Genomic DNA, 56,440 nt, shown 5'->3' on the forward strand with positions numbered 1-56,440 from the left:
ATTCTGTAGCTCAGCTGGTAGAGCAATACACTTTTAATGTATGGGTCCTGGGTTCGAATCCCAGCGGGATCACAAATAAAAAGCTCCATCTTAACAGATGGGGCTTTTTTTATGCCCAGCGGAATTACAAGCGTTTTCTCAAACTTCATCAAAGCCGTCTAATCCCAGTGGCATTTTTTTCTACCTGAAGTAAGGTATGGCGGCAGGGCCGTTTCATTCTACCTCTTTTGTCATCCTGTAAGGATCTTGGTAGCGAGAAGCGTTGGCTTAATCTCTGGGGGGAGGGGCCCTCTATTTCAACCAAGTTTTTTAACCTGTTCTCTTAGAATGCAACGAACCTAGGTATAGCGGGGGAAAGACTTATTTCTCATCTATGCCCAGGCGTTTTACGAACCCGCTTCTCCTTTTCCTGCTTAATCCCCAAACGCGAAGACCAACAGCAGCACAAAGCCACCCACCGCCAGCAGTCCGTGGCCAACGGCCAAGGCTTTAGGTATAGGGCGACCTGTCAGGTCCCGGGATATCATGTACAGACCTCCCAGCGCGGCCAGCACAAATAGCACCAGACTCTCCCAGGGGTTAGGGCCTCCTCTGGCAATGTATATAATCAGCAGCACCAGGCCGACAACCGCCATGGGGCCATGGGAGAAAACAATGGCCTTGGGGGTCTCTTTGCCCCGGAGTACAAAGGTGAGGAGGTACATGCCCAGCAACGCGGCCAGCGCGAAGAAACCAATGGAAGTATAAATCAGATTCATGGCTGACAGGGTTTAAGTGATGGGATTATTGATTTCGCGCTCACCTGAGGTCTTGCCACCTGACTCAAGTAAGTGACCGGATGTGGGGTCAATTGCTTTCCGCTCCAGGTTGAGAATGGCAGGGCCTTCGATCACGCTCCCATCAATCATAAAGCGGCTTCCGTGGCAGGGACAGTCCCAGGTCTTCTCGGCGTTGTTCCAGTTCACGATGCACTTCATGTGGGTGCAGACCGCAGAGCAGACGTGCAATTGGCTGTGCTCATCACGGTACACGGCCAGCTTCTCTGAGTCCACCTCTATGGTTTTGCCCTCGCCCGGCCCTATATCAGAGAAATGACTGGCCTGTCCGGCGGGTATGTCCTTGAGGTATTGCGCCGCAACGTTGGCATTTTCCTTGATAAACTCTCCGGCAGTGGACAAGTTGGTGCCCCTGGTCGCGTCAAAAGCCTCCAGCCAGGGGCTTCCCTCTCCGGCTATCGTGTCAGCCAACTGAATGCCGGCCACAGTGCCGTAGGTGAGCCCATCGGCGTAGAAGCCAGTGGCTATGTAGGTCCGCTTCGCACTTTTGTGCGTGAGCCCGATATAAGGCACCCCGTCTCCTGAGCGGTAATGCTGGGCCGACCACCTGAACTCCACCGAGGCAATGTCAAAGTGCTGTCGGGCATAGGCCTCCAGTTCGTTGAAATAGTGCTGGTACTCCTGGTGCGAGGCCTGCCCGGTTTTGTGGTGGTTGCCGGCTATCATCAGCATGTCCAGCTCCATGGAGTCGGTACTGTGGGTGGTAATGGCGTGGTGGGTCTTGTCGTTGTGCCAGTAATAGGCATCCGGGTAAGCACCCGATTTCAAGCGCATGGCCACTACATAGCTTCGATAGGGAGCGGCCACTGTTTGCACAGAATGGATACCGATGGGAATGTGCGTGGCAATGATCATCTGGTTGCAGGTCACCGTGCCGTGTGTTGTTTTCAGCAGGCAATGGTCCTCTTCCTCCTTCAAGTCCAACACAGTGGTGTGTTCATAGATCTGGCCGCCCATTTGGGTGACAGCCTTGGCCAATCCCAACACGTACCGCAAGGGGTGGAAACGCGCCTGTCCATCCATCCTTACAGCCCGCTGCACACTGTCGAACCTGAGCCCGGGTACCTGCGTCACAAATTCTGTAGCCATGCCCGCCTGTTGCAGCGCCTCTGCCTCCTTTTCAATGTTAGAGACCATGTCCTCTTCTTGCGTGAAGAAATACCAGGGCCGCCGCGCGAAATGGCAGTCGATGCTATACTGTTGGGCGTGCTGCTCAATAAAATTCAGGGCCGTGAACCTTGCCTGTGCCACGGTGCTGGCCACTTCCTGGCTTCTGGTTTTGGCGATGTGGTGGAAATAGGGCCCCACGGGTACATACAGGTTACCAGTGGACCAGCCGGTGGTGCCGCCTCCCACTCTGCGGGCCTCCAATACCGCTACGCGCTTGCCTGCCTTAGCAAGTTGGTGCGCCGCGGTAATACCGGTTATACCGCCGCCAATAATGGCGACGTCTACCCGAAGGCCCCCGTCCAGGGTAGGGTAATCAGGACGTTGGGGAGTAGTAGCCTCCCAAAAAGATTGTGTCTCCATGCATGCGTGGTATAAGTATAAGGATCAATTTCAGTATCAAAACGACTGCTCATCTTGCAGTTTATTCCCCATCCGTCCGAGCCTGTTGGGCGGGCATTGCCTTCAGATCCGCTGGAAAACATTCTCCACTATCTGGTCGCAGTAGATGAGGTTGAACTCATACACGGCCGCCTTCGGATACCAACTCTCCAGCTTCTTGCGCAGCATGCTCTTCGCCCTGTTCAGCCGCACTTTTACATTTGCCTCTGTTATGTCCATCACTTCCGCCGTCTCATGTACATTCAGGCCCTCCAGTTCACGCAATACAAACACAGTGCGGTACTCCGGGGCAAGCTGTTCTATGCACCCCTCCAGCACCCGACCAAGCTCACGGTTCAGCACTTCTCTGTGCCCGTCAGAGGACAGGTTCTTCTCAGTGAAATCTACCTTTCCGGTATGGCTGACATCCGAGAAGGCGGATTTGGTTTTATGCGCTTTTTCCATGGTCCAGTGATAGCACTTGTTGAGCATTATTCTGATCAGCCAGGTTTTATAGGCGGCGCGGGACTCGAACTTTCCCAGATTCAGGTAGGCCGCAATGTGAGCCTCTTGCATCAAATCCTGCACATCGTCATGCACGAAACCGAAAGAACGACCCACTTTGTAAAGCGCTCCGTTGTGCCGCCTGATCAGGATCTCAAACATATCTTTCTCACCGGCTTTTATCTTCGAGACAATCTCGCTGTCCGGTGTATAGCTGCCCGCAACTTCGGTTTTATGCATGTTTTTAAGGTTGTCAGTGAGTGTAAATTATTAAATATCAGGATTATACCTGAATACCACCCCCACTTATAATTAGTTGTCTTTTAGAACCTTCGCTTTTTTTTATTTAGAGTAAGAAGGGTGTGGATTGGTTACAAAATCACAGCAAAGTACTGCAAGAGGCTAAAACAGGTGCCAGTAAGTGAGGGGAGCTTTTAAATGAGATGGCCGGATCGCGTCTCGAATTTCTTTCCTTTGGGCAGCACGTGCATGATCATATTTTCCAGGCAGAGGGGCTCGTTGGGTGCCAATTGCCCGTAATTGTTCTCCTTTAAGTGCCTGCCGTCAAACAGAACCACCAGGCCAGAGCCTATGGTCTCCATGCAGCTCCCATCCGTGATGAGCACAGCAGTGTCCTCACCGAGCCCCACCCCAATCAGGTTAGGGTAGGCGGCCAGACTTTCAATCATTCTGGGAATGCGTCGGCGGTTTACGAAGTGGGTATCGATCATCACATTCTTCAGGAACCCCAGTCCGTCTCCCAGCTCGACATCTCCTTTCACCAGCACGTTTTTTTCTGCCGCGCCCAGAATCATGATTTCGGCCATGGCCATAGCGCCTGCGCTGGTCCCCGAGATCAGAAATTTCTCCTCCTTCCAATACCTTTCCTGCAAGATCTCTAATGCCGGCGAACCCGCAAAAACCTCCGTGATCCTGCTTTGGTTACCTCCGGTGAACATGACGGCATCTGTTTTTCGCAACCGCTCCAGGTTTTCAGGTCTGGCGACGTCTTCTTTTGTTTGCAGGTGCAGGGCACCCACATTGTCGCAGCCTAACAGCAGGAAACCATCATAATAAGCCTGGGCCATCTCTTCAGGTATGTGAGAGGCCGTCGTGATCACTTCGATGCGGGTGCCGATTCCGTGCAGCTCGTCATGAATACGCTTCAGGATGCCGGTCTCGAAAAAACGGATTTGGTCGTGCAGGTGCTCGTCTGTAGGCTCGGGCATGGTGCCTTTGTCCTCGTTTCCGCCTATCGCCACAATTTTGCCTTTTGGTAGTCGCATGGGTTCATTTTTAAACTATTAGAGTGCCCACCGCAGGTATAGGTTACAACACGGGCCTTTTCCTGCACCGTCACAAAAAACGACGATCTCTTTTGTAACTTATTACGAGCCAGCTACTCCAATATCTATCTAATCACTTTAAAATCAGAAAATATGAAACGTTTTGAGAAGATCACCATGAAGGCAACGGCTCTATTGCTTAGCGTATTCGCCTTCGGGACCACGGTGCTTGCGCAGGGAAACCCGACTTTATCGGATGCGGAGGTCGCCTCGGCAGCTGTGACAGCCAATCAGATTGACATTGATTTTGCTGCCATTGCGAAGGAAAAATCCAAGAATACCCAAGTGCTGGAATTTGCCCGGACCATGGCCAATGACCATCAAGCCGTAATCGATCAGGCGGTCGCCCTGACAGAAAAGCTATCTGTGACTCCCAAGGACAACGCAGTCAGTCAGCAGTTGAAGGCCGATGCGGAGAAAACCAAAGAGCAACTGCGTGCTAAGTCAGGAAAGGCTTTTGACAGGGCTTATATAGACAATGAAGTGTCCTACCATACGGCCGTTATCGCTGCGGTGAAAGATATCCTGATTCCGGAGACCGAGAACGCAGAGCTGAAGGATTTACTGACGTCTGTGGTGCCCGCCCTGGAGGCACACCTGGAGCATGCGAAAATGATCCAGCACAAGATGTCCGGAAAATGATGCTCCCGATGTTGACGGCAACGCTCAAGGCCCTGCTTCCCTGTGCTCTGATTCTGCTGACGGGATTTCCTTTTCTAAAAGAGAGGCCGGCAGCCAAGTTGCACCGCGTGGAGATTGTGCAAATGAAGTTCAGCCCTTCCAGTCTGAGCGTGCAGCCCGGGGATACGGTGGTTTTTGTAAACCTGGACGTGGTTACCCATGACGTGACAGAAGCATCAGGCAAGTCCTGGAGGTCGCCGCCCCTGGCAGCCAAAGACTCCTGGAAAAAAGTTGTCAGGACCAGCGCCAACTACTATTGCAGTTTCCACCCTGTCATGAAAGGTACGATCACGGTCCAGTGAGGCCGGGGGAGGAGCGACGCTGTTTGTGGGTGCTTGATGGCTGAAGCGCTGCGCAGGTATATTATTTGGTTTTAAGGAATTAATCTTAACTTTAAGTCTCGCGTATGAGGTGCCCTATTCGAGATCGCGTTAGCATAATTAGATTTAAATCGTTGATTTATAAAGCGTAATGGGTTTTTAACGATCCCATTGGCATCACTTCTAAAGAGCCTCAAACCTGTGTTTGGGGCTCTTTTTATTTCTACGGTTTGCAACCACCTCAAACCCTTTGGGCATTTATGAGTTTAAATGCCTTTGTATACCTAAAGTCTATACATGGAAAACTTTGTCAGGATTCAGGTGCCGGTTACTATTTCTTACCCTGCTTTGGAGAGTGTGCTCAGAAAGCAGCTGGTTGGCGAATACATACCCAAGCCCTCAGAAGATACGAATGAAAGTCCATACGCGCAGATTCTGGATGTCGGGCTGGCCGGTAGCAGTTCCGGTACAGGCGACATTATCCTGCGGGTCAGGATCCGGATTTTAAGGACCATCCTCAAACGCGACAACGTGGAGCTGTATGTGCAGGCAGCGCCAGGCTATGACAACGCCACGCAGCAGGTATACATCCGTAGGTTCAACATGCAGGCCCAGACCTCCAGTCGCTTCTATAATTCCTCACTCGAGGTACTGGTCAACAAGGTGGCCTACAACCAGATCATCCAGAAGGCAAGGGTCAACCTGACCGAAATAATTGCGGGGGAACTGACTAAGGCAAACGGTATGCTGGAGACAGGTATAGAGCTAAAAGGCCTTAAGCTTAATGGAGTAGTGGAGGAGGTGCGGGTGCAGGACATCACGCCAAAGGCCAACCGGATGTTCCTGAACCTGGAGCTACTGGCAAAGATGGAAGTGGATGTGGTTGACCTGACTGAATTGCTGCCTGCCTAGTCGTGGCTTTAAACCTGGAAATATGGCTGGCTGAGTTTTTATGCTATTTTATTTTCGAGGAAAGATAAATTTTACCCGTTGGTTAACGCTTTGATGCTTAGGTAGATTAAACCAAAACCTCGCCGGAGCGTTGTATACTGATAACGAATAAAGGCGGTGGGGTTTGCGAATTAAAGAAAAAGGTCTACTTTTGCACTCCCAACACGGGAAACAAATAGTGCTGATTCTGTAGCTCAGCTGGTAGAGCAATACACTTTTAATGTATGGGTCCTGGGTTCGAATCCCAGCGGGATCACTAAAACAAGAAAGGCTTCTTACGAAATGTAGGAAGCCTTTCTTGTTTTATTTGTGCAGGGTTTTTAAATATCGGCACTGGTCATGTTCAGATTGGTCTGCTGGGTGGTTATTTCCTTACTTCCCAACTTGCCCTGCTCCACCTTTTCCAGATACTGCACCAATTCCAGTGTACGGTTGATAACTTCCATATCGGGGCGGTATACCTGTTCATCGGGTGCAAACTGCCCCTGTGGCGCAATCTTGTTGTGCAGCACTTTGAGGTAGGTGATGTAGCTGTCTACCTGGCTACCGATGTAAGTGAAGAAATCCGGGTTTTCGGTGGCTTGATCCAGAAAGCCGGCCTTCTGATTTTCAGCATCACGAATCTCTGTGTAAACTACTTGAGCAGCCTCTTCTTTGGAAAGCTCCTTCGCCTGCAGCCCGGCTAAAAATTTGTCATAATCGAATTCCATCTGATAAAGTTTGCCCGTGGGGTGTGTCAGGCTACTGCAATGACAATACTTCCATGTACTTAGTTCGCTGTGCGGATTTATTCGGTTTTGTAGAGCGTTTCAAACAGCTTGTACTTGTATTGCTTGTACTCCTGCAGCACCGCTACCATGGCAAACAGGGTCAGGGCGATCACGACAGGGTATACCATGTACAACATCGGGTGCAGCAGCGGCAAAAACAGCAAACCCAGCAGCAGGATAGAGATGAAACTGTACAGGTATGAGGTTTTGGCACTGAAGCTCAGGATACCGCCTTTCACCATTTTAGGGCTTGTGAACGAAGCAATAATGCCAATCGGGGTCAGCACCAGCACAGCGGCAGCGTACATCAGCAAAATAAAAGTTGCCTGCTCGTGGTTAAAGAAAGCCACATATAGCACCACAATGGCCGCGTCTATCAGAATAGGCATACGTAGCGGCAGCAGACTAGCCTTCAGAAATTCTTTGTAGCTTCCGGTGGCGCGTTCAGTTGTCAGCCACAGGTTTTTGTAAAAGCCCCACACATTGTTGAACACATAGGTATAGATCACGAGCGGACCCACAAACAGCCAGAGCGATATGTTCTTGTCGAGCATGTGGATGCCCTTGGCCGAGTATACCGTCGCGTCGATGCCGAGCATGAGTACCTTAAAGCCCAGCCCGAACAGGAGCAGTTGCTTCGCCATTTTGTGGTTTTTAAATAGGCGCCAGCCCAGACTGCGGCGGGCATCGTTGCTGTAGTTCACGGTGCGGCGCTTTGGCTCATAGGCCGCTTGCTCCAGCAGGTAGTTCGCGAGCAGGAAACAGGCCAGCGAAGCCAGATGCACCACCAGCATCATCACCGAACTGACAGGCTCAAACATGGGCGCGCGGGCCTCTAGGGCTATAAAGGCGCCTACCATAACCACGGCTCCCCAAAAAGCACTGCCACGCCAGTTGATGCGCCGCTCAATAAACACCTGCAGCGACCGCCTTGTAATGTGCGCCGTCAGAAATACCAGGAAACTCTGCGCCAGGTGCAACAAGGTATAGTCAGGCGACATCATGCAGAGCAATAGCAGGAAGTTGAGCAGCACAAAGTAAAAGGGCGACACCAACTCCACGATCAACTCAGTCCAGAAGCGCTTGAGCGGCTTAATGGGGTAAATGCGGTTAATGAAATCTGCCTTTGGGATATAGGCCGGGAAAAAACCGCGCAGTATGGTGAACGACAGCAGCAGCAGGTTGGTATAGCCCAGCATCTGGCTGACATCCATATTCAGCCCGCCTTCACTGGCCTGTTGCAGCAGGTACGTAATCAGCCAGGCATAAAAAGCAGACAGCACAATGCCCAGCGCAAGCAGGAGCACCCGTTGCATTTTTTTTTGCCGGAAATAGCTGTTCAGTCTCGCCTTGCAGGAATATAAAATCAGATCCATTACTTAAGTTGATAAGTTAAAAAGTCGGAAAGTTAAAAGGTCAAAGAGCCAGAAATATATCTTTCTAACTGTCTAACTTTTTGATTTTCTAACTTAGTTCAACATCCAGTCGATGTCGGCGTCGGCGGCGGTGTGGTGCGGGAGCAGGAGCTGGAACAGAGCCTGGTCTATGAGTGCCTCGCCGTTCATGGTGAACTCCTGCACCGACCCGTTGTACATCAGCTGTCCGTCGTTAAGCACGCCAATGTGCGTCGCCACGCGCTCCACGTAGTTGAGGTCATGGGATGAGATAAGCACCACGCGGCTCGGTGTGCTGTAGTTGCGGATCAGTTTCACCAGCAATTGGGCGGCGATCGGATCAAGACCCGTGAAGGGCTCGTCCAGGATCAGCACGCGCGGCTTGTGCAGGATGGCGGCCACAATACCTACTTTCTTTTTCATACCGGTGGAGTAGCCCGCAATATTTTTGTGCAGCGACTCACGTTCTGTGAAAAAGTAATTGGTCAGGCTGTTGATGCGCTGCTGCGCCTCGTCTTCAGGCAATTTGTAGAGCTTCGCCACAAAGTTGAGGTACTCCAAACCCGTAAATTCTTCAATCAGGGGATTGTCTTCGCAAAGGGCGCCCAGGTCCTGCTTCACCTCCAGCGGATTGGTCAGGTAGTCTTTGCCGTAGAGCGAAATAGTGCCATTATCAGGCTTTATGAGATCGAGAATGCTGTTAAGGAAAGTACTTTTGCCAACGCCGTTTTTGCCGAGCAGGCAGTAGCACTGGCCCTGTTCTATGGTGATGTCAAGCGATTGCAGTACATGTTTGTTGCCATACGCTTTGGATAATCCTTTTATCTCGATGCTCATACACTTCCCTGGCTAAATATTGTAATATAACTATTCTTAATGGAGGTATAAATTTAGGTATACCCATGAAATAGTCCAAACTTTAAATACGAAACTTAAGCTTTGGCCCACCGACGTCTTCAAAACTTTATGCGCTTTTGTGCTAAACCAACATTGTTACCTATGCATAAGGTTTCGGTACTTCTTAAATGTTTTCCGTTTTTTCAAACTCCCTCACACAAGCATTTCAGTACCAAAAGCTTGCAACGGTACTGCAAGGTGAACAGCGAAAATAAATTTATGTTTTTAGGCTTATCTAAAATTAAGTATAAGTAAATCTAAACTTTTATTTAAGTTTGTCTCGTATTAGCAAAGGTAAGCTTAGCATAGAAAATGAAGTACCTATACCTGATTTGTATTTTGTTCATCGTCCCCGCTCTGGCGAGTGCCCAAACCGGAAGAATTAAGGGACACGCAATGACAGGAGAAGCGCCTGCAGCCTTTGCCAGCATTGGTCTGGTGGGGAGCAATATTGGGGCTACCGCTGATGAGAACGGGCGGTTTGAGTTGGAACAGGTTCCGGCAGGAGTGCATAAGATCAGCGTTTCCGCGATCGGGTATAGGCCGCAGGAATTATCTGTGACCGTAAAACCGGGCGAGATAGCAACTGTGAAAGTATTTCTGCAGCCTCAGGACGCGCGTTTGCGGGAGGTCGTTGTCTCAGGCACCATGCGCGAAACCTACCTATTGGAATCGCCTGTGCCGGTGGAGGTCTATACCTCGAAGTACTTTCAGAAGAACCCTACCCCGGCCATTTTCGAAGCGCTCGAAATCGTGAACGGGGTGCAGCCCCAGATCAACTGCAGCGTGTGCGGCACAGGTGACATCCACATCAACGGGATGGAAGGCGCCTATACGATGGTGCTCATCGACGGTATGCCGATCGTAAGTGCCTTGTCTACCGTGTATGGTTTGAGTGGTATACCGAACAGTTTGATTGAGCGGGTGGAGATAGTAAAGGGGCCGGCCTCCACGCTCTACGGCTCTGAGGCAGTGGCGGGGCTGATCAACATCATCACCAAAAGCCCCTTGACGGCACCGCGCCTTTCTGCCGACCTGTTCTATACCTCGCACCAGGAACTGAATGCCGACATAGGGTATAGCAAGCGTTGGCAACGCGCGTCCACTATGCTCAGCACGAACTACTTCCGGTTTGCCGACAGGCGGGATGTGAACGGCGATAACTTTACGGATATCCCGCTGCAGCATCGCTTTTCGATCTTCAACAAATGGAGTCTGAACCGTCCGCAAAATCGTGTGGCCAACCTGGCAGCCCGCTACTACTATGAAGACCGCTTTGGCGGGGAGATGCAGTGGCAGCCCAGGCATAGAGGCGAGGAACAGGTATACGGCGAGTCGGTCTATACCAGTCGCTACGAGGTGCTGGGTGGTTACCAGTTGCCTGTACCTGAGAAACTGCTGTTCAGTTTTTCTTACAACGATCACCAGCAGAATGCCGCATACGGCGAGACAGTTTACAAAGGGCTTCAGCGGGTAGGCTTTGGGCAGCTGGTATGGGACCGGGATCTGGGAGCCAGGCAGAAGCTACTACTGGGCGCCACCTACCGCTATACCTGGTATGATGACAACACAACCGCCACCGAGCGGGAAGCGGGTGCCGGCAACCGTCCGGATCGCACTTCGCTGCCGGGGGCCTTTGCGCAACATGAGTACAAAGCCTCCGACAAATTCACGCTGCTTTCCGGCTTGCGCTACGACTACCACTCGGCGCACGGCGGTATTTTTTCTCCTCGCCTGAGCATGCGTTGGGCTCCAGACGGTGACAACATCTTTCGCCTAAGCATGGGCAATGGCTACCGCGTGGTCAACCTGTTCACCGAAGACCACGCCGCCCTGACAGGTGCCCGCGAAGTGGTCATCCGGAATGAGCTGAAGCCGGAGCAGTCGTACAACATCAATCTGAATTACCAGCGTTATATTCCGCTTGGCAGTGGTTTTCTCAACCTGGAGGCTTCGGCTTTCTATACCTACTTTACCAACAAGATCATTGCTGATTTTCTGACCAACAACACGCAGATCTTCTACGACAACCTGAGCGGGCACGCCATTTCCAAAGGGGTAGCCCTGAACACGGAACTGGCCTTTACTTTCCCACTGCGCATTCACACTGGTGTTACCTTGATGGATGTGTATCAGGTGCAGCATACCCCTGAGCAAGGCAAGGAGCGGATTCCGCAACTGCACGCACCGCGTTTTTCGGGCACCTTCACAGCCTCCTACCAGTTCAGGCAGCTCGGCCTCACGCTGGACTACACAGGAAGCGTAAAATGCCCTATGTACCTGCCAGTGCAGGAAAACGATTTCAGGCCTGAGCAGTCGCCCTGGTTTAGTCTGCAAAACCTGCAAGCCACCAAAGCTATGGGAGAGGGGCTGGAACTGTACGGCGGGGTGAAAAACCTGCTGAACTTCATGCCCAAACACCCGCTTATGCGCCCCTTCGATCCGTTTGACAAACAAGTGGAGGTGGACAACCCATACGGCTACAGCTTCGATACAGAGTACAACTATGCTCCCATGCAGGGGCGTCGTTTTTTCCTGGGTATCCGCTATACCTTGCCGCAGTAGCTATCGGCCTGACTGCTTGAGGTATAGAATAGCGACAACAGAGTGGGAACTTAGCCTGTGTTAAAAAAATGCCTTTGACGGTGTTTGGTTGTTGCAATTCTCAATTCTGCAGTATACTTTTGCAAACCCATTTACCTGCGCACGTGGTGAAACTGGTAGACACGCCATCTTGAGGGGGTGGTGCCTTCGGGTGTGGGAGTTCGAATCTCCCCGCGCGCACATCAAAAGCTCTGTTCTTAACTGAATGGGGCTTTTTTTATGTCTTTCGCAGGTATAGCACTTATGGCGCGAGCGTCTTCGCTCGTGTCTACTATGGCAGGGCCTCTGGCCCAGGTATAGGTATAGCCTGCTTTGCACTGTGGCTAATGCTTTTTGCAGGTATAGCAACTAGTATTGTTTTATAGCTTGCCCTGCCAGACGGGCCTTACTTTTTTCCTTGATGAAAAAAGTAAGCAAAAAAATCAAGACGATTTTGAACTCGCTGACCGCTCAAACAAAAAATCGTCGTTCGCGCACATGGCTAAGGTTATCTGTTCCATCGCTCCGGTGCAAGTTAGTCTTGCTATACCTGCCAGTGGTAGTTTGCAACAGTGCTTATACCTTGGAATTAGCAATCGCAGAGAGTCCCCCTTCGAAGGGGGCAGGGGGATGTCAATTGTCCACGAAAACTGAAGCTATGACGTCTATACCTGTGTGACGGCGATAATAGATTCCCCGCCTGGGGATAGGGGCCCTCTTCAGGATAAGGAGGGGCAGGGGTGGTTGGACCCGGTATAGCAAAACAGAATCAACAGCGCTTATTCCTTGAAGATGGTAGCAACGGGATTCCCCTCTTGGGAGGGGTGGAGGTGGGTTCAAAGCGGTAGCAATCTAAACTGCCAAAGCCATTCAGCTATACCTGTGAATTGGTAACGGCCAAAAATCCCCCCTTCGGAAGGGCAGGGGGATGATAATCATGCACGATAATCCTGCAAATCCTTGGGGGTAGGGGCCCTCTTAAATCTCGCAAATTCTGATTCAGACAATCCCGATCCCGATCTATACCTTTCGCTCAAACGGATTCTCGGGCTTCACCAGCATCACCTGTTCTCGCTCTACCACTACGGCACCAGCTGGGGCGCCTTTGGGTTTGCGGACCCATTTCTTGGGCGTATAGAGCACCGGGCAGAGGGAGTCGCTTTTGCGCTTGCTGTAGTAGGCGGCCAGTTGGGCGGCTTTCTCGAGCACGGTGCTGGGTATGGTTTTACCGGCCTGGTGCTTGATCACCACATGCGAACCCGATACATCTTTAGCGTGCAGCCAGATGTCTTCTTTGTAGGTATGGCGCTGTGTAAGCAGGTCGTTGTTCTGGGCGCTTTTGCCAACTAGTATCTTAAAACCTTCTGTTTCGAAAAGGCGGAAAGGCGCTTCCTGCTGGGCTTGCTGCTTGGTGGTGAGCAGGTGGGCGTACTCTTTCAGGTATAGCTTGAGCGTTTTGTACGTTTTGGCCTCTTCCAACCCCTGCAGCGCGTCTTCCAGTACAATGGCTTCTTCGAGCTTGCGCTCCTGCCGCTCCTCCAGCTGACTGATCTCTACGTGCTGCTTCTTGGCTTTGCGGTACAGGCGTTCGGCCTGCTTCTGGGGCGTTTCGGTGGCCTTGAGCTTAAACTTCCGCTGTCGGTCGGTATAGAAGTCGTAAAGTTCTACCTCGGTAGCACGGGGCGGGATATTGGTCAGGTTGGCCATGATGATGTCGGCGATCTGGGAGTAGGAGCGTCCGTGACGCAGTTCGTGCAGACGGGCTTCCGTTTGCTCCAGTATAGCCTGGGTGGCACGCTGCTTCTTGAGGAGTTGCTGCTGCGTCTGTTCAAATAATCGCTCAAAGCCTGTCTCGCTCAGGTAACTGCGCGTAAAGCCATTCAGCGCCTCCATCGGGTTGTCGTATACCTGCACCACTTCACCCAATTGGAGCAGCGAGAGCCGCAACTTGCCATTCAGTCTGATCAGGTAGTATGCCTGCGGGGCCTCGAGTTGCTCGAGCATGGCCTGCACCAGTTCCCATTTCTCTTCGAGTGAGGCCGCGCTATACCCTCGCTGCTCCAGGTAGAGGGCAGGCAGGTCGCCGAAGGTCGGGTATACCTGGCGGAGGTTGCCCTCGGCAGCGGCAAAGGCCTCGAAGTTCTGGCGGATGGGCCTGTCCATCTGCAATGGGTTGAGCTCCAGGTCGGTGCCGAATTTCTTGTGAAAAAGCTTGAGCGGTTCTTCGCCCTGAAACAGTACGATGTTAGAGCGGTTGCCAAAAAGCTTGAACAGCAAGGTATAGCCTTTGTTCAGCTTCAGGTAAAAGCTGCGTTCGTTCAGGTGTTGCACCACATCCCGCACGGTCCTCCCGAGCAGTTCCCCAAAAAGGTTGATCGTGTTGGCCTTGGCACGCGTAAACTCAGTCGGAAAAGAAAGCGAAGAGAAGTGCGCCGTGAGCGAGGCACGGATGTACAATTCCCGCTCGCCCGCAGCCAAGCCAATGACCAGTTCATCCTTGTTCTGACTGAAGCAGGAAATCACCTCCATACCTGCCAGCTCATGCTGCAGTTGCTCAGTTAGTTTCCTTAAGAAATAATAGTTCTGGTGCATGTTTTTGGTTGCGTATCAAGTAGCACGACTTCGGGGAGACGGACAAAAGGTATTTTGACAAAAGACGGAATAGGTATAGGGAAAATGTATCCCGAAAAATCCTTTGTTGATTAATCCGCTGTCAAGCACTTTTTGAAGGCGTATAACGCAGCATGAGATTATACCTCAATCTGCAGGCCGTCGTAGCCTAGTCGGATAAAGTCGGGGAGGGTGAGTTCTACTTCGCGGTGCAAGCCCAGCAGGTGACTGATGTGGGTGAGGTAGGCACGTTCCGGTTGAAGGTCTTCAAGCAGCTCAACAGCTTCCTGTAGCGAGAAGTGCGAAATGTGCGGCTCCAGTCGCAGAGCATTCAGCACGATCACTTTTGAGCCCCTCACTTTTTCCTTCTCCGCCTCCGAAATGTAGTTGGCGTCGGTAATATAAGTGAAATCACCCACCCGGTAGCCCAGCACCGGCAGCTTGTAGTGCTTTACCCGGATCGGTGTAAAATGGACGCCCTCTACCTCGAAAGGTTCCTCCGTAATCGGGCGGAGCTCCACACGCGGAATGCCGGGGTACTGTATACCTGAAAAGATGTAGGCGAACTCCCGCTTGAGCTGTTCCAGCACGCGCTCCTCGCCGTAGAGGGGCATATCTTTGTGCTGCGAGAAGTTGTAGGCGCGGATGTCGTCGAGGCCGGCGGTGTGGTCTTTGTGTTCGTGGGTAAACACCAGGGCATCGAGCGTGCGGATGCGCTCGCGCAGCACCTGCTGGCGGAAATCGGGACCGGAGTCGATGATGATGCTCTTGCCGTTTACCTGCAGGTGCACCGATACCCGAAGCCGTTTGTCCCTGTAATCAACAGAACGGCACACTTCGCAGGAGCAACCGATAACCGGAACGCCCTGCGAAGTGCCCGTGCCTAAAAGCGTTACTTTCAATTGGTTCTTTCCTGGTTGCGAATGTCCTTGTAAAGCTGTCGGTTCTTTTCGCTCAGCAGGTTTTCATCCACTGTAATGGTTCTCAGAATGTCGTACAGGCAGTTGATCTTCCCCTCCAGACTGAAGTACTTGTTCACGACAGCTACCTTCATGTCTTTGAGCACACAGTAGCCCGCTTTAAAATTCCCCTTCTCGTAGCGCAGCACAAAATCCGACTCCGCAAAAATATCCTCCAGCTTATTTAAAAATGGCCGCGTGTACTTCAGCTCCATCTACAACTCTCCGGTGTGCTTCTTTACAGTCTGTACCAGCATGTCGAAATCAAGCGGCTTTGGCAGGTACTCATTGATGCCCACTTCCTTGAAGTCTTCCATGGTGTAGTTGTTGGCGTTGCCTGTTACCGCAATGATCGGAATGTTAGAGATCTGCTCGTCTTTGTGCGCGCGGATTTCCTTGGAGCATTCCATGCCGTTCTTGATCGGAATGTTAAGGTCCATCAGAATAGCGTCTATCTTGTTGTTTTCTACCTGCTTGATCACCTCGCTGCCATTCTTGGCGGTCAGGATCTTGTAGTTTTGAAGCTCAAGGATTTTCTTCGTCAGGTTCAGGATCACGGAGCTGTCCTCTGCGATCAGGATGGTCTTGTTTTCTGCCATGGGATTAATAAACTATATAATGATCTCTTTATAAGTTTTGCAGTAGTTTTCGTATTGGGCCAGCAGCTTTGCGAAGTTATTCTCTACGTTATCGTACTGGTCATGTTTGATATCATGCTCCAGGACTTTGGCTAGCTCGGCCACCTGGTTGATGCCAAGTGTAAAGCCGGTCCCCTTTAGCTGATGCAATGTACTTAAAATACTTTTGTATTGTTGTACGTCCAGCTCTTTTTTGGCCTCTTCGAGCAATTCGCCGGCTTCCTGCTCAAATTCCACATACAGTTGGAGGGCAAACTCCGACCCACCGATCTCTTTGAGCTGCTCTGTTATGGCCAGGTCAATCACAGGTATAGTACCGGCTTCTGACGCATCGTCTACTGCCGCCGTCAGCTCGCTGGTCTTGTTGCGCTTGTAATTCTGCTCATGCCAGCGCATGATCACTTTATAAAGATCAGAGCTCTTAACCGGCTTGGAAATGTAGTCGTCCATGCCCTGGCTCATGAACTTCTCGGCGTCTTCGCGCATCGAGTAGGCGGTCATGGCCACCACGGGTGGACAGTCGCTTCCGAGCTTCTCCTTGAGGATGGTAGTGGCTGTCACGCCGTCCATCTCCGGCATCTGGATGTCCATGAACACCATGTCGTAGTCGTTGTTGAGGACTCTGTCGATGGCCTCGTAGCCGTTGGACGCCACATCGGAGCGACAACCCAGGCGCTCCAGCAGCTTGAAGGCCACTTTCTGGTTGATCTGGTTGTCGTCTACCAGCAGCACATAGGGCGAGAAGTCCAGCACCTCGGCTTCGGCATTTTGCAATTGCATACGCTGCAACTGTGCCTCCACTTCCTCGCTGTTGGCTTTCTTCACTTTTATCGTGAACCAGAAGGTACTGCCATCGTTCGGCTTGGACTCTACCCCAATGCTGCCACCGAGCAGGTGCGTGAGCTGCTTCGAAATAGCCAGGCCGAGGCCTGTACCGCCAAAGGTCTTGGTGGAAGAATTGTCGAGCTGCGTGAAATCGGTGAAAAGCAGTCGCTGGTCGTCCTCGGTTATACCTATACCGGAGTCTTTCACCCGCACGTGCAGCTTGTATTCCTGGCCGTTTTTCAATGGCTCGGCATCTACGTGTATGCTCACTTCGCCCTCGTTGGTGAACTTGATGGCGTTGGAGGTGAGGTTCGATAGTACCTGCAGGAAGCGCGTCTCGTCGGTGAGCACGTAGCGTGGTGTTCTTGCGGTAACGGTATAGGTAAAGTTCAGGTCTTTCTGCTGGGCACGGTTCGCAAAGAGCGAGTGTATCTTGTTGAGCGTATCGTGCACATCCACACCGCTTTCGTGCAGCACCAGCTTGCCTGCCTGCATTTTTGACAGGTCCAGGATGTCGTTCAGTATTGCAAGCAACGCGTCCGAGGACTTGCGCAGCGTGTCGATGTACTCTTTCTGCTCCTCATCGCTGACGATCTGGCTCAGCAGGTCGATCATACCGATGATGCCGTTCATAGGCGTGCGCAGCTCGTGGCTCATGTTGGCCAGGAACTGGGTTTTTACCTTGAGCAGGTTTTCCGCTTCTTCTTTGGCTTTTAGCAGGGCCACCTGCGTGCGCTTCAGTTCTGATACGTCGCGTAGCACACCCTCCATACCTGCCGGGTTCCCCTCATGGTCGTAGGTCAGGCGGGCATCGAGCAATACGGTTTTAGTGGAGCCATCCTTGCAGATCATTTCTATCTCATAGTCCCGGATGCTCTCCTGCTCCAGCACCCGCTCTTTCACCAGCGCCCGGTCGGCTGCATTGGCATACAGTTGTTCAGATGAAATACGCTGTACCTCCTGTTCATTATACCCCAGCAGGTTGTAGACAGAAGGGCTGACCAGTTCAAAGGCGCCGCCCATGGTGGTGCGGTAGTACACGTCCTGGAAGGACTCAAATATACTTCGGAACTTCACCTCACTCTGGGCCAGTGCCAGCTGCGAGCGCTTCTTATCCGTGATATCGAGGGCTATACCTGATATCTCCTCAAAGCTTCCGTCCTCCAGGTAGATCGGGTTGAGGTATACCTCGCGCCAGCTTTCCGGATTGTGCAGGTGTATCTCAAAGTGCTGCGGCTGCCCCTGAAAGGCCTGCACATACTTGTCTTTCCAGAACTCAAACGAGCTTTCGTGGAAGTTGAGCACCTCGTCGTCATTCAGCTTGCTGTAAAGCTCCAGTTCATGGCCGCTTCGGTTGAAGAAGGCGGTGGCAAAGTTCTTGTTGAAGGAAGTAAGCTCAAATTCGCGGTTGAGGGACCACATGTGATGTGTCCCGGATTCAAAAATGGCGTTGAGGCGTGCGTTCTGGTTGTTGATCTGCTCCTCATTGCGCTTGCGCTCAATGGCAAGAGCCACCTGGTTCGAAATAAAGTGCAGGATCTCAATGTCGGTGTGCACGTAGGCGTTCGGATCCTGATAGTCCTGTAGCGTGATCACCCCGATGATGCGGTCGCCGATCGCCAGCGGGGAGCAAAGGATCACCTCAGGTATAGCACCTTGTATGGTGATGTCCTGCTCTCTGGCCAGCTCCAGCAGCTCTGCCTTTTGCATGTAGAGCGGCTTGCCCGTCTCGATGATGTACTCTGACAAACCGTGCGAAAACTGCCGACGCATCTGCGTTTTAGATGATTTGTCCACAAACTGGTCGACCAGGTAGGCAAAGTGCAGGTGGCGGAGGTTATCGTCGCAAAGAGCAATGTAAATGTTGCGTGTCTCGATGATCTTGCTCAGCTCACGGTGTATGGCCGAGTAGAGCGAGTTCAGGTCCTTGCTGCTGATGGCCAGGTTGGCGATGCTGTAGTATACCTTCTGCAGGCGCTCTGCCTTGATGCGGTCGGTGATGTCGTGCAGGATGGCGCGCGTGGCCACCGGACGCCCGTCCTGCCAGCTGCAGGTGATGGAGCCGATCAGGTGTACGGGCTTGCCGGCCTTGGTCAGGAACACGGTCTCCATCTTGTTCACGTTCTCGCCCTTGTACAAATTGCGCAGCTGGTAAATCAGCTTGGCCTTGTAGTAGGGGTGCACAATGTCGTTGAGCGTGAGCGACTCAATATCGTAATCGGTATAGCCCAGGCGGTCTTTCCAGGCTTTGTTCACGAAGATGAACTTGTTGTCCACCGATATGTTCTGGATCAGGTCATGGGCATTGTCGAATAGGTCCTGCAGACGGATCTTGTTGTCTTTCAGGGCTTCCATGGCGATGCGCTTGTCCGTCATGTCCTTGCCTACACTGGTCAGGCCGATCAGCTCGCCTTCCGGTCCGTACTCGAACATGCAGTTCCATCGCACGGTCTTCACCTGCCCGGACTTAGTGATCAGGTCGCGCTCGTAGTATGAGTTCAGCTGCCTGGTCTCCATCGAGCGCCTGAAGTCGGCAAAGCGTGCCTCCCGGTCGGCATCGGGCACCAGCAGTTCATAGAAATTCTGCCCGATGAGCTCCTCGCGGCTATACTCCACATAGGTCAGGAAGTAGTCGTTGGCGTAGGCGATGTTACCGTTTTTGTCGAGGCTGTAGTAGATCAGGTTTACCTTTTCCAGGAAGCTGCGGAAGTGGGCCATGGACTCGCGGGCGATCTCTTCGCGGCGCTTCGAGTTCTGCACCTGCTTGCGCTGCGTGATGTCGCGCTTGAACACCAGTATGTGGTACACACCGTCGATCATGATCCGGTTCAGGTTGAGCTCGGTGTCCATGTTGGTGCCGTCCTTGCGAATGTTTTTCCACTCCACCGTTACTGGCTTCCCGGTTGCCATCAGCTGGTCGATCAGCATGGCGGTCTTCTCCGCCGAGCGCATGCCGTCCGGCTGATACTCGGGCGAGTAGTCTTTAGGCGACTTGCCTACCAGATCCTCGCGCTTGCAGCGGAAATACTCCAGCGCCTTCTCGTTGCAGTCTACCACAATGTCACCCCGGAAAAGCAGAATAGCGTCGTAAGTAGACTCAAACATGATCTTATACTTATCCTCGGTGTAGGTGAGCTTGAGCTGCAGGTCGTGTTTGGCAATGTAGTTACCGATGGCGCCCCCGATAAAGTCGAGCAGCGACATAAACGACTGCGTGATTTTAGCGTCGTGGCCCGGCCACACCAGCAGCAGTGCCGACAGTCCCGCCTCCGAGCCGACAGGGAGCACCGTCAGGTGCTGGCCCAGCAAATCCTCCATTTGCTGTATGATATCGTGCAGGGCTTCGCGGCGTTCTGGCTGGATAAGCTGCTTCGCCTGTGTTTGCGGCATTGGGATAGAAGTCGGAAGGCTGCCCGAAAGTGTCTCGCCTGTGCTGAAAGAAAGAAAGACTCTGCCAGCCTCGGCATCGTAGGTATAGACGGCGCCACCAATAATATCGGTCTTGTCCAGCAGCTCTTTCAGGGTAGAGCGCAGCACATCTTCGCGACTCTCAGCGCCCGACAGGTTGGTGATCAGCTGGTTGACGAACTCAAGCTGATGATTACGGAAGCGTACGTTGCGCTCTGCGCCCACCGCTTCGTACAGGTTTTTGGCAGAACCGAAGATGACCGTCTGGCCATTGAAGTTCCCTTTTTTCAGGCAAATCTCCACCGGCATCAGTTGCTGGTCTGTCTCACGGAGCCACCATTCGAAGCGTTGCGGCTCTCCCTTTAGGGTTGTCTGCAATTGATTGCGCAAGGCAACCCGCTCAAACAGGTTAAGCTCAAACTGCTTAAAGAGAGACTTGCCGATGATCTCCTCTTTTTTCAGCCCGGCCAGGTTGGAGGCGCTCTGGTTGATATCGATAAAAACCCCATCGCGGTCGAGAATGAAGAGGGGCTCCGCGCTGTCGTCGAACAGGTTGTGGTAGCTGGAGTCACTGGCTTCTGTGGCCATGCTCTCCGGAATATCGAAGTATAGGAACGGCTGCCCCTGAAACTGCAGCTGCTGGCAATGGAAAGTGCACGGGTTGCCCTGGCGGTCCTTTATTTGGCCTGTCACTTTATCCTGCCGGGCCAGCGATACCTTAAAGGCAGCGAAATCATCATCAGACAGGCCAATGAGCGGACGAATGGCTGTACCCTGCTCCACGGGGAGTATCGTTTCAGCTTTGGGGTTGGCGGCCAGCAGTTCCCCTGTGGCAGAGGCCACAAGCAAGGCATGGTCAGCAGGGTATAGCTGACTGAGCACCTGCAATAGGTTTTCGGCCATTGTCGTCAGGTTATCAGTAGTTTGTCGGCTAGGTATCAGTGGCATCTGGTGTAGATCAGTTCTCGTTTAAACCCATAAATTAGTAAAAAAACAAAAGCAAAGGCACTTTTGCTTCCTGAATAAAAAGAAAGGGAGTTAATTTGTGGCATATTCACGAAGTAAAATTCCCGTCCCGTCCATGTCTGCAGCGCAAGCCCCCCGTTTTCTTTTAGTGGTAGTTGGCCCTACCGCCGTGGGCAAAACCGACCTGTGCGTGCGCCTCGCGCAGCATTTTGGTACCGAAATCATTTCTGCCGACTCCCGCCAGTTTTACCAGGAGATGTCGATCGGTACGGCCAAGCCGACCCCAGCGGAGCAGCAAGGTATACGGCACCATTTTGTGGACTCGCACCCGATCACGGAGACCTACAATGCGGGCGCCTACGAGCAGGATGTGCTGGCATTGCTTGGGCAACTGTTTCAGCAGCACGAGTCGGTAGTAATGACAGGCGGCTCGGGGCTTTATGTGCGGGCGGTGACCGATGGCATGGACGAAATGCCCGAAACAGACCCCGCCGTGCGCGACAACCTGACCGCCCGCTACCAGCAGGAGGGACTACAGCCGCTGTTGGCGCAGCTGCAGCAACTCGACCCCGCCTATTACGGGCAGGTGGACAAGGCCAATCCGCAGCGTGTCATCCGTGCGCTGGAGGTATACCTTTCAAGCGGTCAGCCTTACTCTGAATTCCGGAAGGCGGGTGCCCGGGAGCGCCCTTTTCATATCATCAAGATCGGCCTCAGCCGTGACCGGCAGGAGCTGTACGAGCGCATTGACCGCCGCATGGACCTGATGCTGGAGCAGGGGTTGCTGGAGGAAGCCAAAGCGCTATACCCTTACCGCGATCACAACGCGCTGCAAACAGTTGGCTACAAAGAGATTTTCGATTACCTGGAAGGCCAATATGATTGGGAGGAAGCGGTGCGCTTATTGAAGCGTAACAGCCGGCGCTATGCCAAGCGGCAGCTTACCTGGTTCCACAAAAATGGCGACTATACCTGGTTCCATCCGGGGCAGTGGGATGAGATATTGACGTTTATCGGACAGCAGATGCAGCTTGCCAGATAGGTATAGGTATAGGTATAGGTATAGGTATAGGTATAGGTATAGGTATAGCCGTGTGAGGTTGCATAATAACAGCAAAGCCGGCACTGCGAAGTGCCGGCTTTGCTGTTATTCAGGTATAGCGGACTTAAACCGACAGGATATCCACCATTTTGGTGAAGTTCGGGTTGATCAGTTTCTGTTTCGTGATAGTTTCGATGAAAGGGGTATAAACCAGCTCCCTGTTGATGATGCCGGCCATTTCGTTGGTGCGGCCCTCTATAAGCCCCTCCACGCAGGCAATGCCTAGCTGGCTGGCCAGCATACGGTCGGCTGCGGAGGGGGCACCGCCACGCTGCACGTGGCCCAGTATGGTCACGCGCGCATCCATGTCCGGAATCTGCTTCGACACCTTAGCCGCGATCTCTGTCGCGCTGCCCTCTTCGTCGCCTTCGGCCACAATCACGATAAATGATGTTTTGGAACGGCTCCAGCCTGCTTTCAACTGGTCTATCACGTAGTCGATGGATGTGTCCGTTTCCGGGATCATCACGATCTCAGCGCCTCCGCCAATGGCGCAGGGTATGGCAATGTAGCCTGAGTCGCGTCCCATCACCTCCACAAAAAACACGCGCTCATGGCTGTCAGCCGTGTCGCGGATCTTGTCAATGGCATCGAGGGCCGTGTTCACGGCTGTGTCGTAGCCTATGGTATAGTCGGTGCCGTAAAGGTCGTTGTCAATTGTGCCTGGGGCGCCGATGGTCGGGATGCCGTACTCCTCGTAGAAGATGTTGGCTCCGGTAAAGGTACCGTCACCGCCAATGGCCACCAGTCCCTCAATGCCGTGCGCTTTCAGTTGCTCGTAAGCAGCCTGGCGTCCTTCCTTGGTTGCAAATTCCTTGCTGCGGGCCGATTTCAGGATCGTGCCGCCCTTCTGTATGATGTTGCTCACTGTCAATGACTCCATTTTAAAAATGTCGCCTTTGATCATGCCGTTGTAGCCTCTTCTGATACCGTAAACCTCCAACCCGTTGTACACGGCCGTCCGTACGATCGCCCGGATGCAGGCATTCATGCCCGGTGCGTCGCCTCCTGATGTAAATACTCCAATCCTCTTCATAAAGAGTTGCTGTTTAATTTGTTCCCTGTAGAGGCCGGAATCCGGCCTCATTCGTTTGATCACCGCGGTATTCGTTGCGGTTTTAATGAATCCGCAAGGTAGCCATTTGTTAATTTAAGTGGAAATAAAAAAAGAATACAAAATCATAACTAATAAGATAGCGAAAACCGTATGCAAAAGCACTACCATCTGCAGACTTAAAGCCGGAAAGATTCGTTTCTACTGTAGCTGCTGCAAAATTAGCTGCCTGGGTATAGCAATACTTAGGGCAGTTATTATTAATTTGTTATGAAATTGTACACTAGTCAAAAGGGAGCCATATGTTTAGTTTTTTTGAAAGCGAGGCAGAGAAAAAATTAAAGAGCCACATCACCAACCTGGGTGCCCTCGCCAAGGCGGACGGCCACGTGGATCCCACTGAAATGGAGTTTATCATTTCCATTGGCAAGCGCCACGGCATGAAATCGAGTGAGGTGCGCAACCTGCTCTCGAATGTGCAATCCATAAAACCGCAGATGCCGTCCAATGATACGGAGCGCTTTGACCAGATCTACGACCTGGTGGAGATGATGCTGGCCGATGGGATTGTAGACGAAAATGAAATGGAGTTCTGCGTCAACATGGCGGTGAGGCTCGGTTTCAGGAAGTCCATTGTAGGGGTGCTGGTGCGCAGAATATCCATTGGCGTGAAAGACGGGCTGACCCGCGAGCAGATACGGGAGGATGCACAGGCCTTCTTGAATTACTAATACCCATTGCATGAAAAACCTGCGTGTGTGGAACGGGGTCATACTGGGATCGTATGCCCTGGCGCTGTTACTGCTGGCTTATTTCTTCTTTGCCCACGAGCTGCACCTCATCTCCTACGAGGCTACCTTACTCTCCGAAGACTTCATCCTGCGCTTTTTTGCCTTCTGGTTCATCAGCTTTCTGCTGACGGTGATGGTATACCTGCTCAACCTGAGCCTGAATTACGTCTGGCTGCCCCGCTCCGAGAAAACGGTGGCCATGCAGGCGGGCAAGCTGATTCTGGCGGTGGGGCTTTCCGCCGCTTTCTTCGCCGTCGTGATTGTCACGCTCAGCCGCCTGCCCTAATCCTCTACAGAGGCCAGAAAACGGGCACCATTACCATAATCACAACGATAAGCAAAACAGTGAGTGGCGTGCCGATCCGAATAAAATCCAGGAAACGGTACTTGCCCGGGCTGTATACCAGGATACAGGCCGGCTCAAAAGGAGTCACCAGCGACACAGAGGCCCCCAGCATAATGGCGATGGCAAAGGCGCGTGGGTCAGCCCCAAGTTCCATGGCAGCGCGCAGCGCCACAGGTATAATCACCAGGGCAGCGGCAGCATTCGACATGGGTTGGGTCAGGAGCACGGTCAGGATCACAAAACCTGCCAGTATACCTATTGTGCCACCAATGGGCTCCATCACCTGCACGATGCCCTGCGCCAGAAACTCGGCTGCGCCGGAGTTTTCCATAGCCGCACCAAAAGCCGTCATACCTCCTATAAGTATAAGCAGGCGCCAGTCGATGGCGTTGTAGGCTTTCTCCGCACTGATGGCCCGCAGCAGGATGCTCGCAACGGCCGCCGACAGGAAAGCGATGGAGAGCGGTAGCAACTGCAGCGTACCAGCCAGTATGGCCAGCGCAAAACAGGCGATCACGATCAGGCCCTTTTTCTTTTTGAAGAACACCGGCTCAAACTCATCGAGCACCGCAATGTGATTCGAGTTCCGGACCTGCTCAAAGCGCTCAGGGGCACCCTGCACCAGCAGCACATCGCCCATGTGCAGTTCTATGCTACCTATTTTGCTTCGCAGCGTTTCGCCGTGCCGCGACACCGCCAGCACCACCAGGCCAAAGCGCCGCAGAAACTCCGACTCCTTGACCGTGCGGTTAATCAGGTTCGACTGCCTTGTGATCATGATCTCGGCCAGCCGAATATTTTCTGTTTCCAGGTCTTCGGAGATAAGCGCGTCCGCCATGATTTGTATACCCTTCGTCTCCTTTACCTTCATCAGCGTGTCCACGTCGCCCTCCACCAGCAGAATGTCATTGGGGCGGATGCGGGTACGGAAGTCGGGCAGGAAGTTTTCTTTGGCGCGGATCACGTTGAGCATGCGTAGGTTCAGCGTGGTCAGTTCGGAGGTGAAAACCAGCTGCCCTACGAGCGGCGAGTCAGGCAGCACCACCACTTCGGTTACATACTTCTGCAGCTTGTACTCTTCGGCCAGCTCCTGGTCGGCGTGGTTAGGTAACATGCGCTGCCCGATGGTCATCATGTAGATGATGCCTACCACGAAGATGATGAAGCCTATACCTGATATCTCGAACAGCCCGATCGGCTCCAGACCCGCCTTGGCAATGTAGCCGCTCACTGCCACGTTAGTAGACGTGCCGATCAGCGTGCAGGTGCCTCCCAGAATAGCGGCGTAAGCCAGTGGCATGAGCAGCTTGGACGCACTCATGTTAATGCGCTTGGAGAGACCCACCAGCGGCGTAATGAACATGGCCGTTACAGTGGTGTTGTTCATAAAAGCCGAGACCATGCCCGTGATCAGCATGATGGTGAGCAGCATGAGGTTATTGCTTTTCTCGGCCAGCCGTGCGAGCCGGACCACGGCAAAATCGAGTATGCCGGTTTCCTGGAGGGCAGCGCTGAGGATGAAGATGGAGGCGATGATGATGATGAAGTCGCTGCTGAAGCCGGCGAAGGCCTCTTCGGGACTGATGATGCGCAAACCTGCCAGTATGATCAGCATAACCAGGGTGACCAGTTCAACGGACACCTTCTCGGTTGCGAACAACACAACCGCTATCAACAGCAAGGTCAGTACAATGGCTATTTCCATAGGGGTAGATCAGGAAGTACACCACAGATTCGGAGGTGTGGCAACGGCTTTTACGTGACAAAGCCGCTCCCGATTGCTTCTCGCAGGAAAATATTTCCGGTGCGTAGCCTTTATACCTGATCAGGACAGCCTGCCAGCGTACCTGCCAGGTATGGGAAACTAAGCCATTGCCTCGTTAATAGAGGTCAGGATGATCTGGCAGGCTTCGCGGATCTGCTCTTCCGTAATAGTGAGCGGCGGGGCGATGCGCATGGAATTGTCGCAGAACAGGAACCAGTCAGTCAGCACACCGTTCAGGATGGCCTGGTCAATCACGGCCTTCAGCACCTCAAATGACTCAAACTCTGCCGCCATCATCAGCCCCTTGTTGCGGATGCCTTTGATGCGCGGGTGTACGAGCAACTGCTTAATCAGCTCGGCTTTTTCTTCCACGCCTTCCAGCAGGTTTTCTTCCTGGATGACCTGCAGCGTTGCAAGGGAGGCAGCGCAGCTTACCGGGTGCCCGCCAAAGGTAGAGCAGTGCCCCAAAATCGGGTCGGTTTTGAAAGCAGCCATGATTTCCTGCGGCGCGATGAAAGCACCTATCGGCATGCCGCCGCCCATCCCTTTGGCGCAGACCAGTATGTCCGGCTCTATACCGAACTGCTCAAAGGCCCAGAAGGTGCCTGTTCTGCCGAAGCCACACTGTATCTCGTCCAGAATCAGCAGCGTGCCGGTCTGGTTGCAGCGCTCCCGCAGTTGCTTCAGGTAATCCTTTTCCGGCACACGTACGCCAGCCTCTCCCTGCACCGTCTCTATCAAAACCGCGGCTGTCCGCTCTGTTATATGCTCCAGGTCCTCGACGCTGTTGTAATGGATGTGGCGCACATCGGGCAGCAGGGGGCGGAAGGCATTCTTAAAGCTTTCGCTGCCGTTCATCGAAAGAGCGCCCTGCGTAGAGCCGTGGTACGCGTTGTAGCAGGAGATCAGCTCGGTACGCCCTGTATAGCGTTTTGCCAATTTCAGCGCACCCTCCACCGCCTCCGCCCCGGAGTTGAGCAGGTAAGTGTTGTTGAGCCGATCAGGTAAGGTGCCGCTGAGGGCATGGGACAACTGTACCTGGGGCGCCTGCACAAATTCGCCATACACCATCAGGTGCATGTAGCGGTCAAGCTGGTCGTGGATGGCCCGCAGCACTTTGGGGTGCCGGTGGCCCACATTGCTCACGCCTATACCTGAAATGAGGTCGATGTAACGGTGGCCGTCGCTGCCGTACATGTAAATCCCCTCTGCCTTCTCCACTTCGATCATCAGCGGAAAGTCACTTGTCTGTGCCTGGTGCTGCAAAAACAGCTGTCTCATTGATACCATACTGCAAAGTTAGGTATTTTGACGCTTTGCCAGTGCCCTTTCTGCTTGCCGCTTATTCATAATTGGCTGACCTGCGTACAATATGAGGGGCTGGTGAAAGAGGCTGGCCTGAGATGTTGAACTTTAAAAAAGGAGGATCAAATGCCACAAGGAGATAAATCGTCTTACACAGATAAACAGAAGCGCAAGGCAGAGCACATCGAAGAAGGTTACGAAAAGAAAGGCGTGAGCCAGGAAGAAGCCGAGAAGCGCGCCTGGGCAACAGTGAATAAGCAGGACGGAGGCGGCAAGAAAAGCGGCTCCGGAAGAGGCAAGTAAGGTATAGAAAATCAAATCAAGGTGTAAAAGAAAGGCCGGAAGCGTTTGCTCCCGGCCTTTTTTTTTATGGGTAGTGGTTGGTGTGGGCGATCGGGTCGTCTTCGTCCAGCGTGGCAGGCACCGTGGGCGGTATACCCTGCATCGGCCTGTTGTGCGAGAAGGGGCGCTCCCGCATGGCTCGCTCGTGCTGTTTGCGGTTGTTGTCCCTGTTTCGTCGGGAGTAAGCCACCAGCGCCACGCCAGCCAGTGCTACCAGACCTGTCGCGGCCATGACCTTCGGTATGGTGTTGTCCGTCGCGGGAGGTACGGAAAGCACGCCCTGCTCATCGGTAATGGCGGGCTCGTGCACGTAGCGGCCATGGCTTGGCACCGCCACCGACCAGAAATCCTTTACCAGTTCTTCCAGCTGACGCATAAGCTGCACTCCTTCCATCGGCATGCCATGCCCGGTTGCTGCCACACTTGGGTTGAGCTCCATAAGCCTTTCCACGGAGTGATGTGCGGCTCCCCAGTCGGAGGTATAGTATTTAGGTGGGCCATGTACCTCCCGCTTCTGGCTCATCACAGCGAGTAAGGACTCCCCGTGGCGCGTTACAAATGCATCGCCAGCCAGCAGCACCCGGTCGCTGTCCCGGAAAAAGGAAACGTGCCCGGCCGTATGACCCGGTGTGTGAATCCAGTGCCAGTCTGGCAGACCGGGAACTGACCCGTCAGCTGGCAGGAACTCCAGGTACTCGTGGATGTCAATCGGCTTTTTGGGGTACAGAAAAGACATGTAGGCGACACCACCGCCCCCCACACTCGGGTCTGGCGGCGGGTATGAGGACTTACCGTTCAGGTATGGCATCTCCAGCTGGTGGGCGTACACGGGCACGTCCCATTCCCGTGCCAGCTCCTTCACAGCGCCGATGTGGTCAAAGTGGCCGTGCGTGAGCAGGATAGCTTTGGGGGGCTTCCCTCCATAAAGCTCATCCACCACCTTCCTGATTTTATCAGCAGCACCATACAAGCCGGTGTCCACCAGTACCCAGGAGCCGTCGGGGGCAGTTACAAAATAGAGGTTAACAAGAATGGTCTTGAGTCCCCATACTCCCGGCGCAACTGCAAAAGCTTCCTTGCTATCGTGGGTCGGGGTACGATAATTAGTTTCCATAGGCATTCACTATGTTTGGTTTTTAAATGATAACGGGCGGAATATATACTACGGCTGCGGGGGCAATTGGCTGCAGAAAGCCGGCACATTCAGCACTGACTTGGCTGATTGTCAATTATTAACTGTAAAGGGGCTGATTTTGCAGCCATAGGGCTGGTGTCAGATGACCCAGGGGCATGGTACTTAAACAGAGAAACAAAGGCATAGTTTTTGTGTTAATATCTGTAAGAGCATCCACTAAAATTAATGTGGTCAATGTTTCCTGATTGGCAGGAATTATTTATCTTTCTGAAAACGTTACATACACATGGTAAATTTATTTGTTCCCCCAAGCTATATGTCCGTCTACGCGAAGTGTGTGGATGCGTCGATGCCCGCTTTCGAACCGGAAGAGTGGATAGAGGAAGGGAGAGTGTATCCTGTGAAGCACTTTACTGAGCCCCTCAACCAGGGTGACGGCTTTGCCGTGACGATCATGGATGAGGACGGTGTTGAGATCCATCCTTCTTCTTCGCACTGGAGTTTTGCCTCCACCAGATTTGAATTGTATACCCTTCATTTGAATTAATATCTAAACCTCCGATATTTTCGTTAACCAAAAGGCTGCCCCGGCAGCCTTTTTCTTTGCACAAGGTATGGAGTAGATCTTTATGTTGACGATTACTGAGTTTAATTCGCTCTCGCCCCGGGAGCAGGCCGCCATGGTGTTGGAGCAGGGGCGCTATCTGCATCACATTATCCGTGGGTGGTGCAAAATTGATCTGTACTGGTTTCATAACTATTATGTAGAGGTCTGGTTCCTGTACGATCTGAAAACCATTGGGCTGGTTCGCGCCCTCACCAACAAGGCCTCTCTGGATCCCTACCTGGAAACGATCAAGCTCAGGGTCAAAACCTGAAGGTATAGCCACACTGTCATTTAAAAAGTGCTTCGCACAATTTGATCCGGCGCAGGTATAGCGGCTGTTTGCAGAATGCTATGGGCGGGGTTCGCCGGAATTTGATACTTTTGCAGGTATACGCGACCCGTATCATTCAAAATCGAAACAAATGAGAAAAGCCCTACCAAAGAAGCATATCCTTTTAGTGAGTACCTCCTCGACCCACGGAACGGGCTACCTGGAGCATTGCCAGAGCGAGATCAAAGAACTGCTCGGCGACCGCCAGAGCATCCTGTTTATACCTTATGCCCGTCCGGGCGGCATCTCGCACACCGACTATACGGCCAAAGCGCGTGAGGCCTTTGAAGCAATGGGCATACAACTGAGCGGTGTGCACGAGGCGGAGAGCGCAGTTGCGGCCGTGGAGCAGGCCGAGGCGGTTTTTATTGGCGGGGGCAACACGTTTCTGCTGCTGCGTCAGCTCTATGCCAACAAACTGATTGAGCCGCTGCAGAAGCGGGTGGAGCAGGGAATGCCGTACATGGGCACCAGCGCCGGCACCAACGTGGCCGGCAAGACCATCGGTACCACCAACGACATGCCCATCGTGTTCCCTAAATCCTTCGACGCGCTGCAATTGGTGCCTTTCAACATCAATCCACACTACCTTGATCCGCTGCCAGATTCCACGCACATGGGCGAAACGCGCGAAACCCGCATACAGGAGTTTCATGTGCATAACCGCCAGCCGGTAGTGGGTTTGCGAGAGGGCAGCATGCTGCGCATTACGGGAGAGAGGATCAACCTGTTGGGACCGCATCCGGTACGCATCTTTTTGCAGGGACAGCCCGCCATGGAGTTTAAGCCGGCAGACGATATAAACTTCCTGCTCGAGGCTTACTAAACAGAGGCCTAGTAAAAACAAAAGCCCCGCTAGGGTATAGCAGGGGCTTTTGTTTGTCCGAAAAAGCAAGGCAAAATGCCAGGTCCTTTCGCTGTTCTCACTATAATTATCTATTCAAAAAAACTACTGTACTTTGTTGTTGGCCTCCAGCTTTTTCAGGAGGAGCTTGGTGAATTCCCGCTCACTGCGGTAAAGTTTGATGATCTGGTTTGAGGAGATGACGCGCTGATAACGGGCCACGTATTCTTTCTCCAGTTCCAGTTCTCTTTCGCGGGTATTGAACATGCCGTCCAGGCGGGCTTTTGCCTCCTGGTCACTCAATTGGTCCACGTCTTCGCGGTAACCGCTGCGGTAGGAGCGCACCAGTTCGCGGCGCTTGGTCTCGTACTCGTTGTAGAGTGGCCAGAACTTCTGCGACTGCTCAGCAGTCAGTCCCATCTTGTCGGTCAGGAAGGCCACTTTGGCGGCTTCCACGTTTTCTCTTCTGTCCTGCGAACGACCATTTTGGGCCATGGCCACAGTGCCACCCAGGGCGAAGGCGCAGAAGAGAAATAAAATCAGTATTCGTTTCATCAGTGCTTTAATATTCAATCGTATCCAGTTGGTAGTACTCCAGCTCTTCCTCGGCGGCTTTAGGACTCACGTTCAGAAACTCAGAGGTCATCTCCTTCTCTGAAACAGTACTCAGATCTGCAAAGTCAGCGCTTTCGAGCACTGCGTAGGTGCTCAGGTAGTCTACTATTTCCTTGTCGTGAATGCTGGCCAGGTTTGCTATTTGCTGTTCCTCCTTGTTATTCAGGTTTACTAAGTAAAGCACACCCAGCACCAATACCAGCATCAAAGGGGCCAGCGCCAAACGCAGCGGCTTCCAGGCGGCGGCATACCAGGGGGCAGGGCTATACCCGGCTCCGGCGGTGCGCTCCATGATCTGCGCAGGCAGTCTGTCGAAGTACTTGTCCGGTACCTCGTAGATGTTGCGCTTGGGCAGGTCGCTTAGTTTAAAATCGTTTTTCATGGTTAATGTACTTATGGGTTAGATGGCCTTAGCGCGCTAAAGTTTAATCCCGCTTAATAAATTCTTCAATTTTTTTTACCGCGTGGTGGTAAGACGCCTTTAAAGCACCCACCGATGTGCCCAGAATCTCAGACATTTCCTCGTATTTGAGCTCGTCGTAGTACTTCATGTTAAAGACGAGTCTTTGCTTGTCAGGCAGCCTCAGCAAGGCTTTTTGCAACTTGAGCTGTATCTCGTCTCCGTCAATATTTGGTGAGGAATCGATCTTCTCGGTGAGCTCGGCAGCCACGTCGTTTATAGGCAGAAAAAATTTTTTGCGCTTACTCGAAAGAAAGGTAAGACACTCGTTGGTGGCGATACGGTAAAGCCAGGTATAAAGCTGCGCGTCCTGCCGGAAATTCTCCAGGTTCTTCCATACCTTGATGAAAACCTCCTGTGTGAGATCATCCGCGTCGTCGTGGTCGATCACCATTTTCCGGATGTGCCAGTAGATCTTCTGCTGGTACTTCCGGACAAGCTGATTGAAGGCCAGGTTACGGCTATCGGGGTTGGCGAATTTTTCTAGAATCTCTTTGTCTTCCACGCGTCAGGTAGCAGGGGCAGGGCGGTTATACCTGTCTGAATATGCAATATAGCCCATAAAAATAAAAGGGACTGCACTTTACCAGTGCAGCCCCTTCTGTTTTTGTAAAAAAGCTAAAGTATAGCCTTATGTATTATTTGCGGCTAATGGCACGCTCAGCGGCAGCCACAATGTTCTCGGTGCTCAGGCCATACTTTTCCATCAACTGGTCTGGCGTGCCAGACTCACCAAATGAATCATTCACGCCCACCATCTCCAGCGGAGCAGGCAGCTGACGACCCAAGAGTTGCGCTACCGAATCACCCAGGCCACCGTTCAACTGGTGCTCTTCGGCGGTTACCACGCACTTGGTTTTGCCAACCGATTTCAGGATGGCCTCGTCGTCAAGCGGCTTGATGGTGTGGATGTTGATGACCTCGGCGTTGATGCCTTTCTCAGCCAGTTTGTGACCCGCTTCGATGGCTTTCCATACCAGGTGACCTGTAGCCAGAATCGTTACGTCGGTGCCTTCGTTCAGCATCACGGCCTTACCAATCTCGAACTTCTGATCGGCAGGAGTGAAGTTAGGAACAGCCGGACGACCGAAACGCAGGTATACCGGACCTTCATACTCGGCAATCGCGATCGTAGCTGCTTTGGTCTGGTTGAAGTCGCATGGGTTGATCACAGTCATGTGCGGCAGCATTTTCATCATACCCACATCTTCCAGTATCTGGTGCGTGGCACCGTCTTCACCCAGCGTCAATCCGGCGTGCGAAGCGCATATCTTCACGTTCTTGCCTGAGTAGGCGATTGACTGACGGATCTGGTCGTACACGCGGCCCGTCGAGAAGTTCGCAAACGTACCTGTGAAAGGAATCTTGCCACCGATTGTCATACCGGCTGCCAGGCCCATCATGTTGGCCTCGGCTATACCTACCTGGTAGAAACGCTCCGGGAACTCCTTTTTGAAGGCATCCATTTTAAGCGAACCGATCAGGTCAGCGCAAAGGGCTACTACGTTCGGGTTGGTGCGGCCAAGCTCCAGCAAGCCTACGCCAAAACCAGAACGGGTGTCTTTTTTCTCTGTATATGTATACTCTTTCATTTCTGTTTTTTCCTTAGTAATCTGAAGCTTGCTGTACTGCCAATTGCTGAAGTGCGATCTCCAACTGCTCGTCGTTTGGCGCTACGCCATGCCACTTGTGCGATCCCATCATGAAGTCCACGCCAAAGCCCATCTCCGTGTTCATCAGGATCATGACTGGCTTTCCGTTGCCGGTAGCTTTCTTCGCGTCTTCCAGTGCAGGCAGCAGCGTTTCGAAGTTGTTACCGTCAGCCTCCAGTACATGCCAGCCGAATGCTTCGAACTTATGACGCAGGTCGCCCAGCGCCAGTACTTCTTCCGTTCCGCCGTCGATCTGCTGGTAGTTGCGGTCCACGGTCGCGATCAGGTTGTCCACTTTGTTGTGAGCAGCATACATGGCCGCTTCCCATACCTGACCTTCGCCCAGTTCGCCGTCGCCCATCAGCACGTACACCAGGTTATTGTCTTTGTTCAGCTTCTTGGTCTGCGCGGCACCAACTGCCACAGACAGTCCCTGACCCAGCGAGCCAGAGGCTACGCGTATACCTGGCAGGCCTTCTTCGGTAGCCGGGTGGCCTTGCAGCCTCGAGTTGATCTTGCGGAAAGTAGCCAGTTCTGCCACTTCAAAGAAGCCGGCGCGAGCCAACACACTGTACCATACCGGCGAGATGTGTCCATTGGACAGGAAGAAAAGGTCTTCGCCTTCGCCGTCCATGTTGAATGGTTGTGGCTTGTAGTTCATCACGCTGAAGTACAGCGACACGAAATAATCCGTACAGCCGAGCGAGCCGCCCGGGTGGCCGGAGTTTACCGCATGCACCATGCGCACGATGTCACGGCGAACCTGTGCCGCAATTTGCTTCAGCTCGTCGATGCTTTTGTTGTGTGGGTTCACGATATATAAATTGTTAAATTGTTGATTCTTATATTGTTAAATTGCTTATGGCTAAATTGTTACATTGTTGACTCGAAGCAACAACTGACAATTTCTATCGACAAGGCACTGAATACTTAAACCTGCATGTTCCTGAAAGGTATAGTGTGATGTCCGTCACACTCCAGGAATCTATATATTCAATGACTGCCGCTGGCATCTAATAAAAGGCCTTGCGACCTTTTAAAACTCAAATATACGAAAAACGCAGCTGCCCGTGAGGACAGCTGCGTTCTGCATTACTTTTTCAGGATCTGGGCGGCGTGGTCGGCCGTTTTCACTTTCGTGATGATGTCCTCGATGGTGCCCTCCTCGTCGATGACGAAGGTGAATCGCATGGTACCCATGTACTTGCGGCCATACATCGATTTCTCCTGCCACACGCCGTATTGCTCTACCAACTGTTTGTCGGTGTCGGCCAGCAGCGTGAAGGGCAGTTCGTACTTGCTGATGAACTTTTGATGCGACTGCTCGCCGTCGATGCTCACGCCGAGCACTTCATAGCCTTCCTTTTTCAAGTCACTATAGTTGTCGCGCAGGTTGCAGCTCTGGGCGGTGCAGCCGGAAGTGTCGTCTTTCGGGTAGAAATACAGAATCACTTTCTTGCCCCGGTAATCACTCAGTTTTACCGTGTTGCCGTTTTGGTCCTTTGCCTCAAACTCCGGCGCTTTATCTCCGATTTTCAGTTCCATGGGTTTCTGTTTAGTTGCTGGCTTCAGAGGTATAAGCTATACCTTCAATCACCAGCCATTTCAGTTTCATCCAACAGGTAATGTCCTTACAGGTTGTCTTTCCAGGAAAAACCGTTGCACGAGGCGAACCGATTTTAAATGGTGGTAGTAAACTCCGCTTCGTTCCCGGCGTTGTCTTTCACCTTCAAAACTACCTTTCCTGACAAAGGTAGGCTTTTATCTAATTTTTCGGAGTATATGGTGGCAGTTTTATGCTCGTATTTCATGAGCAGCCACTTGCCGTTCACCTCGCAGCGGAAAGAGTTGACGCCCGACAGGTTGTCGCCAATCCTGAACCTGATCTGCGTAGGACTTTTGCTGAGCAGCTTGATCGTGGGCGCTTTCACGTCTTCCAGTACCTGAAACTTGCCCATGCTGCGGGCGGAGAAGGTGATGCTATTGCCATCCCAAACGCCCCCCATCATGCCCCTACCTTTGCCTAAACCGAGATAGTACACAGCTGCTTTGCTTCTGTCAGTTACCGGCTTGCTAGGTGTAATGGTCACTTTGATGGCTTTGTGCAGTGGGGTGAAGTAGTCGCCGATCGTGTATACGTCGCCTTCTTTTTTGGCCTGCAGGTATAGCGTGTCGTATAGGCTCTCTTTGTCAAAGCGGATGGTCATGTCGCGGTTGCTGAAGCTGTGCTCCTGGCCTGCAGGTATAGCGGCCTGCAAGTCGAGTAGGGTAGAGGTGCCGCAGTACTCCAGTGACTCGGGCAGACCGCCGCGCAGGTCGTAGAGGCTCACCGAGGCAGCACCTTTGGTATAGCTCGGTACCAGCATCAGGCGTTGGTTGTTCACCACCATCTCCACGTTGCGCGGTGTGGCCGATGTGTCGGAAGCATTCACTTTCAGGATATTGCCGATGATCTCGTAGCTCAGTTGCGGTTTAGTCACTTTCCCGTTAGCCGCCTGGGTGAAAGTCGGTTTCTGCCCTTTCACCACAAAGGTCAGGGTAGAGGCGTTGTTGTAGGTGTCTTTCGCGACGAGCCGGATGTGGTAGATGGAGTCGGCGTGCACGTTCAGCCTGCCCCGGTTTTGCGGCGCGGTATAAAGTGGCAGGTCGTTACCATAGTCCACGTAAGCTTTCTGGAAAGTGCGGCCTGTACGGCGGTATACGTTGTAGTTCACGTGCTGCGATACCTGCTTCGAAAGCTCAAACGGCACGCGGTCGATGTGGTGGTTGTATACCTGTCGGTCGTTCACAAACACAGTCACGTCCTGCGTACCATTGCGGTTCTGCGTGTCGTCGTAGCGGTCGATGGTCTGCAGTTCAAAGCCGATCAGGCCATGGGCGTATACCGTGTCAGCCAGGGTATGCGTACCGTTGGCTTTCTTGGGCGTGAACTCCCGGCGGGCGAACTCGCCGTTGATGCGAGCATAGATGTTCAGCGGCTGTATACCCAAGCCCAGCAAGTCAGGCGGTGTGGTGTCGATGACCTCCTTAAAGCCCCAGCGCAGGGGGTTATACAGACGGTCTTCCGCATCACGGATCTCAAAGTGCAGGTGCGGGCCACCTGAGCCACCCGTGTTACCAGACAAAGCGATGATCTGCCCCTTCTTCACGGGAAACAGATTCTTTTCCGGGAAAAGCTCCAGCTCAAAAGTCTCCTTCTCATACTGCTTCTTCAGCACATAGTCCGCCAAGGGATCGTAGAAGGCCAACAGGTGCGAGTAGGTGGTGGTGAGGCCGTTCGGGTGCGTCACGTAAATGATGTTGCCATACCCGTAGGTCGACATCTTCACACGGGAGATATACCCGTCTGCGGCAGCATATACCGACAAGCCTTCGCGCTGGTCAGTCTTGATGTCCAGGCCGCCGTGAAAGTGGGTGGCGCGTATCTCGCCCATGGAGCCGGACAGGTAGTTGCGCACCCCCGGCTTGATGGGGAACATAAAGTAGCCCTTTTCCGGTGCCGGTTGGGCGGCCAGTCCGAGGGTAGTGAATACGTAAGCGAAAAGGAGCGACAGGCGCTTATTTAATTTCAAAGTCGAGTAATTTTTTATCTTCAACATAGCCTTCCAATCTGTCGCCGATCTGCACCGGGCCCACTCCCTCAGGCGTACCTGTAAAGATAATATCGCCTTTCTTCAGGGTAATGAAGCGGGAGATATACGCGATAATGTCGTCGAAGGTGTTCAGCATCATCTTTGAGTTGCCTTGCTGACGGGTGGCGCCGTTCACTTCCAGCTTGAAGTTGATGTCGTGCAGATTCTCAAACTGGTCGAGCGGTAGAAATTCCGATACCGGGGCAGAGCCGTTGAAGCCTTTGGCCAGCGTCCAGGGCAGTCCTTTGGCTTTGGCCTTGGCCTGCAGGTCGCGGGCCGTGAAATCTATACCTAAACCTATGGCGTCGTAATACTTGTGGGCAAACTTCTTATCGATGTTCTTGCCTTCGCGGCCGATGCGCAGAATCAACTCTACTTCGTGGTGAATGTCCTGGCTGTATTCCGGGTAGTAAAAGGGCTCGTTGTTGCGGAGAATGGCAGTGTCGGGCTTAAAAAATATCACCGGTTCGTCCGGCACTTCGTTTTTCAGTTCGGCTATATGATCGGCATAATTGCGGCCGATGGCTACTATTTTCATAAAATGCTAAGGGAGTTTTCTTTATCGATTCTCAAAAATAGGCTATATCCGGTTTTCATGCAGCATGTTTCCGCAAAAAGAATCTGTTTCAGGACAATTTTTTCTGCTTGTGCCCAGCCTGAATTGTTGTAAGCCTTTTTTATACTTTAACAAGAGAAGTTCCGCTTTATTGTGCACATGGAGCGTACAACATTTTATAATACAGCGTTCGTATACCTCCATAATGCCGGACAAGGTGGCAGACCGGGGTTTTGTGTCAGTTTGCACTTTGTTTTATCGGTCAAAGTATAGTAATTTTATCATATTAAACGATCCACTCTATCCTGACTCTTAAAAATTGGTTCAAAATTTGAAAAGCCTTTTTGAAAGAGTCATTTAAATTTTAAAACTATGTACAAGAAGTTAATTGCCTTTTCAATAGCGGTAGTGATGATGGTCGCCTGTACGACGGTGCCGATCACAGGCCGCAGACAGCTGAGTCTCGTGTCAGACGCGCAGATGATGCAAATGAGTTACGACGCCTACGACCAGTTCCTGAAAGAGAACAAACTGTCGCGCGATGCACAGGCCACGGCCATGGTGAAGCGCACCGGGCAGCGCATCCAGCGTGCGGTGGAGCAGTACATGGCTGCCAACAACATGTCAGACCAGCTGCAGGGCTTTGCGTGGGAGCATAACCTGATCGAGGATGACCAGGTGAACGCCTGGGCCATGGCCGGCGGTAAGACTGTGACTTACACAGGTATACTGCCGATTGCCCAAAACGAAACAGGCCTTGCCGTAGTAATGGGACACGAGATCGCTCATGCGATTGCCAAGCACAGCAATGAACGCATGAGCCAGCAGTTGGCGCAGCAGTTCGGCGGACAGACACTTTCTGCCCTGGCCGGTTCACAGCCGGGTGTAGCTCAGCAATTGATTATGACAGCTTATAGTGCCGGTTCCTCATTAGGTATGCTGAAGTATGGACGTAACCAGGAGAGCGAAGCCGACCGTTTGGGACTGATCTTTATGGCCATGGCCGGTTACAACCCGCAGGAGGCGATCCCTTTCTGGGAGCGTATGGAAGCCAAGTCTGGCGGACAGGCACCACCAGAGTTCCTGAGCACGCACCCGAGCGCTGGTACACGTCGCGCTAACCTGCAGAGCTATATGCCGGAAGCGATGAAATACTACAAGAAATAATCACTAACCCGATAGACCTACATGACTCCATCACACTTAGCCAATGGCCGGCAGCTACTGCAGGCCTGCCTGCGCTGGTCGCTGGCCTTGTCCCTGATCCTGCTGGTAGCGGCTAGCTGTACGCGCCGCGAAGCTTTCCCGGAGGAAAGTGAAGAGGAGCCACTCGACGAAGAGGCCGGACCTAAGTATGACGGGCAACTGTTGGCACAGGTGGTGTTGGACGAGATCGATTTTGTCGTACCGCAGCAGGAGTTGGTGCAGCCTTTTATAAAGGAGTTTGGCAACGGCACCGTGGTGAACAAAGTGACAATCCATAAGGTGCAGGACAACAAGAACCTTCCTGCAACTTATTACCTGGTAGGTTTGGGCATGTACAACGGCTCTTTCCGCTCAATGGCACTGGAACTGGATATTGCTTCAGACAACAGCTTATACCTGAGCAGCAAGTCGGTGAAGCACATTTGCGAAGCCACTGCCGGCTGCGATTTCTGTTACTTCAACTTCGAGGATAACAGGATCACCGGCTGCCAGTGCTCGATCCGCGCCGCTGGTTACGACTGCCGCCATAAGGTGCAGGAAGGTAACACCATGCTGCAAGGTGTGCGGCTTAAAAATTCGAGACAGGAGTAGTTGCAGGTATAGCCACAAAAAAAAGCGGGCTGCCAGATATCTGGCAGCCCGCTTTTTTTTATTTGTGGTGATTTAAATAATTGTATCCCACATTGCTTCAAATTCTTCTTTAGTAATCACCTCCATATCTTCCAAATTGAAACTTACTGGAGAGTCACCAAATAAACCTCTTGGACAGTTTTTATCAGGCAAGGCAAAAACAACCCTGTTGTTTTTATCTAAACCAATCTCTCTTTTTATTTCTTGAGAATCTACCTCGAAGAGCCAAACTTGTGTTTGCGCAAGGGGCGTGAAATCTGATTTGAAATATTTTATTTCCAATGGAGGAAAGTATTGAAGTAAGAGCTTCAATCATTAACAATAAAGCAGAATTATTAAGAAACACTACTCTGCATGTTTCTTAATCTGATGCGCGTGAGGATCTTTTTGGTATACAGCGGGAAATCGCCCTTCATCATCCAGTCGTAGTAGCTTGGCTCTTTGCTTAGTACTTCCTCCACTGGAACATTGCGGTGCTTTCCGAAATTAAAGACTTCCTGCCCTGCATTGTTGTACACAATGCGGCCAGCCAGGTCAGCTGACTTCTCGAACGTGAACTTATGAAGCTGTCCCATGTCATTTTGGATAGGAGTTTCTTCTATACCTTCTGCTACTTCCACTACCGTGTTCTCGTAACGTTCCAGCTGTGCTTTCAGGATGTGGTAAGTCGCTACGGTATCAGCCTCGGCGCTGTGGGCGTTCTCCAGTGTTTTATTGCAGTAGTATTTGTAAGCCGCCGATAACGTACGCTTCTCCATCATGTGGAAAATACGGCAGGCATCCACCACATGGCGGTTGTCGATGTCGAAGTCTATACCTACCCGCAGAAATTCCTCGGCCAGCAACGGTATGTCGAAGCGCACTAGGTTGTAGCCACCCAGATCGCAGCCCTCCATAAACTGGTACAGGTTGCGGGCCACCTGCTGGAACGTAGGAGCGTCCTTTACATCCTCGTCGTAAATCTTGTGGATTAAACTCGACTCGAGCGGGATCGGCACGGTCGGGTTGATGCGACGGGTTTTGAGGATCTCTTCGCCGTTGGGCATCACTTTCAACACGCTGATCTCGACGATGCGGTCTTTGCAGATGTCGGTGCCGGTGGTTTCAAGATCGAAGAATACGATGGGGCGCTTCAGGTTCAATTGCATGGTTGGGTGGTTTAAAGAACCGCTTTTTTGAGCGCCTCCAGGTCAAGGTTTTGATAAGTGCCAGAGCTCATGAGCAGCAGGTTGGCGTTTTGCCAGTCCATGCCTTTCAGGTGCTCGAGCAGGGCGGTTGAGTCGGTGAACACCTGCAGCTTTGGATTGCCGAAAGCATGGCGCAGGTCTTCTTCTGAGAGCATTTCCATGCGCTTGTGCTCCACGGTTTTCGGGCTGAAGAACACGATCGGCACATCTGCTCTATCGAGTGAGCGCACATACTGTGGCAGGAAGTTCTTATTGAGGCTGCTGAAGGTATGCAACTCCACACAGGCCACCAGCTTGCGCTGCGGGTACTGTGCTTTCACGGCTTCGGTGGTCGCTTTCACTTTGGAAGGCGCGTGTGCAAAATCACGTAAAAGTACTGAGCTGCTGCTTTCGCCTAGTCTCTCCAGTCGTTTGGCCGCACCCTTAAAGGTTTTGAGCGCCTCGTAAAAGTCAGGTGCCTTGATACCAATCTTCTTACAGACTTCCTTCGCTGCACTGATGTTGCGGAGGTTGTGCTCCCCGAAAAGCGGGATCTCTATATCGCCCTCCTTTTTGGTATGCAGAATGGTTTTGCCGTTGATGATGCTATGCGGATGTACGGTATAGCCAATGTAGTTGATGTCGGCAGGGTTGCGTGGTACAGCCACCAACTGTACCTGCTCGTCGTCCTGGTTGTAGATGAGGGTACCGGCCTTTGGCGTCATCTCCGCGAAAATGCGGAACTGGTCGCGGTATACCTCCGGCGTCGGGAACACGTTGATGTGGTCCCAGCTGATACCGCTGATGACCGCGATGTGGTGGTGGTACAGGTGAAACTTCGGTACGCGCTTGATCGGGTCGGACAGGTACTCGTCTCCTTCGATGATGATGATCGGAGCGTCATCCGTGAGTCGTACCATGCGGTCGAAGCCCTCGAGTTGCGCGCCCACGGCATAGTCGAATAGGCGGTTGCAATGCTGGAGCACGTGCATGATGATGGAGGTGATGGACGTTTTGCCATGGCTACCACCGATCACGATGCGCTGTTTGTGCTTGCTCAGTTCATAAATGAAATCCGGGAAGGAGTAGACCGGTATACCCAGTTCCTGGGCACGAAGCAACTCCGGGTTATCGGCGCGGGCGTGCATCCCCAGGATCACGGCATCCGGGCGGTTGTCTAATTTTGCTGGAAACCAGCCTTCCTCGGCTGGCAGTATACCTGCAGCAGCCAGCCGGCTTTTGGCAGGCTCGTAGATCTCGTCGTCCGAGCCAGTCACTTTTATACCTTGATCGTGCAACGCCAGCGCAAGGTTGTGCATGATGCTACCCCCTGTGGCAATCAGGTGAATGTATTTAAAATCCGTTCTCTCCATAATCCGTGCTATGCATTTAGCGAACCGACAAAATTATAATTACTCAGCTAAATAAAAATAGCTATACGCTAATATGTGGATATCTTCCGTAATTTGTGGATTACTTGGGCGGCTTACTTTTTAAATTTGTGGTATGGAGGAGATGAAAATGAACGTGCGGCCAACTGGCAACCGCGGCACCTGGAGCAAAAAAGCCCCTGCCGTGGCAGAGTTGGGAAAAAAACCGCCGCAGGCACTAGATTTGGAGGAGGCCGTGTTAGGCGCTCTGATGTTGGAGAAGGATGCGCTGACCACGGTGATTGACATTCTGCGCCCCAACTCTTTTTACAAAGAAGCGCACCAACGCATATTTAAAGCGATCCTGGCCCTGTTCGACAAGTCAGAGCCGATCGATATCCTGACCGTAACACACGAACTGCGCGAGAACGGTGAGCTGGAACTGGCCGGTGGCGCTTACTACGTTACGCAGCTGACAACCCGCGTGAACTCGGCGGCCAACATTGAGTACCACGCCCGTATCATCACGGAAAATTCCATTAAGCGCGACCTGATCTCGATTTCCTCCGAAGTGCTTTCGAGCGCTTTTGAAGATACTACCGACGTATTCGAACTGCTTGACCGAACAGAGGCCAAGCTTTACGAAGTGTCCGAATCCAACATCCGAAAAAACTTCGACGACATGCGCTCTTTGATGCATGCCGCCATCAAGGAACTGGAAGAGAAACGCAAGCAAACCGACGGTCTGACCGGCGTACCAAGCGGTATGACGGCCCTGGACCGCGTGACTTCCGGCTGGCAGAAATCGGATTTGATCATCCTGGCGGCTCGTCCCGCGATGGGTAAGACGGCCTTCGTGCTTTCCTGCCTGCGCAATGCCGCCGTGGATTTTAAGAAGGGTGTAGCGATCTTCTCGCTCGAGATGTCCTCGCTGCAGCTGGTGAATCGTTTGATTTCCTCAGAGGCCGAACTCGATTCGGAGAAGATCAAGAAAGGCAGCCTGGAGGATTACGAATGGGCACAGCTGAACCATAAGATTTCCAAACTGACCGAAGCGCCGATCTTCATTGACGATACGCCAGGTCTTTCTATTCGTGAGCTCCGTACCAAATGCCGTCGACTCAAAGCGCAGTACGACATCCAGATGGTGATCATTGACTACCTGCAACTGATGAGCGGCAACGCTGACGGCAAGAGTGGGGGTAACCGTGAACAGGAGATTGCCTCCATTTCGCGGGCTATGAAAATGCTGGCCAAGGAGCTCAACGTGCCGGTAATTGCCCTCTCTCAGCTGAGCCGTGCCGTGGAAACCCGCGGCGGCGACAAGCGACCGCAGCTGTCTGACTTACGTGAATCCGGTTCCATTGAGCAGGATGCGGACATGGTGCTCTTCCTATACCGTCCGGAATACTACGGCATCACCGAAGACGAAATGGGCAACCCCACGGCTGGCGTAGGAGAGGTGATTATTGCCAAGCACCGTAACGGCTCCCTGGAGAACGTGCAGCTGAAGTTTATCGGTAAGTACACCAAGTTCACGAACCTGGACTCTGATTTTGGTGGAGACGGCGGCTTTAATGCCTTGCCTAACAGCAGCTTCGATGCTGAGACGCCAGGTGCCATCCGGTTGGGAAGCCGCATGAACGACGGCACTAAAGGTGGGGGAGGATTCCCAGCCTCTGGGTTTGATGACGAGCCCCCGTTCTAGGTTTTAAACAAAGATAAGTCTGACATAAGACCAAGGACGCTAAAAACAATTAACTATCGCTGGATAGGGTGCCTGCTTTAGCGTAGTGCTCACAGAGGTCCCTTGTGTCAGTAGAGATCCTAAAAAAGCCGCTGCGCCCCAGAGCCAGCGGCTTTTACATTTTACATCCATTCTACCTTTTCCTCGAGCGGCACTGTACGTTTGCCTTCTCCGGCAGATTCATCCGCATAGCCCAGGTATAGAATACCCAGCACGACATCCTCATCGCGCAGGTGGAGCATATCTTTCATAGGTGGTTGATAAGCCATGCCGCCGGAGCCCCAATAGCTAGCTATACCTAAGGCAGTAGCGCCCAGCAACAAGTTTTGGATGGCGCATGAAGTTGCAGCAATCTCCTCTAAAGCAGGAATTTTAGGCAAGTTGCCGCGTTGCATGTACGCCACGATCACATGCGAGGCCTGGTCGCCCATGTGCAGCAGTTTGTCATACTTTTGCTGCAGGAATTTCTCTTCTTCAGTATGCTTCTTGTACAGCTCAGCATGTGCTAGGCAGAAGTCCTGCACCTTGTCGCCGGCGTATACCTTGAAGCGCCAGGGCTCCGTGTGGCCGTGCGTAGGTGCCCAGTCGGCCAGCTCAAGCAGTTGTTTTATCTGATCGTCAGGTATATGCTGTCCGTTCATTTTGCCGGGCTTGGTCGTCCTGCGGTTCTTAATATTATTGCTTATCTCTGAGAATGATACGTTCATCGTGATTGATCTTTTATTTCCACAAAGGTACGGACATTGATCGCCCCTTCCCAATTTGCCTGTTTGCGGGGGTGGCTGATGCCGCCAACTTATATAAGAGCTTTTCGGAATTTATCAATATAGTACACGGATTTGGAAGTCCGCAGCGGCTTTGGGGTATAAGCATTGTAAGAGGCCAACCCCATCCTAACCTTTCCCTTTATCGAGGGACCCTGCCCCAAAGCAGGGGAAGGAGTTGTGCACGATTGTCATCCCCCTGCCTCCTTCGAAGGGGGACTCTACATTACTGTCGGTTTTTAGGAATAGCTTCTCAGGGACTGTCTTTAATTACTCCCACAGATTATACCCACCCCGCCCCTGCCGAGAAGGGAATTTCTGCCGCTGCTTCTTCATCGATATAAGCTTCGTGGTTTTTTTTACAGTACCGGTTCCAACCACCCCTCACCCCTCCTTATCCAAGGCGGGGAATCAGTTGCTGCCATTTCGAGGTATAACCCTTGTAGCTAATCACCCCTGGCAGGTATAGCAAGGCTAACTTGCCCCGAAGACTATGAAACGAATAGCTGTGCACGGTGCACCAACGACGATTTTGTGTTTGAGCGGTCAGCGAGTTTAAAAGCGTCTTGACTTTTTTGCTTACTTTTTGTGTCAAGACAGAAAGTGAGTGCCCGCCGCACAGGCGAAGCTACAAAGCAATAAAGGTTGCTATACCTGCAACTTGCAGTTGCAATAATGCCATGTAGGTATAGGTATAGCGAACCCTTCTGGAAGAAAGAACCGGGAGCATAAAAAATGGCTAGACTGCCGGCAGGAATACCCACCAACAATTTAGCCATTCAACAATTTAACAATTAAGCTTACCTCAATTTCAAATCCACTAAAATCTGCTCAATCTTCTGATTCAGCTGCTGGTCAACAGCATCAAAATCCTCCATAGAAGCCAGAGGCTCGTTTACGCTGATGTAGAATTTGATCTTCGGTTCGGTACCAGATGGACGGGCGGAGATCTTACTGCCGTCCTCGGTGAGGTACTGCAGCACGTTGGAGCTCTCCAGGCCCAGCTTCGATTCTTCTCCTGTAATCAGGTTTTTGCGGGTGCTGTGCTTGTAGTCACTTACCTCAAGCACTCTGGAGCCTGCGATGATCTGCGGTGGATTGGCGCGCATGTCGGCCATCATCTGCTGAATTTCCTCGGCACCACGCTGGCCTTTTTTGGTGAAAGACACCAACTCTTCTTTATAGAAACCATGTTGGGTATACATCTCCACCATCATCTCAAACAGACTCTGGCCTCTGTCTTTGGCTACTGCCGCCATTTCAGCGATCAGGGCGCAGGCCGAAATCGCGTCTTTGTCGCGCACGAAGTCACCGATCATGTAGCCATAGCTTTCCTCGCCGCCACCAATGTACAGTTCCTTGCCTTCCAGTTCGCGGATCTTCTCGGCAATGTATTTGAAGCCGGTCAGCGTCTCGTACATTTTCACGTTGTAGCTGTCAGCAATGTCCTTGATCAGGTCGGTGGTCACGATGGTCTTCACGATGAACTCCTTGCCCGTCAGTTTGCCTGCATTTTGCCAGGCTAGCAGGAGGTAGTTCATCAACAGAGCACCAGTTTGGTTGCCATTCAGCAACTCAAACTCTCTCTTCAGGTTTCGCACGGCTATACCTACGCGGTCCGAGTCCGGGTCGGTGGCCATTACCAAGTCGGCGTCTATTTCCACAGCCTTTTTCAGCGCCAGGGTCATCGCCTCTTTCTCTTCCGGGTTGGGGTAAACCACCGTCGGGAAGTTGCCATCTGGCGTGGCCTGCTCTTCTACAATGTGCACATTGGTGAAGCCAAAGCGCTTGAGCACTTCGGGTACCAGCGTTATACCTGTGCCGTGTATGGAAGAGAACACGATTTTGAGGTCGTGCTGGTTGCGGATAGCCTCCTGCGAAATGGACAGGCTCTGCACTTTGGCCATATAGGCCTCGTCCATCTCCTGGCCAAGCATATGGATATTGCCAGATTTTGCTTCCCACTTTACTTCATCGATGGAAGTGATTTTGTTAACCTCGGCGATGATGTTCTTGTCATGCGGCGTAGTTACCTGCGCGCCGTCATTCCAGTATACCTTGTAGCCGTTGTACTCTTTTGGGTTGTGCGAAGCGGTAACCACCACACCGCTGTGGCAGCCAAGGTGACGAATGGCAAAGGAAAGTTGCGGGGTAGGGCGGAGGGCCTCAAACAGGTATACCTCGATGTCGTTGGCTGAGAAGATATCGGCGGCGATGCGGGCAAACACGTCGGAGTTGTTGCGACAGTCGTGGGCGATGGCCACTTTTACGCGCTCACCTGGAAAGTTCTGCTTCAGGTAGTTGCAAAGTCCTTGCGTGGCCATACCCAGGGTATAGCGGTTCATGCGGTTGCTGCCAGCCCCCATGATGCCGCGCAGACCACCTGTGCCAAACTCCAGGTCTTTGTAAAAAGCGTCGGCCAGCCCCTCGTGCTCGTTGCGCTCCAGTAAGCCGTTTATCTCTGATTTGGTTGCCTCGTCGTAGTTGCCGCTCAGCCAAGCGTCTATTTTGTGCTGTATAGCTGGTTCAATCATAGTTTTCGTAATGTATGTATTGATGATAATGTCGATTGTAATTGATGTATTATGGTAATTTGTACTATGGCGCGAGCGTCCTCGCTCGTGTCTGGTATAGTGAGGCCTTTGGCCTCGTTGTCAGGTAAAGCTGCCGATATGATTATGCCTAAACCTATACCTGACGTAGCTTCCGTATTGCTATACCTAACTTGCCTTGCTTTGTAGCTTGGCCTGTCCGGCCGGGACCTACTTTTTTTCTTGATAAAAAAAGTAGGCAAAAAAATCAAGATTCCCCAAACTCGCTGAACGCTCAAACAGTGGGTAATCATTTTTGTGCACCTGGCACCGCTGTCTGCTGCATAGTGCAAGGGGCAAGTGAGTCTTTCTATACCTGCCAGGGGTACGTTGAACTATAAGGCCTATACCTCTGGATTAGCAGCTGCTACCATTCCCCTCTTGAGAGGGATAGGGGTGTGTCAATTATTTGCGAAAATCCTGAAAATCCTGATTCTAACAACCACCAAATCACTCACTCGCTAATTCATTCACTAACTCTTCCACCTCCCTACGCCACAAAAAATCACACCAGTCCCTCGCTTACCGCATAGCGGTTTTAAGAACTGGTGTGCTATAGTTATATCAAAACAGAGGTATCTAACACGGGTTACACCGTGCTATACTTTGCTTGCCGACTAAAGGTTACCACGCAACGCCTGCTCACGCTCGATGGCTTCGAACAAGGCCTTGAAGTTGCCTTTACCGAACGATTTGGCGCCTTTGCGCTGGATGATTTCGTAAAAAACGGTCGGTCTGTCTTCTACTGGTTTAGTAAAGATCTGTAACAGATAGCCTTCATCGTCACGGTCAACCAGGATGTTGAGTTTGCGCAGGTCGGCCATGTCTTCGTCGATGTGGCCGATGCGCTCCATCAGGTCTTCGTAGTAGGTTTCCGGTACACGCAGGAACTCCACGCCACGGCGGCGCAGCTCGGCAACGGTATGCAGAATGTCGTTGGTGGCAACGGCGATATGCTGCACACCAGCACCACGGTAGAATTCCAGGTACTCGTCAATCTGTGACTTTTTCTTGCCCTCAGCCGGCTCGTTGATCGGGAATTTGATGTAGCCGTTGCCGTTTGATACTACTTTAGACATCAGGGCGGTATACTCCGTGCTGATATCGTTGTCGTCGAAAGTGAGCAGCAGCTTGAAGCCCATCACATCTTCGTAGAACTTCACCCACTCGTTCATACGGCCCAGCTCTACGTTACCTACGCAGTGGTCCACATACCTGAGGCCTACCGGCTCAATGTCGAGCTCGCTCTGGCGCGGCACATAACCCGGCATGAACACGCCGCTGTAATTTTTGCGCTCCACAAAGGTATGGATGGTATCGCCGTAGGTATGGATGGAGGCTACTTTCACTTCGCCATGCTCGTCGGTCAATGTTTTTGGCTCCAGGGCCGGTTTTGCGCCACGACCTACCGTCTCACGGAAAGAGGCTTCGGCATCGTCTACCCACAGGGCCAGCACTTTCACGCCGTCGCCGTGCAGGTGCACATGCTGGGCAATGTCTGAGTTGGGATCCAGCGAAGTAGTCAGCACCAGGCGGACTTTCTCTTGCTGCACCACATAAGAGGCGCGATCCCGCACACCGGTTTCTGGACCGGCGTAGGCTACCAGCTTAAAGCCGAAAGCCGTCTGATAGAAGTGAGCGGCCTGCTTGGCGTTACCCACATAAAACTCAATATGGTCGGTGCCGTTCAGGGGCAGAATATCTGTTGCCATAGGTATAGGTATGGTTTATTTCATGTATTCTGTAAAAATACAGCTTTTATACGTTTATCAAAACCCAGTAAGGGCCGCAGCAAATTATCATTGTTTATTCTTGCAATTACTACGGCATGTTTCCAACTTTGTAAAAAACAGAACGACGCTATGAACGCAAATGCACTGAACAGTTCGCTGGTGGCTATCATCAGCAAGAAAGAAGAACTGAATGCGCTGGACTACAACGACGAGCGCTACGACGATATGGAAGAGGAACTCCACGATATGGAAGACGATTTCAACGAGGAGTACGGCGACTACCTGGAAGATGCTTTGGAAGAAGTACACGGCAAGCTGCGCTCTGATGCTGACATCCTGCTGCCTACTGCCTACCTGGCCAATACGCTGGAAGGTGGCATCCTGAATGCCAATGGCGAGAAAGAAGGTGTTTGGGTAGAGTCAGATGAGTTTCCGGGTACAGAGATGCGCCTGGTCCTAACGGCCAACCCTGCCCGCTTCGTGGTGCTGATCGGCGACCAGGAGCGTGAGCTTTGGAAAGCTGAGTAAGGTATAGCTTGAGAAGAAAGTAGCAGGCTGCAGTCTGCTTTGTGATAGAACCACACGTGCTCTTAGCAATGAAGGGCGCGTGTGGTTTTTTCGTTTCCAGCTGTAGGTATAACGTTGCTCCTAATACGTGATATAAATTCAGGAACTATAGTCTATACCTGTGTTTGCATTAACAGAGGTGATAACATAGTTGCTTAGCTTGTAGAACCATAGAATAAAAACTATATTGGTATTGCGCTATGGAAGTAGTGGGAATTGAAGGCTGCCAAGGGAATAAAAGCTATAAAAATTAGTAACGATACTCCATTCATAGTGCAGATAGTAGGAGTAGGTATTCCTGCTATACAATAGTTGGCGGTAACATTAATTAAAGAAATGAAGCATTTTGTTTTACTACTGATTGTTTTGCTTTGTCTTTCATCCTGCAGTAAAACAGAAAAATATCAAATTAATGGGGTGGAGTATGCTATGACTCCTGTTGACAGTTCACCTAATTACCTTGTTGAAAGCCCAAGCTTCTCTGGTGTAGTATTCGATAAGCAGAAAAGACCATACACAGATGTTTTTACATTGAGAATGCTTGTGAGACCTACACAAGAAGAAAAAGTAACTGCTTTCACACCGTCACTCGAAGAAATTATCGAAGCTGAGAAAATCCTAAAGAGATGTGTGGAAATAGATAAAATAGGTGTTGACAGTATGGAGATATGGGATGGTGCTATTAGAGAGCTGCCACTTTACAGGAGGCAGTACTTTGGAGCCATCAATGGGAAAGGGCAGAAGCTGATATGGATAAACTGTTTCTCTAAAGAATCAGACTTCATAAAGTTTGATTGGAGAACTGAAGCGGTATCTGTAGACGATGGAGGTGACTGGTTCTTTAACATAGTCACTAACATTGATACACATGAATGCTATGGGTTCTTCAGAAACTCTATAGGCGGGTAGAAAAATAGCTTCCGCCAACAAAGTGCAGCTTTAACCCTCGCTATGCTTCGGGCTTCTGCTGCACGAGCACGTTAGATGGTCATTATTGAACGACATTCAACACAATAAATCAAAAACATAAAATCTATGCTGATTGACAACTTTAATAAAACCATTGATATATGGCTTGACGAATTACAACATTACAGCATAGACAAATTACTTGCAAAACCTGATACTACAAGTTGGTCAATGGGACAACTATATGTGCACTTAATTGAAGAAACAAACTGGTATTTTGAACAAGTTGAATTGTGCTTTGGTAATAAAGAGAACACTGCTCAAACAATGAAAGAAAGTGCAAAATCAATGTTTCAAAACAACTCGTTCCCTAATGAAAAAATCAAAGTCGACCACTCCATTTCAGACGATGAGAAACAACCTGCTGACTGGCAGACATTACACGTAGATTTTAAAAAATTAAAAAAAGATGGAAATGAAATTTGGTTGAAAATTGAAAAGGTGGCAACTCCCGGTAAATCAGAGCATCCTGGCCTTGGGTTTTTTGGCCCATTAGAGTGGTTTCAGTATGCAGAGATGCATATGCGACATCACTTAATACAGAGAGGACGAATTGACAACTTTCTAAAAACAATGATAGTCACCTAAGAATAGAGCCGTTACCGGTACCACGACAAATAACCTCCTCAAACCAAAATGAAAGTACATACCACCAATTACTTTGACACTTTTATCGAAGTGGCGGAGGACACTAAAGCGGCTTGTGGCATAAAACCACCGTCTAAAGGCGAAAAAAAGACGATTGCCGAAATGCAGTATGATAGGATCGCCAAGCATCCGTACAGGTACACTTCTGACGAGGTATTATTCCAGGTTTTTGCAGACAGAAACGATCTGGCCGAAGCCGAATACGATCAGGCCAGAGCACAGTTTTTCTCAAAGGGACAAGCCTGCTTCAGGGCATCGCCTTTGACCAAAACGTACGGTTTTGGTGTTCATTGCGATAGTGATGGGAAAATGGCGATCTACGGAGTAGAAACGGCAGAATACGGGGAATTTGTGGCCGACAAAAACCTAAAGAAAGTAAAGGCCATGAAATCGAGCAGAAAATGAAATCAATTTTTGACAAGCCGGCCCGGGACGGAATTATTGAAAGAATCGCTTCAATAAACGCGGACTGCAGCCCTCAATGGGGTAAAATGAATGTTTACCAAATGGTCGGGCACAACACCTAATGGAACGGGTGGATCTTGGGGAAAGACAGCTTGGGAAAGGACAGCCATATCTACAAGCAGGCTTTTGTGGGTAAAGTTTTTGGGAAAATAGCCTTGCGGAAAATGATAAAGGATGCAAAGCCTTTTGATCAGAACATACCAACTTCCTCCCAATTCAAAGCCAAGGAGGAGAGTGGAGACCTGGAAGCTGAAAAACTGAAATGGATTTCGTTAACGCAGGCTTATGAAAACTATCACAATCCAGCCTTCATACATGATTTCTTTGGAAAGATGACGAAGGAACAGATTGGTATTTTAGTTTACAAACATTCTGATCATCATTTGAGGCAATTTGGTGTATAAGCAAACAAGGCCCGTCTATCGTCAATAATGTAAATACAGGTATCATCTCTATTAATTTATCCACTATGTCCTCACTTATCACAGCACAAGAACTATCTGAGCTACTGTCTAAAAGCAATCTGGTATTGATCGATGCCCGCTCCGGCCCCAATGGCAGGGCAAAATACGAACAGGAACACCTGGCCGGGGCACTGCACGTCGACCTGGACAAAGACCTGGCGGACATTAAGCCAGACGCAGCCCAAGGTGGACGACACCCACTGCCGGACCCGGAAAAATTTGCGGAGTTGCTGGGGCGCCTGGGTATAGCGCATGGCAGCCATGTGGTGGTTTACGATGACATGAGCGGTGCCAACGCCGCTTCCCGATTCTGGTGGATGCTGCGGGCTGCCGGACACACACAAGTGCAGGTGCTCAATGGCGGCTTTCAGGCAGCTTTGGCGGCCAGTATACCTGTGAGCAGCGAAGAAGAACAAGTAACATCAGCAGAGCCTTATCCTTTCAAGGCATGGGAACTACCATCTATCCAGATGGAGGAGGTTGCCAAGGCCGTGAAGGACCCGAACTACCTGGTAGTGGATGTGCGGGATGCAGCCCGCTATCGTGGCGAGACCGAACCAATTGACCTGGTAGCCGGACATATTCCGGGGGCTGTCAACATTCCATTTCAGCAAAACCTTGCTGCTGATGGTACCTACTTATCGCCTGAAGTGCTGCGGGAGAAATACGAAGCCGTATTGGACGGTCGCGATATGGAACACGTGGTGGTACATTGCGGGTCTGGCGTCACAGCCTGCCACACGGCACTGGCCATGGATTATGCCGGTCTGGGTATACCGACGCTCTATGTGGGCTCATGGAGTGAATGGTCGCGCAACGACCGCCCGATCGGAACAAGGGCCTAAGGTATAGGCATAAATGAAGAGCGGCTGCTGAAACTAATTCAGCAGCCGCTCTTCATTTAGCAGGTATAGCGCTTAGTAGCCCAGCTTCTGGCGCACGCGCTCCAACACCGGCATAGCGATGGCTTTGGCCTTTTCAGCGCCTTCCAGTAGTTTCTTATCTATTTCGGGCAGGTTGTTCATGTAGTAGTTGAACAGCTCACGCTCTTTGGCAAATTTACGCACGATCAGCTCATAGAGCGCCTGCTTGGCATGACCGTAGCCGTAGCCACCGTTCTGGTAGTTGTGGCGCATCTGCAGGATCTCCTCCGGCGATGCCAGCAAACTGTAAAGCTTAAACGTGGTGTCCTCGTCCGGATCTTTCGGGTCCTCCAGCGGGGTGCTGTCTGTTACGATGCTCATGATCGTTTTGCGCAATGGCTTATCGGCCTCAAATATGTCGATGATGTTGCCGTACGACTTGCTCATCTTCTCCCCGTTTATGCCCGGCACGGTCATCACCGTTTCGTCCGTCTTCGCCTCCGGCAGCACAAAGGTATCGCCGTAGATGTGGTTGAACGAACTGGCAATGTCGCGGGTGATTTCGAGGTGCTGCACCTGGTCTTTACCCACGGGTACGATGTTGGCGTCATACATGAGGATGTCAGCCGCCATCAGCACCGGGTAGGTGAACAAACCAGCGTTTACATCAGCCAATCCTCTGCGGCTCGACTTGTCCTTGAACGAGTGCGCGTTGGCCAGCATCGGGAAAGGAGCGTAGCAGTTGAGGTACCAGGTTAGCTCGGTTACCATCGGCACGTCCGACTGGCGGTACAAGATGTGTTTATCAGTGTCGAAGCCACAGGCCAGCCAGGCGGCGGCTACCGAGTAGGTGTTGTGGCGTAGCACCTGTGGGTCGCGGATAGTAGTAAGGGAGTGCAGGTCGGCTATAAAGTAAAGCGCCTGCTCCTGCGATGCCTTCGAAAGTTCGATGGCGGGGAGGATAGCACCCAGCAGGTTGCCCAAATGCGGACGGCCTGTGCTCTGTATGCCCGTAAGGTATCGTGCCATAGTCGGGGAAATGGTTTACAATTGCAAAAATAACGCAAATTGCTGAAAACACGCCTAGCCCGACTACGACAATTCTATACCTGGTGCTTTAAAGTTTCTTGAGGGAGTGGTTTTTTGAGCTCTCCACCTCGTCCTGCGTTTTGGTAAGCAGCTTCACTTCCGTGTCGCTCACCTGCAGGAAATACATCGGGTCGATGTCTCCGGCGGTGGGGATAAGCTGCAGCACCACGGCGTCGGGGTTTTGCTTGTTGCCTTTGGCCAGGAACCACTTGCCGCTGCTGTTCACCACACTCTTGTCTGCCGGCTTGCCCATGAAGATTTGCTTCATCGTGAACGAGCCTTTGGAGTCGCCATTCAGGGTAAGTTCCGTCTTAATGCCTTGGCAGTCCTTGCAGGCCAGGGTGCCCCGAAAAGTACCGCTGGGTGATGCTAATACGGGAGCCTCCTCCGGAGCGGGTTCTGCGGCGGCTGTGGCCTCGGCTTTTGTAGGTTTGGCTTTGCTTTTAGCAGGGGCCTTTGCTGTCGTTTTCTTGCCACCGGCACGGTTTTCTTCGAGCCACTCCTGGTAGCTTTTACCAGACTGTGCCTGTACTTGCTGCAAACCCAGGGAGAGGGAGAATAGGACGAAAAGGGTGATTATTGCTTTCATGTCGTTTCGTGTTTGTCGTTCGGGGTGATCTTAACAGAAAATATACCAGTTTTTCAGAAGCACGTTTCTAACCAGCCTATTTCTGATTTAACTGTTGAAAATATAATTTATTGTGTGCTGTAGCAACGGCATTGCAGGAGCGGTTGCCACCTGCCTTGTGCCCGGATGTGAAATACGAAAGCAGTGCTGCGGGGTTGGGGACAAACCAGAGGAAGAGTACGAATTGCACCAATTTGTCGCCATGTGTTACCCATTCCCCTGAAAAAGGAAATGACCAGGCGCTTCACTTAAGAGCGGGTACCCAGCCATTCAAAAAAAATCAAATCAAATCTTATAGTTCAAAGTCAATTACATCATAGGCTTGCTCAGGGTTAAGTAAAAAAATCAATCAATCTTGTATCTTCTAGGCTGTTGCCAGCTTTTTATTTTTCTGCGACCGGTATAACCTGTTCAGGTTGCTCACCACAATGGCTACAAGGATCAGCGCCACGCCCAGCCACTGCACCGTCCATACCTCTTCCTGAAGCACCAGGTACGACATGGCTACCGCCACCGGCAGCTCCGCCGAACTCAGGATGGCACTTAACGCCAGGCCGGTTTTAGGTATACCGTAGGCAAAGAACAGCGGCGGAATAACGGTGCCAAACACACCCAGGAGCAGGCCCCACTTGAGCAGCCCGTCTCCTAACGCGCCATTAAACAGGAACATCGGCGGAAAAATGCTCAGCACCAGTATGGTTGAGCCTGTCAGCAGGAGCGCGCTTTTGGTGGTCGGGTGCAGGTGGTTACCAGCCGCACCATTGATCATCAGGAATACAGAATAACAAACGGCCGCCAGCAGTCCAAAGCCGATGCCTGCCAGGTCGAAGTCAGGTAGAGTGCCTGAGAAAAGTCTGCCTGCCATGGCCGTACCCACCAGCACCAGCAGCACCATGATGACTTGCGAGGGCTGTGGCATTTTGCGCTTGATCACCGCTTCCAGCAGCAGGCTGATCCAGGTAAACTGCATCAGCAGCAGAATAGCGATAGAAGCCGGCACTGCCTGCACACACTTGTAGTAGAAGATGCTCACCATGCCCGTGCTAGTGCCCATGGCCACCAGCTTCAGTTTGTCCATGGTTGAAACGCCGAGGGTGCGGTGACCCATTAAGTGACGTACCAATACGATGCCCCAAAGAATAACGAAGCCGAAGAAGACCTGCGTGCCGGTCACGTCACCCAAGGTAAAGCCTTCCTGATAAGCCAGTTTTACGAATGTAGATAGTATGCCGAAGCTACACGCTCCGAGAAATACCAAAAGGATTCCTCTGAACATAGATGTCCCTTTAGAAAATGAAATAAATAAACAAGGTATAGGAGCGGGCTACACAGGCCCAATTTCAGGAATGGCAGCTGTTAGAGGTCGTGCAGGACGTACCCCGTAATGAAAATCTGTGTATGTGCTAAGTGTGCAGCCATTTTGTATTGCAAGACCGCAAAGATAGGGCTGTATTCGATTTAAATCAAATTTATTGTAACACAGGCTATTCTTCGCTCTCTTCGGCAGCTGTCTCTATCAGTGCTTCGGCGGTGCGGTGGCCCAGGTAACCGTCTATCAGATAGTGCGCTAGGTATAGGAGCGGCGTGAGGGCGATGGCAATGAAAAATTTATAAATGTAATTGATCGCCGCCACCGACATCACCAGCGAAATCGGCCAGTTTCCGAAAACGTAGAAGGCCACAAAAAGCACCACGACACTGTCAATCAGCTGCGACACCAGCGTAGAGCCTGTCGCCCGCAGCCAGATCATGCGGCTGCCCGTGAAG

General features: G+C 51.8%; 54 protein-coding genes and 3 tRNA genes (1 of these 57 cut by a window edge). 23 read left to right on the forward strand and 34 right to left on the reverse strand.

What is annotated here, in order from left to right; all coding sequences use genetic code 11:
- A tRNA-Lys gene (locus Q4E40_RS15550) sits at positions 1–72 on the forward strand.
- Between the two features lie 341 nt (positions 73–413).
- On the opposite strand, the gene Q4E40_RS15555 is transcribed toward Q4E40_RS15550, so the two are convergent.
- From Q4E40_RS15555 to Q4E40_RS15570, 4 genes are all read right to left on the reverse strand, one after another.
- Positions 414–758, reverse strand: coding sequence for a hypothetical protein (locus Q4E40_RS15555; RefSeq protein ID WP_303413454.1), 345 nt, complete (start codon positions 756–758; stop codon positions 414–416).
- Positions 759–770: 12 nt separating this feature from the next.
- A complete protein-coding gene (locus Q4E40_RS15560; RefSeq protein WP_303413455.1) occupies positions 771–2,366 on the reverse strand; it encodes an FAD-dependent oxidoreductase in 1,596 nt (531 codons plus the stop codon).
- 102 nt (positions 2,367–2,468) lie between these two features.
- Complete coding sequence (locus tag Q4E40_RS15565; RefSeq protein WP_303413457.1) at positions 2,469–3,128, reverse strand: sigma-70 family RNA polymerase sigma factor; 660 nt, start codon at positions 3,126–3,128, stop codon at positions 2,469–2,471.
- Between the two features lie 194 nt (positions 3,129–3,322).
- Complete coding sequence (locus Q4E40_RS15570) at positions 3,323–4,174, reverse strand: cyanophycinase (protein ID WP_303413458.1); 852 nt, start codon at positions 4,172–4,174, stop codon at positions 3,323–3,325.
- Positions 4,175–4,327: 153 nt separating this feature from the next.
- Here Q4E40_RS15570 and Q4E40_RS15575 point away from each other — a divergent pair, with 153 nt between their 5' ends.
- From Q4E40_RS15575 to Q4E40_RS15590, 4 genes are all read left to right on the forward strand, one after another.
- Positions 4,328–4,876, forward strand: coding sequence for a DUF4142 domain-containing protein (locus Q4E40_RS15575; RefSeq protein WP_303413460.1), 549 nt, complete (start codon positions 4,328–4,330; stop codon positions 4,874–4,876).
- Positions 4,873–5,217: a plastocyanin/azurin family copper-binding protein gene (locus tag Q4E40_RS15580; protein WP_303413462.1), complete on the forward strand. Its 345-nt coding sequence runs from the start codon at positions 4,873–4,875 to the stop codon at positions 5,215–5,217. The genes Q4E40_RS15575 and Q4E40_RS15580 overlap by 4 nt, the downstream gene beginning before the upstream one ends.
- Positions 5,218–5,532: 315 nt before the next feature.
- Complete coding sequence (locus Q4E40_RS15585; RefSeq protein ID WP_303413463.1) at positions 5,533–6,147, forward strand: DUF4403 family protein; 615 nt, start codon at positions 5,533–5,535, stop codon at positions 6,145–6,147.
- Between the two features lie 222 nt (positions 6,148–6,369).
- Positions 6,370–6,442: transfer RNA gene (locus Q4E40_RS15590), tRNA-Lys, on the forward strand.
- Positions 6,443–6,506: 64 nt separating this feature from the next.
- On the opposite strand, the gene Q4E40_RS15595 is transcribed toward Q4E40_RS15590, so the two are convergent.
- From Q4E40_RS15595 to Q4E40_RS15605, 3 genes are all read right to left on the reverse strand, one after another.
- Positions 6,507–6,896, reverse strand: coding sequence for a hypothetical protein (locus Q4E40_RS15595; protein ID WP_303413465.1), 390 nt, complete (start codon positions 6,894–6,896; stop codon positions 6,507–6,509).
- 77 nt (positions 6,897–6,973) lie between these two features.
- Positions 6,974–8,332 carry a hypothetical protein gene (locus Q4E40_RS15600; RefSeq protein WP_303413466.1) on the reverse strand — a complete coding sequence of 453 codons (1,359 nt, stop codon included), beginning with the start codon at positions 8,330–8,332 and terminating at the stop codon, positions 6,974–6,976.
- 93 nt (positions 8,333–8,425) lie between these two features.
- Positions 8,426–9,187: an ABC transporter ATP-binding protein gene (locus Q4E40_RS15605; protein ID WP_303413468.1), complete on the reverse strand. Its 762-nt coding sequence runs from the start codon at positions 9,185–9,187 to the stop codon at positions 8,426–8,428.
- Positions 9,188–9,559: 372 nt separating this feature from the next.
- On the opposite strand from Q4E40_RS15605, the gene Q4E40_RS15610 reads away from it, so the two are divergent.
- Together Q4E40_RS15610 and Q4E40_RS15615 are read left to right on the forward strand one after the other, a co-directional pair.
- Complete coding sequence (locus Q4E40_RS15610) at positions 9,560–11,812, forward strand: TonB-dependent receptor (RefSeq protein WP_425475178.1); 2,253 nt, start codon at positions 9,560–9,562, stop codon at positions 11,810–11,812.
- A 137-nt stretch (positions 11,813–11,949) separates the two neighbouring features.
- Positions 11,950–12,031: transfer RNA gene (locus tag Q4E40_RS15615), tRNA-Leu, on the forward strand.
- 819 nt (positions 12,032–12,850) lie between these two features.
- Here the strand turns inward: Q4E40_RS15615 and Q4E40_RS15620 are convergent.
- From Q4E40_RS15620 to Q4E40_RS15640, 5 genes are all read right to left on the reverse strand, one after another.
- Positions 12,851–14,422: an NFACT RNA binding domain-containing protein gene (locus Q4E40_RS15620; RefSeq protein WP_303413470.1), complete on the reverse strand. Its 1,572-nt coding sequence runs from the start codon at positions 14,420–14,422 to the stop codon at positions 12,851–12,853.
- Positions 14,423–14,580: 158 nt separating this feature from the next.
- Complete coding sequence (locus Q4E40_RS15625; protein ID WP_303413472.1) at positions 14,581–15,342, reverse strand: MBL fold metallo-hydrolase; 762 nt, start codon at positions 15,340–15,342, stop codon at positions 14,581–14,583.
- A complete protein-coding gene (locus Q4E40_RS15630) occupies positions 15,339–15,614 on the reverse strand; it encodes a hypothetical protein (RefSeq protein WP_303413473.1) in 276 nt (91 codons plus the stop codon). Before Q4E40_RS15630 ends, Q4E40_RS15625 begins: the two co-directional genes overlap by 4 nt.
- Positions 15,615–15,998 carry a response regulator gene (locus Q4E40_RS15635; RefSeq protein WP_303413475.1) on the reverse strand — a complete coding sequence of 128 codons (384 nt, stop codon included), beginning with the start codon at positions 15,996–15,998 and terminating at the stop codon, positions 15,615–15,617.
- Between the two features lie 12 nt (positions 15,999–16,010).
- Positions 16,011–21,218 carry a PAS domain S-box protein gene (locus Q4E40_RS15640; protein WP_303413477.1) on the reverse strand — a complete coding sequence of 1,736 codons (5,208 nt, stop codon included), beginning with the start codon at positions 21,216–21,218 and terminating at the stop codon, positions 16,011–16,013.
- 133 nt (positions 21,219–21,351) lie between these two features.
- Between Q4E40_RS15640 and miaA the strand changes: the two genes are divergently transcribed.
- Positions 21,352–22,278, forward strand: a complete 927-nt coding sequence (miaA, locus tag Q4E40_RS15645; RefSeq protein WP_303413479.1) for a tRNA (adenosine(37)-N6)-dimethylallyltransferase MiaA — start codon at positions 21,352–21,354, stop codon at positions 22,276–22,278.
- Positions 22,279–22,402: 124 nt separating this feature from the next.
- Here the strand turns inward: miaA and pfkA are convergent, their stop codons facing one another.
- A complete protein-coding gene (gene pfkA, locus Q4E40_RS15650) occupies positions 22,403–23,374 on the reverse strand; it encodes a 6-phosphofructokinase (RefSeq protein ID WP_303413480.1) in 972 nt (323 codons plus the stop codon).
- Positions 23,375–23,694: 320 nt separating this feature from the next.
- Between pfkA and Q4E40_RS15655 the strand changes: the two genes are divergently transcribed.
- Together Q4E40_RS15655 and Q4E40_RS15660 are read left to right on the forward strand one after the other, a co-directional pair.
- On the forward strand, positions 23,695–24,123 hold the full coding sequence (locus Q4E40_RS15655) for a tellurite resistance TerB family protein (protein WP_303413482.1): 429 nt from the start codon (positions 23,695–23,697) through the stop codon (positions 24,121–24,123).
- 10 nt (positions 24,124–24,133) lie between these two features.
- A complete protein-coding gene (locus Q4E40_RS15660; protein ID WP_303413484.1) occupies positions 24,134–24,469 on the forward strand; it encodes a hypothetical protein in 336 nt (111 codons plus the stop codon).
- Between the two features lie 4 nt (positions 24,470–24,473).
- Here Q4E40_RS15660 and Q4E40_RS15665 read toward each other — a convergent pair whose 3' ends face one another.
- A complete protein-coding gene (locus tag Q4E40_RS15665; protein WP_303413486.1) occupies positions 24,474–26,234 on the reverse strand; it encodes an SLC13 family permease in 1,761 nt (586 codons plus the stop codon).
- Positions 26,235–26,393: 159 nt separating this feature from the next.
- Complete coding sequence (locus Q4E40_RS15670; RefSeq protein ID WP_303413487.1) at positions 26,394–27,584, reverse strand: aspartate aminotransferase family protein; 1,191 nt, start codon at positions 27,582–27,584, stop codon at positions 26,394–26,396.
- A gap of 141 nt (positions 27,585–27,725) precedes the next feature.
- Here Q4E40_RS15670 and Q4E40_RS15675 point away from each other — a divergent pair, with 141 nt between their 5' ends.
- The gene (locus Q4E40_RS15675; protein ID WP_303413488.1) at positions 27,726–27,902 is read left to right on the forward strand and encodes a hypothetical protein; all 177 of its coding nucleotides are present in this window, start codon (positions 27,726–27,728) and stop codon (positions 27,900–27,902) included.
- Between the two features lie 64 nt (positions 27,903–27,966).
- On the opposite strand, the gene Q4E40_RS15680 is transcribed toward Q4E40_RS15675, so the two are convergent.
- Positions 27,967–29,055, reverse strand: a complete 1,089-nt coding sequence (locus tag Q4E40_RS15680; protein ID WP_303413489.1) for an MBL fold metallo-hydrolase — start codon at positions 29,053–29,055, stop codon at positions 27,967–27,969.
- 337 nt (positions 29,056–29,392) lie between these two features.
- On the opposite strand from Q4E40_RS15680, the gene Q4E40_RS15685 reads away from it, so the two are divergent.
- The 3 genes from Q4E40_RS15685 to pepE all read left to right on the forward strand — a co-directional run bounded on the left by Q4E40_RS15685 (position 29,393) and on the right by pepE (position 30,840).
- Complete coding sequence (locus Q4E40_RS15685) at positions 29,393–29,623, forward strand: hypothetical protein (RefSeq protein WP_303413491.1); 231 nt, start codon at positions 29,393–29,395, stop codon at positions 29,621–29,623.
- 82 nt (positions 29,624–29,705) lie between these two features.
- The gene (locus Q4E40_RS15690) at positions 29,706–29,954 is read left to right on the forward strand and encodes a hypothetical protein (RefSeq protein ID WP_303413493.1); all 249 of its coding nucleotides are present in this window, start codon (positions 29,706–29,708) and stop codon (positions 29,952–29,954) included.
- 151 nt (positions 29,955–30,105) lie between these two features.
- A complete protein-coding gene (pepE, locus tag Q4E40_RS15695) occupies positions 30,106–30,840 on the forward strand; it encodes a dipeptidase PepE (protein WP_303413494.1) in 735 nt (244 codons plus the stop codon).
- A 123-nt stretch (positions 30,841–30,963) separates the two neighbouring features.
- On the opposite strand, the gene Q4E40_RS15700 is transcribed toward pepE, so the two are convergent.
- From Q4E40_RS15700 to Q4E40_RS15735, 8 genes are all read right to left on the reverse strand, one after another.
- Positions 30,964–31,413: a hypothetical protein gene (locus Q4E40_RS15700; RefSeq protein WP_303413496.1), complete on the reverse strand. Its 450-nt coding sequence runs from the start codon at positions 31,411–31,413 to the stop codon at positions 30,964–30,966.
- Positions 31,414–31,420: 7 nt separating this feature from the next.
- Complete coding sequence (locus tag Q4E40_RS15705; RefSeq protein ID WP_303413498.1) at positions 31,421–31,855, reverse strand: hypothetical protein; 435 nt, start codon at positions 31,853–31,855, stop codon at positions 31,421–31,423.
- Positions 31,856–31,898: 43 nt separating this feature from the next.
- Positions 31,899–32,438 carry an RNA polymerase sigma factor gene (locus tag Q4E40_RS15710; RefSeq protein ID WP_303413500.1) on the reverse strand — a complete coding sequence of 180 codons (540 nt, stop codon included), beginning with the start codon at positions 32,436–32,438 and terminating at the stop codon, positions 31,899–31,901.
- Positions 32,439–32,571: 133 nt separating this feature from the next.
- Positions 32,572–33,525 carry a transketolase family protein gene (locus Q4E40_RS15715; RefSeq protein WP_303413502.1) on the reverse strand — a complete coding sequence of 318 codons (954 nt, stop codon included), beginning with the start codon at positions 33,523–33,525 and terminating at the stop codon, positions 32,572–32,574.
- A 13-nt stretch (positions 33,526–33,538) separates the two neighbouring features.
- Positions 33,539–34,399 carry a transketolase gene (locus tag Q4E40_RS15720; protein ID WP_303413504.1) on the reverse strand — a complete coding sequence of 287 codons (861 nt, stop codon included), beginning with the start codon at positions 34,397–34,399 and terminating at the stop codon, positions 33,539–33,541.
- Positions 34,400–34,677: 278 nt separating this feature from the next.
- On the reverse strand, positions 34,678–35,130 hold the full coding sequence (bcp, locus tag Q4E40_RS15725; protein WP_303413505.1) for a thioredoxin-dependent thiol peroxidase: 453 nt from the start codon (positions 35,128–35,130) through the stop codon (positions 34,678–34,680).
- A gap of 134 nt (positions 35,131–35,264) precedes the next feature.
- Positions 35,265–37,157, reverse strand: coding sequence for a M23 family metallopeptidase (locus tag Q4E40_RS15730; RefSeq protein WP_303413507.1), 1,893 nt, complete (start codon positions 37,155–37,157; stop codon positions 35,265–35,267).
- The gene (locus Q4E40_RS15735) at positions 37,144–37,755 is read right to left on the reverse strand and encodes a fumarylacetoacetate hydrolase family protein (protein WP_303413508.1); all 612 of its coding nucleotides are present in this window, start codon (positions 37,753–37,755) and stop codon (positions 37,144–37,146) included. The genes Q4E40_RS15730 and Q4E40_RS15735 overlap by 14 nt, the downstream gene beginning before the upstream one ends.
- A 390-nt stretch (positions 37,756–38,145) precedes the next feature.
- On the opposite strand from Q4E40_RS15735, the gene Q4E40_RS15740 reads away from it, so the two are divergent.
- Entirely contained in the window at positions 38,146–38,940 is a 795-nt protein-coding gene (locus tag Q4E40_RS15740) for a M48 family metallopeptidase (RefSeq protein ID WP_303413509.1), read from the forward strand.
- A 21-nt stretch (positions 38,941–38,961) separates the two neighbouring features.
- Positions 38,962–39,570 (forward strand): hypothetical protein, encoded by a 609-nt coding sequence (locus Q4E40_RS15745; protein WP_303413510.1) that lies wholly within the window; start codon positions 38,962–38,964, stop codon positions 39,568–39,570.
- A 72-nt stretch (positions 39,571–39,642) separates the two neighbouring features.
- Here Q4E40_RS15745 and Q4E40_RS15750 read toward each other — a convergent pair whose 3' ends face one another.
- The 3 genes from Q4E40_RS15750 to Q4E40_RS15760 are packed head-to-tail and all read right to left on the reverse strand — an operon-like array spanning position 39,643 to position 42,148.
- Positions 39,643–39,891, reverse strand: a complete 249-nt coding sequence (locus tag Q4E40_RS15750; protein ID WP_303413511.1) for a hypothetical protein — start codon at positions 39,889–39,891, stop codon at positions 39,643–39,645.
- Between the two features lie 53 nt (positions 39,892–39,944).
- Entirely contained in the window at positions 39,945–40,757 is an 813-nt protein-coding gene (locus Q4E40_RS15755; protein ID WP_303413512.1) for a 3'-5' exonuclease, read from the reverse strand.
- A gap of 11 nt (positions 40,758–40,768) precedes the next feature.
- A complete protein-coding gene (locus Q4E40_RS15760) occupies positions 40,769–42,148 on the reverse strand; it encodes a UDP-N-acetylmuramate--L-alanine ligase (protein ID WP_303413513.1) in 1,380 nt (459 codons plus the stop codon).
- A 133-nt stretch (positions 42,149–42,281) separates the two neighbouring features.
- Here Q4E40_RS15760 and dnaB point away from each other — a divergent pair, with 133 nt between their 5' ends.
- Positions 42,282–43,853, forward strand: a complete 1,572-nt coding sequence (gene dnaB, locus Q4E40_RS15765; protein WP_425475179.1) for a replicative DNA helicase — start codon at positions 42,282–42,284, stop codon at positions 43,851–43,853.
- Positions 43,854–44,014: 161 nt separating this feature from the next.
- On the opposite strand, the gene Q4E40_RS15770 is transcribed toward dnaB, so the two are convergent.
- The 3 genes from Q4E40_RS15770 to hppD all read right to left on the reverse strand — a co-directional run bounded on the left by Q4E40_RS15770 (position 44,015) and on the right by hppD (position 48,959).
- A complete protein-coding gene (locus tag Q4E40_RS15770) occupies positions 44,015–44,599 on the reverse strand; it encodes a nitroreductase family protein (protein ID WP_303413514.1) in 585 nt (194 codons plus the stop codon).
- A gap of 857 nt (positions 44,600–45,456) precedes the next feature.
- Complete coding sequence (locus tag Q4E40_RS15775) at positions 45,457–47,190, reverse strand: phospho-sugar mutase (protein WP_303413516.1); 1,734 nt, start codon at positions 47,188–47,190, stop codon at positions 45,457–45,459.
- A 674-nt stretch (positions 47,191–47,864) separates the two neighbouring features.
- Positions 47,865–48,959 (reverse strand): 4-hydroxyphenylpyruvate dioxygenase, encoded by a 1,095-nt coding sequence (hppD, locus tag Q4E40_RS15780; RefSeq protein ID WP_303413517.1) that lies wholly within the window; start codon positions 48,957–48,959, stop codon positions 47,865–47,867.
- A 150-nt stretch (positions 48,960–49,109) separates the two neighbouring features.
- Between hppD and Q4E40_RS15785 the strand changes: the two genes are divergently transcribed.
- From Q4E40_RS15785 to Q4E40_RS15810, 6 genes are all read left to right on the forward strand, one after another.
- Positions 49,110–49,508, forward strand: a complete 399-nt coding sequence (locus Q4E40_RS15785) for a hypothetical protein (RefSeq protein WP_253403204.1) — start codon at positions 49,110–49,112, stop codon at positions 49,506–49,508.
- A 375-nt stretch (positions 49,509–49,883) separates the two neighbouring features.
- Entirely contained in the window at positions 49,884–50,456 is a 573-nt protein-coding gene (locus Q4E40_RS15790; protein ID WP_303413518.1) for a hypothetical protein, read from the forward strand.
- 126 nt (positions 50,457–50,582) lie between these two features.
- Positions 50,583–51,104 (forward strand): hypothetical protein, encoded by a 522-nt coding sequence (locus tag Q4E40_RS15795; RefSeq protein ID WP_303413519.1) that lies wholly within the window; start codon positions 50,583–50,585, stop codon positions 51,102–51,104.
- A 48-nt stretch (positions 51,105–51,152) separates the two neighbouring features.
- Complete coding sequence (locus tag Q4E40_RS15800; RefSeq protein ID WP_303413520.1) at positions 51,153–51,569, forward strand: DUF6157 family protein; 417 nt, start codon at positions 51,153–51,155, stop codon at positions 51,567–51,569.
- 152 nt (positions 51,570–51,721) lie between these two features.
- A complete protein-coding gene (locus Q4E40_RS15805; protein ID WP_303413521.1) occupies positions 51,722–52,033 on the forward strand; it encodes a DUF1569 domain-containing protein in 312 nt (103 codons plus the stop codon).
- Positions 52,034–52,098: 65 nt separating this feature from the next.
- Complete coding sequence (locus Q4E40_RS15810; protein WP_303413522.1) at positions 52,099–52,938, forward strand: sulfurtransferase; 840 nt, start codon at positions 52,099–52,101, stop codon at positions 52,936–52,938.
- A gap of 72 nt (positions 52,939–53,010) precedes the next feature.
- Here the strand turns inward: Q4E40_RS15810 and trpS are convergent, their stop codons facing one another.
- From trpS to Q4E40_RS15830, 4 genes are all read right to left on the reverse strand, one after another.
- The gene (trpS, locus tag Q4E40_RS15815) at positions 53,011–53,985 is read right to left on the reverse strand and encodes a tryptophan--tRNA ligase (protein WP_303413523.1); all 975 of its coding nucleotides are present in this window, start codon (positions 53,983–53,985) and stop codon (positions 53,011–53,013) included.
- A gap of 88 nt (positions 53,986–54,073) precedes the next feature.
- Positions 54,074–54,634 carry a copper resistance protein NlpE N-terminal domain-containing protein gene (locus Q4E40_RS15820; RefSeq protein ID WP_303413525.1) on the reverse strand — a complete coding sequence of 187 codons (561 nt, stop codon included), beginning with the start codon at positions 54,632–54,634 and terminating at the stop codon, positions 54,074–54,076.
- Between the two features lie 403 nt (positions 54,635–55,037).
- Positions 55,038–55,949: an EamA family transporter gene (locus Q4E40_RS15825; RefSeq protein ID WP_303413527.1), complete on the reverse strand. Its 912-nt coding sequence runs from the start codon at positions 55,947–55,949 to the stop codon at positions 55,038–55,040.
- 208 nt (positions 55,950–56,157) lie between these two features.
- Positions 56,158–56,440, reverse strand: the 3' end of a protein-coding gene (locus Q4E40_RS15830; RefSeq protein ID WP_303413528.1) for a queuosine precursor transporter. It continues 509 nt past the right edge of the window; 283 of the gene's 792 nt are visible here — the last part of the coding sequence; its start codon lies off the right edge, out of view — the gene reads right to left on this strand; it ends in the stop codon at positions 56,158–56,160.

This window comes from Pontibacter coccineus (genome assembly GCF_030546575.1).
Lineage (GTDB): Bacteria > Bacteroidota > Bacteroidia > Cytophagales > Hymenobacteraceae > Pontibacter > Pontibacter coccineus.

Bases quoted from the DNA above. Each gene is read 5' to 3' on its own strand.
- Q4E40_RS15810 (WP_303413522.1), top strand. From the start codon at position 52,099: ATGTCCTCACTTATCACAGCACAAGAACTATCTGAGCTACTGTCTAAA.
- Q4E40_RS15595 (WP_303413465.1), bottom strand. From the start codon at position 6,896: ATGGAATTCGATTATGACAAATTTTTAGCCGGGCTGCAGGCGAAGGAG.
- Q4E40_RS15675 (WP_303413488.1), top strand. From the start codon at position 27,726: ATGCCACAAGGAGATAAATCGTCTTACACAGATAAACAGAAGCGCAAG.
- bcp (WP_303413505.1), bottom strand. From the start codon at position 35,130: ATGGAACTGAAAATCGGAGATAAAGCGCCGGAGTTTGAGGCAAAGGAC.
- Q4E40_RS15785 (WP_253403204.1), top strand. From the start codon at position 49,110: ATGAACGCAAATGCACTGAACAGTTCGCTGGTGGCTATCATCAGCAAG.
- Q4E40_RS15635 (WP_303413475.1), bottom strand. From the start codon at position 15,998: ATGGCAGAAAACAAGACCATCCTGATCGCAGAGGACAGCTCCGTGATC.
- Q4E40_RS15665 (WP_303413486.1), bottom strand. From the start codon at position 26,234: ATGGAAATAGCCATTGTACTGACCTTGCTGTTGATAGCGGTTGTGTTG.
- Q4E40_RS15770 (WP_303413514.1), bottom strand. From the start codon at position 44,599: ATGAACGTATCATTCTCAGAGATAAGCAATAATATTAAGAACCGCAGG.
- Q4E40_RS15575 (WP_303413460.1), top strand. From the start codon at position 4,328: ATGAAACGTTTTGAGAAGATCACCATGAAGGCAACGGCTCTATTGCTT.
- hppD (WP_303413517.1), bottom strand. From the start codon at position 48,959: ATGGCAACAGATATTCTGCCCCTGAACGGCACCGACCATATTGAGTTT.
- Q4E40_RS15580 (WP_303413462.1), top strand. From the start codon at position 4,873: ATGATGCTCCCGATGTTGACGGCAACGCTCAAGGCCCTGCTTCCCTGT.
- dnaB (WP_425475179.1), top strand. From the start codon at position 42,282: ATGGAGGAGATGAAAATGAACGTGCGGCCAACTGGCAACCGCGGCACC.
- Q4E40_RS15745 (WP_303413510.1), top strand. From the start codon at position 38,962: ATGACTCCATCACACTTAGCCAATGGCCGGCAGCTACTGCAGGCCTGC.
- Q4E40_RS15640 (WP_303413477.1), bottom strand. From the start codon at position 21,218: ATGCCACTGATACCTAGCCGACAAACTACTGATAACCTGACGACAATG.
- Q4E40_RS15820 (WP_303413525.1), bottom strand. From the start codon at position 54,634: ATGAAAGCAATAATCACCCTTTTCGTCCTATTCTCCCTCTCCCTGGGT.
- Q4E40_RS15735 (WP_303413508.1), bottom strand. From the start codon at position 37,755: ATGAAAATAGTAGCCATCGGCCGCAATTATGCCGATCATATAGCCGAA.
- Q4E40_RS15555 (WP_303413454.1), bottom strand. From the start codon at position 758: ATGAATCTGATTTATACTTCCATTGGTTTCTTCGCGCTGGCCGCGTTG.
- Q4E40_RS15825 (WP_303413527.1), bottom strand. From the start codon at position 55,949: ATGTTCAGAGGAATCCTTTTGGTATTTCTCGGAGCGTGTAGCTTCGGC.
- Q4E40_RS15775 (WP_303413516.1), bottom strand. From the start codon at position 47,190: ATGATTGAACCAGCTATACAGCACAAAATAGACGCTTGGCTGAGCGGC.
- Q4E40_RS15690 (WP_303413493.1), top strand. From the start codon at position 29,706: ATGTTGACGATTACTGAGTTTAATTCGCTCTCGCCCCGGGAGCAGGCC.
- Q4E40_RS15620 (WP_303413470.1), bottom strand. From the start codon at position 14,422: ATGCACCAGAACTATTATTTCTTAAGGAAACTAACTGAGCAACTGCAG.
- Q4E40_RS15600 (WP_303413466.1), bottom strand. From the start codon at position 8,332: ATGGATCTGATTTTATATTCCTGCAAGGCGAGACTGAACAGCTATTTC.
- Q4E40_RS15705 (WP_303413498.1), bottom strand. From the start codon at position 31,855: ATGAAAAACGATTTTAAACTAAGCGACCTGCCCAAGCGCAACATCTAC.
- Q4E40_RS15680 (WP_303413489.1), bottom strand. From the start codon at position 29,055: ATGGAAACTAATTATCGTACCCCGACCCACGATAGCAAGGAAGCTTTT.
- Q4E40_RS15585 (WP_303413463.1), top strand. From the start codon at position 5,533: ATGGAAAACTTTGTCAGGATTCAGGTGCCGGTTACTATTTCTTACCCT.
- Q4E40_RS15755 (WP_303413512.1), bottom strand. From the start codon at position 40,757: ATGCAATTGAACCTGAAGCGCCCCATCGTATTCTTCGATCTTGAAACC.
- Q4E40_RS15740 (WP_303413509.1), top strand. From the start codon at position 38,146: ATGTACAAGAAGTTAATTGCCTTTTCAATAGCGGTAGTGATGATGGTC.
- Q4E40_RS15630 (WP_303413473.1), bottom strand. From the start codon at position 15,614: ATGGAGCTGAAGTACACGCGGCCATTTTTAAATAAGCTGGAGGATATT.
- Q4E40_RS15800 (WP_303413520.1), top strand. From the start codon at position 51,153: ATGAAAGTACATACCACCAATTACTTTGACACTTTTATCGAAGTGGCG.
- Q4E40_RS15605 (WP_303413468.1), bottom strand. From the start codon at position 9,187: ATGAGCATCGAGATAAAAGGATTATCCAAAGCGTATGGCAACAAACAT.
- pepE (WP_303413494.1), top strand. From the start codon at position 30,106: ATGAGAAAAGCCCTACCAAAGAAGCATATCCTTTTAGTGAGTACCTCC.
- Q4E40_RS15655 (WP_303413482.1), top strand. From the start codon at position 23,695: ATGTTTAGTTTTTTTGAAAGCGAGGCAGAGAAAAAATTAAAGAGCCAC.
- Q4E40_RS15670 (WP_303413487.1), bottom strand. From the start codon at position 27,584: ATGGTATCAATGAGACAGCTGTTTTTGCAGCACCAGGCACAGACAAGT.
- pfkA (WP_303413480.1), bottom strand. From the start codon at position 23,374: ATGAAGAGGATTGGAGTATTTACATCAGGAGGCGACGCACCGGGCATG.
- Q4E40_RS15715 (WP_303413502.1), bottom strand. From the start codon at position 33,525: ATGAAAGAGTATACATATACAGAGAAAAAAGACACCCGTTCTGGTTTT.
- Q4E40_RS15660 (WP_303413484.1), top strand. From the start codon at position 24,134: ATGAAAAACCTGCGTGTGTGGAACGGGGTCATACTGGGATCGTATGCC.
- Q4E40_RS15610 (WP_425475178.1), top strand. From the start codon at position 9,560: ATGAAGTACCTATACCTGATTTGTATTTTGTTCATCGTCCCCGCTCTG.
- Q4E40_RS15685 (WP_303413491.1), top strand. From the start codon at position 29,393: ATGTCCGTCTACGCGAAGTGTGTGGATGCGTCGATGCCCGCTTTCGAA.
- Q4E40_RS15570 (WP_303413458.1), bottom strand. From the start codon at position 4,174: ATGCGACTACCAAAAGGCAAAATTGTGGCGATAGGCGGAAACGAGGAC.
- trpS (WP_303413523.1), bottom strand. From the start codon at position 53,985: ATGGCACGATACCTTACGGGCATACAGAGCACAGGCCGTCCGCATTTG.
- Q4E40_RS15700 (WP_303413496.1), bottom strand. From the start codon at position 31,413: ATGAAACGAATACTGATTTTATTTCTCTTCTGCGCCTTCGCCCTGGGT.
- miaA (WP_303413479.1), top strand. From the start codon at position 21,352: ATGTCTGCAGCGCAAGCCCCCCGTTTTCTTTTAGTGGTAGTTGGCCCT.
- Q4E40_RS15795 (WP_303413519.1), top strand. From the start codon at position 50,583: ATGCTGATTGACAACTTTAATAAAACCATTGATATATGGCTTGACGAA.
- Q4E40_RS15560 (WP_303413455.1), bottom strand. From the start codon at position 2,366: ATGGAGACACAATCTTTTTGGGAGGCTACTACTCCCCAACGTCCTGAT.
- Q4E40_RS15790 (WP_303413518.1), top strand. From the start codon at position 49,884: ATGAAGCATTTTGTTTTACTACTGATTGTTTTGCTTTGTCTTTCATCC.
- Q4E40_RS15760 (WP_303413513.1), bottom strand. From the start codon at position 42,148: ATGGAGAGAACGGATTTTAAATACATTCACCTGATTGCCACAGGGGGT.
- Q4E40_RS15565 (WP_303413457.1), bottom strand. From the start codon at position 3,128: ATGCATAAAACCGAAGTTGCGGGCAGCTATACACCGGACAGCGAGATT.